At 36.5% G+C, this 57,671-nt stretch carries 57 protein-coding genes, 3 pseudogenes and 1 riboswitch (1 of these 61 running past the window's edge); of the genes and pseudogenes, 50 read left to right on the plus strand and 10 right to left on the minus strand.

Annotated elements, in window-relative coordinates:
* The 17 genes from CD31_RS23980 to CD31_RS07250 all read left to right on the plus strand — a co-directional run.
* A partial coding sequence (locus CD31_RS23980) for an RHS repeat-associated core domain-containing protein (protein WP_167334364.1) occupies window positions 1-533 on the plus strand: 533 nt, incomplete at its 5' end.
* 21 nt (window positions 534-554) lie between these two features.
* Window positions 555-1,415 carry a hypothetical protein gene (locus CD31_RS07175; RefSeq protein ID WP_036076506.1) on the plus strand — a complete coding sequence of 287 codons (861 nt, stop codon included), beginning with the start codon at window positions 555-557 and terminating at the stop codon, window positions 1,413-1,415.
* 378 nt (window positions 1,416-1,793) lie between these two features.
* Window positions 1,794-2,654 carry an RHS repeat domain-containing protein gene (locus CD31_RS23985; RefSeq protein ID WP_081977468.1) on the plus strand — a complete coding sequence of 287 codons (861 nt, stop codon included), beginning with the start codon at window positions 1,794-1,796 and terminating at the stop codon, window positions 2,652-2,654.
* A complete protein-coding gene (locus tag CD31_RS07185) occupies window positions 2,655-3,188 on the plus strand; it encodes an SMI1/KNR4 family protein (RefSeq protein ID WP_036076508.1) in 534 nt (177 codons plus the stop codon). It abuts the gene before it with no gap.
* 894 nt (window positions 3,189-4,082) lie between these two features.
* The gene (locus tag CD31_RS07190) at window positions 4,083-4,481 is read left to right on the plus strand and encodes a hypothetical protein (protein ID WP_244905060.1); all 399 of its coding nucleotides are present in this window, start codon (window positions 4,083-4,085) and stop codon (window positions 4,479-4,481) included.
* A 746-nt stretch (window positions 4,482-5,227) separates the two neighbouring features.
* The gene (locus tag CD31_RS07195) at window positions 5,228-5,440 is read left to right on the plus strand and encodes a hypothetical protein (RefSeq protein ID WP_036076512.1); all 213 of its coding nucleotides are present in this window, start codon (window positions 5,228-5,230) and stop codon (window positions 5,438-5,440) included.
* The gene (locus CD31_RS07200) at window positions 5,424-5,777 is read left to right on the plus strand and encodes a hypothetical protein (RefSeq protein WP_036076514.1); all 354 of its coding nucleotides are present in this window, start codon (window positions 5,424-5,426) and stop codon (window positions 5,775-5,777) included. The genes CD31_RS07195 and CD31_RS07200 overlap by 17 nt, the downstream gene beginning before the upstream one ends.
* A 178-nt stretch (window positions 5,778-5,955) precedes the next feature.
* Window positions 5,956-6,726: a macro domain-containing protein gene (locus CD31_RS22720; protein WP_052125346.1), complete on the plus strand. Its 771-nt coding sequence runs from the start codon at window positions 5,956-5,958 to the stop codon at window positions 6,724-6,726.
* Between the two features lie 30 nt (window positions 6,727-6,756).
* Entirely contained in the window at window positions 6,757-7,704 is a 948-nt protein-coding gene (locus CD31_RS07210; RefSeq protein WP_036076516.1) for an ADP-ribosylglycohydrolase family protein, read from the plus strand.
* 30 nt (window positions 7,705-7,734) lie between these two features.
* Window positions 7,735-8,121, plus strand: a complete 387-nt coding sequence (locus tag CD31_RS07215) for an SMI1/KNR4 family protein (RefSeq protein ID WP_016993977.1) — start codon at window positions 7,735-7,737, stop codon at window positions 8,119-8,121.
* Between the two features lie 273 nt (window positions 8,122-8,394).
* The gene (comX, locus tag CD31_RS07220) at window positions 8,395-8,553 is read left to right on the plus strand and encodes a competence pheromone ComX (RefSeq protein ID WP_009370188.1); all 159 of its coding nucleotides are present in this window, start codon (window positions 8,395-8,397) and stop codon (window positions 8,551-8,553) included.
* A 1,049-nt stretch (window positions 8,554-9,602) separates the two neighbouring features.
* Window positions 9,603-10,880: a sensor histidine kinase gene (locus CD31_RS24120; RefSeq protein ID WP_342351937.1), complete on the plus strand. Its 1,278-nt coding sequence runs from the start codon at window positions 9,603-9,605 to the stop codon at window positions 10,878-10,880.
* A gap of 276 nt (window positions 10,881-11,156) precedes the next feature.
* Window positions 11,157-14,006, plus strand: coding sequence for a hypothetical protein (locus tag CD31_RS07230; protein ID WP_036076522.1), 2,850 nt, complete (start codon window positions 11,157-11,159; stop codon window positions 14,004-14,006).
* A 152-nt stretch (window positions 14,007-14,158) separates the two neighbouring features.
* Complete coding sequence (locus CD31_RS07235) at window positions 14,159-15,460, plus strand: hypothetical protein (RefSeq protein ID WP_036076523.1); 1,302 nt, start codon at window positions 14,159-14,161, stop codon at window positions 15,458-15,460.
* A 313-nt stretch (window positions 15,461-15,773) separates the two neighbouring features.
* The gene (locus tag CD31_RS07240; protein ID WP_016992022.1) at window positions 15,774-16,994 is read left to right on the plus strand and encodes an MFS transporter; all 1,221 of its coding nucleotides are present in this window, start codon (window positions 15,774-15,776) and stop codon (window positions 16,992-16,994) included.
* Window positions 16,995-17,013: 19 nt separating this feature from the next.
* Window positions 17,014-18,429, plus strand: coding sequence for a M20 family metallopeptidase (locus tag CD31_RS07245; RefSeq protein ID WP_016992021.1), 1,416 nt, complete (start codon window positions 17,014-17,016; stop codon window positions 18,427-18,429).
* 69 nt (window positions 18,430-18,498) lie between these two features.
* A complete protein-coding gene (locus CD31_RS07250; RefSeq protein WP_036076526.1) occupies window positions 18,499-19,464 on the plus strand; it encodes a glutaminase in 966 nt (321 codons plus the stop codon).
* A 33-nt stretch (window positions 19,465-19,497) separates the two neighbouring features.
* On the opposite strand, the gene CD31_RS07255 is transcribed toward CD31_RS07250, so the two are convergent.
* Window positions 19,498-20,835, minus strand: coding sequence for an amino acid permease (locus CD31_RS07255; RefSeq protein WP_036076528.1), 1,338 nt, complete (start codon window positions 20,833-20,835; stop codon window positions 19,498-19,500).
* 152 nt (window positions 20,836-20,987) lie between these two features.
* Window positions 20,988-21,064: riboswitch (glycine riboswitch) on the minus strand.
* A gap of 471 nt (window positions 21,065-21,535) precedes the next feature.
* Window positions 21,536-21,922 (minus strand): rhodanese-like domain-containing protein, encoded by a 387-nt coding sequence (locus CD31_RS07260; RefSeq protein WP_004231073.1) that lies wholly within the window; start codon window positions 21,920-21,922, stop codon window positions 21,536-21,538.
* A 212-nt stretch (window positions 21,923-22,134) separates the two neighbouring features.
* On the opposite strand from CD31_RS07260, the gene CD31_RS07265 reads away from it, so the two are divergent.
* From CD31_RS07265 to CD31_RS07290, 6 genes and pseudogenes are all read left to right on the plus strand, one after another.
* Window positions 22,135-22,965, plus strand: a complete 831-nt coding sequence (locus tag CD31_RS07265) for a lipoate--protein ligase family protein (RefSeq protein WP_009370193.1) — start codon at window positions 22,135-22,137, stop codon at window positions 22,963-22,965.
* Between the two features lie 199 nt (window positions 22,966-23,164).
* Window positions 23,165-23,962: pseudogene (locus CD31_RS07270) on the plus strand (ribonucleotide reductase N-terminal alpha domain-containing protein); the annotation flags it as partial.
* Between the two features lie 93 nt (window positions 23,963-24,055).
* Window positions 24,056-24,937 (plus strand): endonuclease domain-containing protein, encoded by an 882-nt coding sequence (locus CD31_RS07275; protein ID WP_036076530.1) that lies wholly within the window; start codon window positions 24,056-24,058, stop codon window positions 24,935-24,937.
* Window positions 24,938-25,144: 207 nt separating this feature from the next.
* Window positions 25,145-25,819: pseudogene (locus CD31_RS07280) on the plus strand (response regulator SirA); the annotation flags it as partial.
* A 205-nt stretch (window positions 25,820-26,024) separates the two neighbouring features.
* Window positions 26,025-26,960 carry a PDDEXK family nuclease gene (locus CD31_RS07285; RefSeq protein WP_036076534.1) on the plus strand — a complete coding sequence of 312 codons (936 nt, stop codon included), beginning with the start codon at window positions 26,025-26,027 and terminating at the stop codon, window positions 26,958-26,960.
* A 61-nt stretch (window positions 26,961-27,021) separates the two neighbouring features.
* Window positions 27,022-28,149: pseudogene (locus CD31_RS07290) on the plus strand (hypothetical protein); the annotation flags it as partial.
* A gap of 540 nt (window positions 28,150-28,689) precedes the next feature.
* On the opposite strand, the gene CD31_RS23295 reads toward CD31_RS07290, so the two are convergent.
* Window positions 28,690-28,944 (minus strand): hypothetical protein, encoded by a 255-nt coding sequence (locus CD31_RS23295; protein WP_088364082.1) that lies wholly within the window; start codon window positions 28,942-28,944, stop codon window positions 28,690-28,692.
* Window positions 28,945-29,074: 130 nt separating this feature from the next.
* On the opposite strand from CD31_RS23295, the gene CD31_RS07295 reads away from it, so the two are divergent.
* Window positions 29,075-29,572, plus strand: a complete 498-nt coding sequence (locus CD31_RS07295) for an ABC transporter permease (protein WP_280522777.1) — start codon at window positions 29,075-29,077, stop codon at window positions 29,570-29,572.
* Between the two features lie 56 nt (window positions 29,573-29,628).
* Here CD31_RS07295 and CD31_RS07300 read toward each other — a convergent pair whose 3' ends face one another.
* The 3 genes from CD31_RS07300 to CD31_RS07310 all read right to left on the minus strand — a co-directional run bounded on the left by CD31_RS07300 (window position 29,629) and on the right by CD31_RS07310 (window position 33,384).
* A complete protein-coding gene (locus tag CD31_RS07300) occupies window positions 29,629-30,816 on the minus strand; it encodes an iron-containing alcohol dehydrogenase (protein WP_036076536.1) in 1,188 nt (395 codons plus the stop codon).
* 13 nt (window positions 30,817-30,829) lie between these two features.
* Entirely contained in the window at window positions 30,830-32,251 is a 1,422-nt protein-coding gene (locus tag CD31_RS07305) for an aldehyde dehydrogenase family protein (RefSeq protein WP_036076538.1), read from the minus strand.
* Between the two features lie 128 nt (window positions 32,252-32,379).
* Window positions 32,380-33,384: a LacI family DNA-binding transcriptional regulator gene (locus tag CD31_RS07310; protein ID WP_036076540.1), complete on the minus strand. Its 1,005-nt coding sequence runs from the start codon at window positions 33,382-33,384 to the stop codon at window positions 32,380-32,382.
* Between the two features lie 257 nt (window positions 33,385-33,641).
* Between CD31_RS07310 and CD31_RS07315 the strand changes: the two genes are divergently transcribed.
* The 7 genes from CD31_RS07315 (at window position 33,642) to CD31_RS07345 (ending at window position 41,081) form a co-directional block, all read left to right on the plus strand.
* Window positions 33,642-35,276: an AMP-binding protein gene (locus CD31_RS07315; RefSeq protein WP_036076542.1), complete on the plus strand. Its 1,635-nt coding sequence runs from the start codon at window positions 33,642-33,644 to the stop codon at window positions 35,274-35,276.
* Complete coding sequence (locus CD31_RS07320) at window positions 35,269-36,072, plus strand: enoyl-CoA hydratase/isomerase family protein (RefSeq protein WP_052125347.1); 804 nt, start codon at window positions 35,269-35,271, stop codon at window positions 36,070-36,072. Before CD31_RS07315 ends, CD31_RS07320 begins: the two co-directional genes overlap by 8 nt.
* 39 nt (window positions 36,073-36,111) lie before the next feature.
* Window positions 36,112-37,410 carry a GntP family permease gene (locus CD31_RS07325; protein ID WP_036076544.1) on the plus strand — a complete coding sequence of 433 codons (1,299 nt, stop codon included), beginning with the start codon at window positions 36,112-36,114 and terminating at the stop codon, window positions 37,408-37,410.
* A 74-nt stretch (window positions 37,411-37,484) separates the two neighbouring features.
* The gene (locus CD31_RS07330; RefSeq protein WP_016994751.1) at window positions 37,485-37,877 is read left to right on the plus strand and encodes an acyl-CoA thioesterase; all 393 of its coding nucleotides are present in this window, start codon (window positions 37,485-37,487) and stop codon (window positions 37,875-37,877) included.
* A gap of 16 nt (window positions 37,878-37,893) precedes the next feature.
* Entirely contained in the window at window positions 37,894-39,087 is a 1,194-nt protein-coding gene (locus CD31_RS07335; RefSeq protein WP_280522778.1) for a thiolase family protein, read from the plus strand.
* Window positions 39,088-39,098: 11 nt separating this feature from the next.
* Window positions 39,099-39,941: a 3-hydroxyacyl-CoA dehydrogenase family protein gene (locus CD31_RS07340; RefSeq protein WP_036076547.1), complete on the plus strand. Its 843-nt coding sequence runs from the start codon at window positions 39,099-39,101 to the stop codon at window positions 39,939-39,941.
* Between the two features lie 24 nt (window positions 39,942-39,965).
* On the plus strand, window positions 39,966-41,081 hold the full coding sequence (locus CD31_RS07345) for an acyl-CoA dehydrogenase family protein (RefSeq protein WP_036076549.1): 1,116 nt from the start codon (window positions 39,966-39,968) through the stop codon (window positions 41,079-41,081).
* 117 nt (window positions 41,082-41,198) lie between these two features.
* On the opposite strand, the gene CD31_RS07350 is transcribed toward CD31_RS07345, so the two are convergent.
* Complete coding sequence (locus CD31_RS07350) at window positions 41,199-42,170, minus strand: DUF1385 domain-containing protein (RefSeq protein ID WP_048392285.1); 972 nt, start codon at window positions 42,168-42,170, stop codon at window positions 41,199-41,201.
* Window positions 42,171-42,280: 110 nt separating this feature from the next.
* Here CD31_RS07350 and CD31_RS07355 point away from each other — a divergent pair, with 110 nt between their 5' ends.
* From CD31_RS07355 to accC, 13 genes are all read left to right on the plus strand, one after another.
* Window positions 42,281-42,706 carry a hypothetical protein gene (locus tag CD31_RS07355; protein ID WP_036076551.1) on the plus strand — a complete coding sequence of 142 codons (426 nt, stop codon included), beginning with the start codon at window positions 42,281-42,283 and terminating at the stop codon, window positions 42,704-42,706.
* 122 nt (window positions 42,707-42,828) lie between these two features.
* The gene (gene aroQ, locus CD31_RS07360) at window positions 42,829-43,263 is read left to right on the plus strand and encodes a type II 3-dehydroquinate dehydratase (RefSeq protein WP_016994744.1); all 435 of its coding nucleotides are present in this window, start codon (window positions 42,829-42,831) and stop codon (window positions 43,261-43,263) included.
* Between the two features lie 2 nt (window positions 43,264-43,265).
* Entirely contained in the window at window positions 43,266-44,327 is a 1,062-nt protein-coding gene (locus CD31_RS07365; RefSeq protein ID WP_016994743.1) for a M24 family metallopeptidase, read from the plus strand.
* A 17-nt stretch (window positions 44,328-44,344) separates the two neighbouring features.
* Window positions 44,345-44,902 (plus strand): elongation factor P, encoded by a 558-nt coding sequence (gene efp, locus CD31_RS07370; protein ID WP_004231115.1) that lies wholly within the window; start codon window positions 44,345-44,347, stop codon window positions 44,900-44,902.
* Between the two features lie 205 nt (window positions 44,903-45,107).
* Window positions 45,108-46,115, plus strand: coding sequence for an NAD(P)H-dependent flavin oxidoreductase (locus CD31_RS07375; protein ID WP_036076553.1), 1,008 nt, complete (start codon window positions 45,108-45,110; stop codon window positions 46,113-46,115).
* A 90-nt stretch (window positions 46,116-46,205) separates the two neighbouring features.
* Window positions 46,206-46,415, plus strand: coding sequence for a hypothetical protein (locus tag CD31_RS07380; RefSeq protein ID WP_012295089.1), 210 nt, complete (start codon window positions 46,206-46,208; stop codon window positions 46,413-46,415).
* A 5-nt stretch (window positions 46,416-46,420) separates the two neighbouring features.
* Window positions 46,421-46,798 carry a hypothetical protein gene (locus tag CD31_RS07385; RefSeq protein WP_016994741.1) on the plus strand — a complete coding sequence of 126 codons (378 nt, stop codon included), beginning with the start codon at window positions 46,421-46,423 and terminating at the stop codon, window positions 46,796-46,798.
* A 12-nt stretch (window positions 46,799-46,810) separates the two neighbouring features.
* Window positions 46,811-47,722, plus strand: coding sequence for a stage III sporulation protein AE (locus CD31_RS07390; protein ID WP_036076558.1), 912 nt, complete (start codon window positions 46,811-46,813; stop codon window positions 47,720-47,722).
* A 1-nt stretch (window position 47,723) separates the two neighbouring features.
* Window positions 47,724-47,867, plus strand: a complete 144-nt coding sequence (locus CD31_RS23510) for a hypothetical protein (RefSeq protein WP_004231124.1) — start codon at window positions 47,724-47,726, stop codon at window positions 47,865-47,867.
* 62 nt (window positions 47,868-47,929) lie between these two features.
* The gene (locus tag CD31_RS07395) at window positions 47,930-48,349 is read left to right on the plus strand and encodes a hypothetical protein (RefSeq protein WP_036076559.1); all 420 of its coding nucleotides are present in this window, start codon (window positions 47,930-47,932) and stop codon (window positions 48,347-48,349) included.
* A complete protein-coding gene (locus CD31_RS07400) occupies window positions 48,350-48,904 on the plus strand; it encodes a SpoIIIAH-like family protein (RefSeq protein ID WP_016994738.1) in 555 nt (184 codons plus the stop codon).
* 200 nt (window positions 48,905-49,104) lie between these two features.
* Window positions 49,105-49,611, plus strand: coding sequence for an acetyl-CoA carboxylase biotin carboxyl carrier protein (gene accB, locus CD31_RS07405; RefSeq protein WP_036076561.1), 507 nt, complete (start codon window positions 49,105-49,107; stop codon window positions 49,609-49,611).
* Between the two features lie 14 nt (window positions 49,612-49,625).
* Window positions 49,626-50,993 carry an acetyl-CoA carboxylase biotin carboxylase subunit gene (gene accC / locus CD31_RS07410; protein WP_004231135.1) on the plus strand — a complete coding sequence of 456 codons (1,368 nt, stop codon included), beginning with the start codon at window positions 49,626-49,628 and terminating at the stop codon, window positions 50,991-50,993.
* A gap of 173 nt (window positions 50,994-51,166) precedes the next feature.
* Here accC and CD31_RS07415 read toward each other — a convergent pair whose 3' ends face one another.
* Window positions 51,167-51,574: a hypothetical protein gene (locus tag CD31_RS07415; RefSeq protein ID WP_036076562.1), complete on the minus strand. Its 408-nt coding sequence runs from the start codon at window positions 51,572-51,574 to the stop codon at window positions 51,167-51,169.
* 138 nt (window positions 51,575-51,712) lie between these two features.
* Between CD31_RS07415 and CD31_RS07420 the strand changes: the two genes are divergently transcribed.
* Complete coding sequence (locus tag CD31_RS07420; protein ID WP_483403481.1) at window positions 51,713-52,003, plus strand: pyrophosphohydrolase domain-containing protein; 291 nt, start codon at window positions 51,713-51,715, stop codon at window positions 52,001-52,003.
* A 110-nt stretch (window positions 52,004-52,113) separates the two neighbouring features.
* The gene (locus CD31_RS07425) at window positions 52,114-52,524 is read left to right on the plus strand and encodes an Asp23/Gls24 family envelope stress response protein (protein WP_004231142.1); all 411 of its coding nucleotides are present in this window, start codon (window positions 52,114-52,116) and stop codon (window positions 52,522-52,524) included.
* Between the two features lie 92 nt (window positions 52,525-52,616).
* On the opposite strand, the gene CD31_RS07430 is transcribed toward CD31_RS07425, so the two are convergent.
* Together CD31_RS07430 and CD31_RS07435 are read right to left on the minus strand one after the other, a co-directional pair.
* Window positions 52,617-53,786, minus strand: coding sequence for an MFS transporter (locus tag CD31_RS07430; RefSeq protein WP_036076564.1), 1,170 nt, complete (start codon window positions 53,784-53,786; stop codon window positions 52,617-52,619).
* A 124-nt stretch (window positions 53,787-53,910) separates the two neighbouring features.
* Window positions 53,911-54,813, minus strand: coding sequence for a MerR family transcriptional regulator (locus CD31_RS07435; protein ID WP_036076566.1), 903 nt, complete (start codon window positions 54,811-54,813; stop codon window positions 53,911-53,913).
* Between the two features lie 389 nt (window positions 54,814-55,202).
* On the opposite strand from CD31_RS07435, the gene nusB reads away from it, so the two are divergent.
* The 4 genes from nusB to xseA form a co-directional block, all read left to right on the plus strand.
* The gene (gene nusB / locus CD31_RS07440) at window positions 55,203-55,586 is read left to right on the plus strand and encodes a transcription antitermination factor NusB (RefSeq protein WP_004231146.1); all 384 of its coding nucleotides are present in this window, start codon (window positions 55,203-55,205) and stop codon (window positions 55,584-55,586) included.
* A 31-nt stretch (window positions 55,587-55,617) separates the two neighbouring features.
* Window positions 55,618-56,472 carry a bifunctional methylenetetrahydrofolate dehydrogenase/methenyltetrahydrofolate cyclohydrolase FolD gene (folD, locus tag CD31_RS07445; RefSeq protein ID WP_016994733.1) on the plus strand — a complete coding sequence of 285 codons (855 nt, stop codon included), beginning with the start codon at window positions 55,618-55,620 and terminating at the stop codon, window positions 56,470-56,472.
* A gap of 130 nt (window positions 56,473-56,602) precedes the next feature.
* Complete coding sequence (locus CD31_RS07450) at window positions 56,603-57,418, plus strand: undecaprenyl-diphosphate phosphatase (RefSeq protein ID WP_036076568.1); 816 nt, start codon at window positions 56,603-56,605, stop codon at window positions 57,416-57,418.
* Window positions 57,419-57,648: 230 nt separating this feature from the next.
* On the plus strand, window positions 57,649-57,671 hold the 5' end (the start) of the coding sequence (xseA, locus tag CD31_RS07455; RefSeq protein ID WP_016994731.1) for an exodeoxyribonuclease VII large subunit. 1,336 nt of this gene lie beyond the right edge of the window; only the first 23 of its 1,359 coding nucleotides appear in the window; the start codon lies at window positions 57,649-57,651; the stop codon falls past the right edge of the window.

Consider the following 57,671-nt stretch of genomic DNA (forward strand, 5'->3'; position numbering starts at 1 on the left):
GTGAGAAAGACTTTATTCCATTCCGTTATCAAGGGCAGTATGAAGATGTAGAAACAGGATTGTATTATAACCGATTCCGATACTACGACCCAGAACAAGGGAATTATACTCAAATTGACCCGATTGGACTTGCGGGTGGGAATCCAACTTTGTACGCGTACGTAAAAGATCCAAATATTTTATCTGATGCTTTTGGATTAGCCCCTACAAATCCGATAGATAGAGCTTATTTAAAAGAAATACTGGGAGCAAGTAAAAAATCTGGTGGAGCATATATGTTTAGAACAATTGATGTAAGGGATGGTATTACTAAATGGTATGTTGGTAAAGCTAATAACCTATATACAAGATTAAGACAACATTTAGGTACAGGTAAATTAACATCTTCACAGTTGGAATCCTTACAAGTACTGGTAGTTCCATATGGTAAAGAATCAGACTTTTTCAAAACAGAGGCTGATATAATAAAAGCTTTTGAAGATGCAGGCGAAGATCTTGCAAATAAAATAAAAAGTCCCGGTTGTACAAAATAAGGGGTTCAAGGAGAGGATATTATGGTTTTTGATAAAGTTTATTTCAATAGGAGCTTTAGATTTATTAACATAAATCCAGATATAGAGGTAGTTGATATCGAGGATATAAGAAGGCAAGAAATAGACAGTGTTTCAGTTTCACATGATACAATAAAACACAAGTTTGAGAATATAAAAAATCTTAATGGCATATCAAATATTAGAGGGCTTAGATTAAACTCTTATGATTATAAATCCTTAAATGAACTAAAAAATTATAGTTCATTAGAATATTTTAATTTTTTGGGGAAAACTGATGAAGTAATTCCTTTTTCGGAATTAAATTCATTATGGTGTGTATACTTAAATTACGATAAAAAAACATGTAGTTCAATTTTTCAAAACAAGAATATAGAGTACTTATTTATTGATAATTATAGTGGCGATTCATCTGAAGAGTTCAATATATTTACAGAAGCTAAAAGAATAGGGTTAGTAAAAACTAAAATATTAGAATTTGAAGCTCTTAAGTACATGCCTTCCTTAGAGCACCTAGGAATAAGTTATAATTCTAAAATGACTTCTTTAAAGTGGGTTGAAGAGGGAAAATCATTAACTTCAATAGGTTTTCAAAATTGTAAAAACATTGAGGATTGGAGTTCAATTGGAAATGTCTCTAGCATAGAAAAAATAATAATTGAGAGCTGCGGTGAAATTCCTTCATTAGATTTCCTTCATCAGCTACCTAATTTACAAGAAGTTCGTATTATTGGAACAACAAGTATAGGGGATGGGAAAATAAAAAATTTAATGAACCATAAAACTCTTAAATATTTATTTCTACCGATTAAGAAAGAATATGATATTAAACTAGCCGACTTAGAGGATTTTAATATTCGCTAGAAAAATTGTTACTTGGTTTGAAATGTACCAAGAAAAATTAATGCAAGTATTGATTCTGAAATATGTAAAGAGGACTTAATAAGTCTCCTTTACATATTTTTTTGTAGACAGTAGTAACTTAACTTTCTCTCCGTAACTTAGAAAGTATTTGAATACAAAAAACTTTGGAAGAAGATATGGTATTAAGAATTTATTGCTCTATTGAAAAGGATATATATTCATAAGACAAGAGGTTTGCAACTCACTATAATACCATACCATTTAGAACCAAACAGTGCTCTGTTTGTATTTTCATTTAATTTAAAATGCCTATTAAAATACTTCAAAATTTATGATGCACTAGGTAGTCGTGTAGAGAAGAGTTCTGACAAGAAGACAATGAGATTCGTGTGGGATGGCAATACGATTCTGCATAAGTATTCCACGCAGAATGATGCAGATACTTTAGAAAATCTGAATTCTTCACAGACTGATACCGTTATAGCAGATGATCTGGTTACATGGGTGTTCAATGATGGCTTCGTCCCTTCTGCAAAGATTACGAGTGAAGATCATTACAGTATTATTAGTGATTATCTCGGAACGCCTGTTGAAGCCTATGATGAAAAAGGGAATAGGGTTTGGACAGCTGAGCTTGATGTTTATGGACGAGTGAAAGAAGTTACAGGTGAGAAAAACTTTATTCCATTTAGATATCAGGGGCAGTATGAGGATGTAAAAATTGGATTGTATTATAACCGATTCCGATACTATGACCCAGTGCAAGGGAATTATACTCAAATTGACCCGATTGGACTTGCGGGTGGGAATCCTACATTATACGGTTATGTTAGTGATCTAAATGCAATGATAGATCCCTTTGGATTAATAGTAAGGCAACCAATCATTTTCCTTTCTACTGGTGGAGGAGTAATACATCCTAAAACTATAAGTCCGAATAATCCACATGGTATATTTACTATAGATGCAACTGGATCATATTTTGATGATAGAGTCGCACTTGCAAAAGAAGCTGGAATTAATGATCCAGGCAAAAATTATCGATCTCATCATATAGATTACGATCCTAAGAAGAATACAATGAGAATGCAATTTGTACACGAAGAATACCATAAATACCCACATGTAGGCGAGGCTGATGACTTTAAAAAGGATACAGGTTTTAAATATGGTTCGCCAGAAGCGGTTGCGGAAGCAACTAAAAGAAGAAATAAATTAAAAGGAGGGTGTGTAACCTAAATGAACAACAATTTTAAAAGTAATTCTAATGAATTTTTTAATAATGATATTTTATTTGAGAATTCTTGGAAGAGTATATCGCTTTCCCAAATAAATGAAATTGTACCTGATGAGTTTCCAGGTAAAAAAGATTTTATAAAGTTTTACCTTACTACTAATGGTGGTGTGTTTTCTAAAGGGGCATATATTTATCCTGATAATTTTTATGAAGCTTCAAATAAGGATTATTATTCTATAGAAATTGGTAGTTTTTTTCATATTCCCTTAATCGAAGATGAGGAAGATTCTGATTATACAACATCTATTGAAAGAGCAAAAGATAGAAGGATAGATTATTCTGAGGAATTTGAAGACTTTGTTCTATTTCATATTCCTTTTGCTGATAATCATGCTGATAATGATTTTTGGATTGATATTCAAACAGGAGAAATTAAATACATGGATTATGAAGTAAGTTACGACCCTGAGAATGCTATTATTATTGCTCCTTCATTTCTTGATTTTTGCAAGCATATTCAGGCAAAACTTAAGTAAGATAATATATTCAGAAACATGTGTATGAGGAAATAAGACTACGGGGGCATCTAGTTGTACGGATGATGTACACTTTATCCTAATGTTTTGTTTCTTAAAGATTTCAAGATTCTTTCTGAAGTTGTGAGCTTTACTATAATTGAACTAGTAGTAAATATTTATGATGAATATTTCCGAACATAGGTAAGAAGACGCTATTAGCACTTCTTTACCTATGTTTTTGTGTATTAGAGAAGAATTAATGTATCGTGTATTTAGTGTTAATCTATCTTTGGACGTTCAAAGTTATTAAAATTTTCATAACGGAACTTCTCCTTAGTGGATTGTTTGCGCTATTTACCTCGAATATATATAAATGTTTCAAATGTTTTAACATCAATTAATTTTGACGGTTTAGATATGCAAGAATCTCTTGCAATGCTGCGAGGTGAAAACATCAGATTTAATTTAGAAAAAATAGAAGATGAAACTATTTTTATAGATATTAGAATTAACAATTTGTATTTATAACGCCATTATTGAGGCTATCTCCCCATTTATACGAAATAAAGTTCGTACTAGTAAAACGCCAACCAGTTAAAGAGTATGCTGAAGCTGTGTTTTGAAATATAGAAAATAATAAAACAAAAGACAGAAGCATAACAGCAAGTTTCGATTTTGATTTCAAGTTAAAACCCCTAGGTATTTTTTAAACAACCCCATTTTATATCAATAATTAAAATGTATAAATAATTTTTATAAATTAGTTAATTTTAGTAAAAAGGTAATTTGAAAGTCTTGGTCAGCCTTGATATCAAAACTTAAAGAGTTGTGGAACGGATTCTTGTTCAACTAACGAAGAAATTTGGTTGAATATGTAACTTTTGGTGGATAATTGGTGTCTATATAAAAGAGGTGGGTAAATTGAAAATAAAAAAATTATTCTATGGTTTGATCGCATTAGCTTTATTCATGATTATGGGATGTAATATTCAAGGGGGAACTACAACAGTATCAATTGACAGTATAGATGCCGAAGAAGTTTTAACATTAGATTCTGATGCTGATATTTTTCAGTATGCTGGAGTTATCTACAAAGCTAATATTGATTGGGTTGAAGAATTGTCTTTAACAAAAGATGTTCAAATCGGTGAAATAAAAACAAAAAATGATGCTCATACAGATTTTAGAGATGAGATGTCGAATAAACTTCCTGTTGGTACAAAGATTTTTTCCACCAAAGAACGAGGAGATATTTTAATTGTTGAATCTGAAGGAGAAATCAAAAAATATCTTGCAATTGTTGAAGGGTAAACAAAATTCCTTGTTCAACAAACGTGGTGCTTTAATTGAAATGATGTATCCATCTCATACGAGGTGGTCTTTTTTATTTATACAGTGCCAAAACTTAACAGTATTGTCTTGTTTTTAGGAATACTTTTTTGTTTGTTTTACCAAATAAGACTCATGGAAATCAAATTATAGGTCGTTTACGTTCGTTTAAGATGGTTATTTTATTTAAGGTTATTATACTCATACTTTGATTTTAAATGGCTTAAGACGTATGGAGGCTTAGAATATTTTGTTTATCATAAGAAGTAAAGATTAAATTCTGATGCTATTTATGCAGAATTTTATACATGCTGCGATTGGTGATCCAATCGAAAAACATTGTTAAATCAACGATGTATAACCTATGGATATTTATCGCGAAAACTCCAAATCTGTAAAATTACAACAGTCATTGTAGCGAGGGGGCATTTCCCATTTTGTATACAGCTTGGGCTTTTTTATACGAATAAGACTAATTTGTATGAACGTGAATAAAACCTTTTTAAAACCTTTTTTAGGAGGTTGTTAAATCAAATCGAAATTCCCCTTTATAGAGTGTTGCAACAAAATATTGCATAACTTTAGGAGGAACTATCTTATGGCTACAAATTATACTTATTCAAGCGAACTTTGGATGATGGGTCGCCCCTTCGTTCACATGATTAAAACACCTTTATCTAACATTTGCACAGAAACAATCTGTAAACCCTTAACGAGTACATCGTATTATGGTATCAATGGCGGTTTTTTACAACAATCAATCTTACGATCAAACACCTACATCTTCTAGCTCTATCTGTGTTGACGTTAATGAAATTGGAAATTCAATTACTGTGAATGGTAAAACATTCGCAAAAAACAATAACTATAACTTAAACGCTTCAGGTAATCAAACTGCTAAAAAAACAATGGTGATTTACAAAGATGCAAATGGCTCATAAAAAGCTACTTACCGTAACAGCTTCACGTTATACAATCTCAAATGAGTTCCCGAAATTTGAACAAATTATCGGTGGAACATCTTATACATTAGCAGATTGGGGCGAAAAGGCGTATTACGCTCCATTTCCTCGTACAGTATTAGCTTGGAAGGGTGCAAATGCTTATTTCTTATACCGTAGCGTCGATGATGTAGGCAATCTATATGAAACAAAAGACAAAAGAGATCGTGTTTATGGTGCTGGGGGTAGATTACTAGAAACACTCTTACAAATGACTGCCCACTTGAAAATCCAGCATATAGGTATGCAAAGAAAGATGCTGAGGTTTTCATATTAGGTGAAATACCTAGAAATGCTATACTATTCATAAAAAGGGAAAGTGTCTTTAAATTATGAAAATTGATTATGGAAGTGGTTTTGATTGTTAAATATATGCGAATTAAAGTTTTAGTCGAAACAGGACTTTTATTATTGTTTGAAAAATGTATTTGGATATTCCAAAATGGAGGTAAACAGTGGTAGAGAGTCACGCAAGGACTAGTAATAGTCTATTATACTATAAATGTGATAATATTGAATTTTTAAAAGGTTATGGACAATTATATACAGAATTTGATGATGGCGTTGCAACTAGGCAGATCAACATAATAAATAATGATATATATAGTTCTTCATCATTGCACGATTGGAACGAAGATGTTGGATCTTTATTGTATGACGGACATATCGAGAGTTTAGATTTAAGCGATAGTGTACCTATTACTCAATTAGAATTTGAGAATAAATGGCAGGAAGGAATTGTAGCTAACAATTCTCACATAAACTACTTAAAGGGTGATGCTTCTCTTCCTTTCGAAGAACATACACTCATCATTCATGTTGTTAATATTTTAGGAAAATGGGGAAAAGGCTTTGTTTTATCTTTATCAAAGCAATTCCCTTTTGCCAAAAATGAATATATAAAATGGTCGAAGGATAAAGAAACTTTTGGGTTAGGAGAAGTTCAGTTTGTATGTGTAGACCAGCAGAAAGCTACTTTTGTTGCCAATATGCTTGCACAACACGGTTTGAGGAAAAATGATAAAGATCGTACAACCTTTATTGATTATGATGCGCTTCGTTTATGTTTAAGAAAAGTTGCGAGATTTGCATTAAAAAATCGATTATCGATACAGATGCCTAAAATTGGTTCAGGTTTAGCTGGAGGAGATTGGAGAGAGATTGAAAAAATAATAAATGAGGAATTGATTTATTATAAAATTAAATGTACTGTTTTTGAATTGTGATAAATTAAATAAAAGTTAGGGGTGGCATCAATGGTAGATACAAAATTGAGGGAGCGGGTGTTTGACACTTTATACGGCGGGATTATTGGTGATCTAATGGGCGTACCTGTTGAGTTTAAACAAAGAGGGACTTTCCATGTGCAAGATGTGATGGGGTATGGTACTTATAATCAGCCACCTGGCACTTGGTCTGACGATACTTCGCTAACTCTCTGCCTGGTCGAAAACATTATTGAAAATGGTAATACCAAAACATTAATGAACAAATTTGTACAATACATGGAGCAGGGCTATCTTACACCATTTGGCGAAATGTTTGATATTGGAATTACTACAGCGGAAGCCGTTTCGAACTATAAAAAAGGTGTTCCGCCAGCACAATGTGGTAAAACGGGCGAGTTTGATAATGGCAATGGTACGTTAATGAGGATAGCTCCTTTAGTATTCGTGGTCATGCATGAGTTAGATTTTGCTAAAAGAAAAGAATTAGTACATCAATATACAGAGATTACTCATGGTCATCCGCGTTCCATAGTAGGATCCGTTATTTACATTGAGCTATTATTAAGCTTATACCGAAATAATTCACTAGAAGTGGCCTTAAAAGAGGTTTTTGACTTACTGCAAAATCATTTACAACATGAAATGAAAGCGGAGTTAAATGCTTACACACGGATTTTTCATGAAAACTTTTTCAATACGCCTGAAGACGAGATTCAATCAAGCGGCTATATTGTTCATTCATTAGAGGCGGCCATTTGGTGTGTAGGTAATTCTACAACATTTAAAGACGCCATTCTGAAGGCAGTTAATTTAGGAGAAGATACGGACACAGTTGCAGCGATTACAGGATCGATAGCGGGTATGTATAAACAGTTGGATGAAATTCCAGAAGAATGGTTGGGTAAAGTTGTCAATAAACAAAAGGTAGATGACTTAATCCTAGCATTTTATGAATTTTGTACAGCCCAGATGTGAAAAAAATATAGAGGAAAGGACGGTGACGAAATGTTACCTATACATAATAGCTATACGGCATATCCTCCAGCAACAGATCGCCAAATTTTACACATAGAAAATAAGTTGAATTGCCAACTTCCGAGTGCGTATACACTTGTATTAAAGGAAAGTAACGGTTTATCGTTTACGAATGGTGTGTTCATTTATGGCACGGAGGAAATTGTAGAAAGAAACGAGACTTGGGAAGTGGCGGAATATGCAAAAGGCTATATTGCTATTGGGGATGATAGTGGAGGAATGATCTTTTTAATGGCGATAAAGGCAGAGGATTTTCGTGTTTTTGCAGTAGATAGTGGAGATATGACCCCGGAGCATGCAACATTGATTACTTCTGATTTAAGCAAGTGGCTACAAGAAGGATGTCAGTATGAGTAAGAGATATAAATGAAAAGCTTCTTCCTACTATAAGGAAGAGGCTTTTTATTTGATTTTTATGTCTACTCTTGGAGAAAAATAATTGAAAATAAAGCAAAATTATTACGTATTCTATTATTTTTTGAATTTTTTAGAAAATAATGTTGAATTATTGGAGAGTGGTAGTATAATGAAAATATAGTTACATATATGGTTAATAATTCCTTTATAGAAGGATTTATTGGTAATTTATAGTGACTATAAAATTACAAAATGAAGAAATGAGGCGATTTAATGATTAACATGATTCAATATTTAGAGCAAAATCCGACGTTGGTGACATTGTTAAAAGAAAAAAAAGCTTCTCTCATTGGTGTAACAGCATTAGAGCAAAAGGCAATTTTGGATTCGTTTGATGAAGATTTCTGTTCTCAAAGTTTAATTTGGTACTAAAATATTTTATAAATAAACCTATATGGATAGCTATAAGTTTATATTTATTTATTGGTTTATATTTGATTAATGTAACTTATAGCTCTCCTTCAATAAATATTGAAATTCAAGAAGAAGACGGCCAATGGTTCGTAAAGAAGCCATATTTTAAAAAATGGGCAGATAATCATCAAATAATGCTAGGGGATATTGTTTTAGAAGTTAATGGTACGCACACAGAAAATGTTTCTAATCTAAAATATGATTCTGTGATTAGAGCAGCAAATGAATTAGTAATAAAAAAGCCAGATGGCCAGATATTTGTGGTGAAAATAAGGCATTTAGATATTCCTCAACAATTCTATTATGTGTTAGTTATTCCTTCTTGTTATTTTCTACTCACTTTATTTATTACTTTATATATTAAATACAAACAAAAAAATTCTAACTTAATTAAATTACTTATTTTATTTATACTTACTGTTTCTTTGGCATATGTTAGTAGCGGTGCTTCAAGCCGACTAGATCCTATTGGAATAATAGTAAATAGAAGCAGTATGTTGTTATGTTTAGTAATTTTAATACATTTTTTAAAAGAGTACTTTTATTTTTTGAATCTCAAATGGATATTTTTTGAAAATGTAAAAATACTTTATTTAATTCCTATATCTGCTGTTATACTTAGTTTTTTTAGTATAATAATTCCATATACACATTACTACCATTCTTATATTGTACTTGGTATTTTCTTTCTACTCTTGGTGAGCTTATTAACTATTATGATAGTGGGGTATCTAAAATATAAAATACCTCAACTAAAAGTTCTATTGAGTAGTGTTTTTATACCATTTTTGCCTTTTCTTTTTATGTACGCTTTACCTGTAATCGTATTTAATAGGTATATACTTTCTGCAGAAATTTGTTCTCTATTCTTAATGCTTATTCCTTTTAGTTTTATCTTTACACAACTCACTGAACGTATATTTGATATGGAGTATTTTATTTCACGATTACGATATTACTTCAATTTCTCATTTGGATTTACTATGTGGTTGTTAATAGGCCTATATTTGCTCACTGATCTTTCAATTACGCGCATGACGGAGATTTTCTTTTTTGCCTTTCTGTCGTTATTGGCGTTGTTCTACATTAAAGAGCGGATTGATTATCGTAAGCGGAAAATTTTATTTTCTACAAAAGGCGACTACATCCACCGCTTGTATACGACCGTTGAGAGTATTGGTAGAGTGGTGAAGATTGAGGATTTATTGGAGAAATTTGTACAGGAGGTTGTGGTTCAGCTTGAAATGGAGAGTGTGTATGTGCTCACTTACGATTTTCAAACACATCAAGTTACCTTAACAAATAAATCCAAAGAATATACACAGCATCAAATAGATGAGGTGCTAGTCGAACGATTAGGCTTAGGGGATATTAAAAAGACAGATCATTTCTATATCGCCTTTATTCATCAGGATGTGAACTATAAACGGATCCTTGTTGTGGACCATAATAAAACAATTTATCTCAAGGATGAGGAGCTGCTATGGCTAGAATTATTGCTGCTCTATTTAAATAATTTTATCGAAAACACAAAAATGGTTGAGGAGCTTTTAAATCAGTTAAAGCATATGAAAGAGGCCGATAATCGACAGCTACCATGGCTCAATAAATTACTCTGGCTACGGTTCGAGGAAGAAAAATATCAGTTAGCACAGGAACTTCATGATACGATTTTGCAAGAACAACTGCACATTGCAAGGGAAATGGATGTCCTCATGCATACCAAAGAAAAAGAGGAGATCCCATCTAAACTTATAAAGCTTCATGAACATATGATTATCTCACTGAATGACTTGAGGGGCTACTGCGAAAACTTAAAGCCACCTCTATTAGATACATTGGGCTTAAATGCAGCCCTTGAAAAATTAATCCAAAAAATTCATAAACGAGCTAATTTTGTTTTGATATATACGATTGACCGCCTCTATTTAGAGGATGAGCGTTTAAATTTAATGATTTATCGACTGTTCCAAGAATTATTAAACAATGCGTTAAAACATTCCTATGCTAATACAGTTGAAATCCATTTACTGGGTACTGAAGAGGGGTTCCAAATTTTGTATAACGATGATGGTGTAGGCTGTAATATAGATGATATTCTACTTGCTGATTCGATGGGCATACAAGGAATGCAGGAGCGAGTTCAAGCTTTTAATGGAAAATTCGCATTAGATAGCAAAGTAGGAGAAGGGATGACGATTCGTATCCAAGTAAGTGAAACCCAACATACGAATCCCTATACCTATAAGACCCTGACCCGACCAACTTATATGATACGAGGATAACCAGATGAAGCGGAAGCATAAATGCATACATTTTTTTAACACCTTTTAATCTCTTCGTAGATGCTACGAATGTGGATTAGAAGGCTTTTGTTTGAAATTGAGTTTATTTATATATATGAATAAATCAAAAATAATAAAATATTATCAAAAGTATATTATTTGATAAATAGTAAATCAGGAAGAAATACACTTTTTGGAGTATTTATCTAATATTCAAGGAAATTATGGCCATATGACCGATATAATTCATGAGAAGGATTGAGGAGGTCAATAGATTTGAATAAAAAATTATTTTTAACAGCAGCAGCCATTCCTGTTACACTTATTGTTCCCACTGTAGCAAGTGCGGCTGAAACAGTTTCAGTCACGGGAGATAATATTGTTAACGCAACATTAAAAGTGGATAAATTACCGAATGATACAATTGTCAATGCCTATCAATGGTATTATCTAGAGGAAATTACCGGTGAAGAGGGATCAACAAATAAGCCGATTTCTGGTGCAACATCTATTTCCTTAAAAGTACCCGTTGAAGCAGCTGGAAAAAGCATTTTTGTGGAAGCAACGACGACAGACGGTAAAAAATTTAAAAGTGAACCGCGCACTATTCAGCCATTAGAGCTTGATATCACCATTCCAACGTTAGAGGGTCAATCTGCTGGCTTTGTAGCACCTGGAGAAACAGTGAAAGTAGCTGGAATTACTGTAACTGATAAGAATGGTGCAAAATTGCAAAGTGATCAAATTACATATAGTTATCAATGGTTTTATAAATTAGGTGATAACTCCTTCACTATCTTAGAGGGAGCTTCAGGTAGTACATATACGATTCCGAAGGATGCCATTGAAAAGGATATTAAGAATATTGCTGTCACAGTCAAAGCAAAAGTTGGTCTTTCTTTTGCGGAATCTAAACTATCGGATACCATCACTGTCTCTAAACAACCCACTGATACTTTAACGAAAGAGATTAAAGATTTACTGGTCAATGATAATAAATACAATGTATCAAGCTTTGCAGAATTTGGTGCTAAAGTTGCGGAACTAGAAAAAAACTATCAATCTTTATCAACAGCGGCTAAAGGTAATGTGTCTAATTATGATGTCTTAAAGCGAGCACTTGCTGATGTTGAATTAATAACTAAGTTAAATGAAAAATGGAGCAAAATAGAGACTAGTAATGAAAAAGAAATAAAGGAACTAGAAGAGGCTTATAATAAGCTAGATCTGTTACAGCGTAGCTTAGATGTAGATGAGACCTTATATACGGGCATTAAAAACCTATTAAAAGAGCCAAATGATCTTGAAGAGATAAAAGAAGTGCGAAGACTCAATCAAGCTATTATTAATTTATTATCTTATGAGCATTCTCTTGTGAAATATGTAGCTTCTGATATTGATTCCTTACAAGAGGCAGTGAAGACAATCGAAGCAGATATTGAGAAATTATCACAAAGCTATCGAGCTGCTGTTCAAAATCAAGCAATTTTGACTGAGGCTAAATCAGATATTAAAAAGGTCGAGCAATTAATTAAATCATTTGATAAATTAGCTACAAATCTTACACCTAATAAGCAAGTGACGACTGCTAAATCTATTCGAACAGCCTATGAAAAATTGACATATAAACAATTAAAATTAGTGCCAGATGTGTATGTGCAGCGTTTGACTACTGCAGAACGTGCAGAAGAAAGCCAAATTATAAATCTAAATAATGTCATAGATAGCTATATTGGTGATGATGTTTATCCGTTCGATCCGTCTGCTAGTTCATGGCAAAGTCATGTCAATAATGTCAATCAAATAATCAAGGAATACAAGAGCTTAACGAAAGCCTCAGCAGCACAAATTATTGGCTACGATAATCTTGTTACCTTACAGAAAGATTTAAAAGCAGCTGAAAAAGTAATTAAAGATATGGATGCCTATCAAAAGTTATCTGCAACAACTGGTGTAACGGAAAGTAAACTTAATTCAAGCTATACAAGTACTTTAAAAGCTTATAATAATCTTACAAATTTACAGCAATCCCTAGTATATAATGCTGATGAATTTTTACTTAACACGCCAAAGATTTCAGTTGATGGCAATGGTAAAGTGCCTACTGATAAAGCAGCAGCAGAGGCGTTAAAGGCGGATATCGCCAAATTAGCGGATGTGACGAAATATTCATTCAATCAATTAGAAACCGCTGTTAATACAGCTTCAGAATCCTATAAAAAATTGTCTTCAGCTGCAAGAAAATACGTGACAAATTATTATTTATTAACAGCAGCAAATAAGGATATTACAGGTGTAAAATCATTCTATAAAAAAATACAGACCGCTAGAGAAGAAACAGATGCTGCAAAAAAGTCAAAAAAAATTGAAACAGTGCAAAAAGCTTATGCGAAATTACCTGCGAATCAGCAGCATTTAGCAAAAGAACAATATGAAGCTTTATTAAAAAATCAAAATATCGATGAAAATGCATCGAAAATTACACAGCTAAATAATGATATTGCCACAATTGTTTCCAATGATCTCTATGCCGTTACGATCGATAAAATTAAAAATCTTTCTACACAATATAGTAGCCTTAGTTCAAGTGAGAAAAAACTGATTACGAACTATGATATTTTAAAAACTGCGCTTGCAGACGTGAAAAAAGTGGAAAGCTTTATGAAGACCTATGAGAAATCCTTTGCTTCAAATCCAAGCACAGTGATCAAGGCATATGAAAAGCTTACATCGAAACAAGTGAGTCTAATTGATGCAGGAACTAGACAATTGATTATTGATAAGCAAAAAGGACAACAGCAAACGAATGAAAATGCGTTGTCGCTAATTGAATCCATCAATTCACTCCTTGTAAAAGGTGAATATATCGATGGTTTACAGGAAAAAGTAAGTGAAATCCGTAAAGCCTATGATGCTTTGAGTGACGCTGATAAAAAGGTTGTTAAAAATTATTCGAAGCTCACACAAGCGGAAGGTGACTTGAAAAAGGTTGAAGAGGTGCATGCTATATACGAACCAGCAGGGAGTAGCAATGATACAGCACGTAAAGCATGGCAAACTGCCTTTGGAAAGCTCTCTAAAAGATTAGAGTTACTCTATACAAACATGTACCCAACTGAGCAATAATATTACTTCCAGATGGCCTCGAACAGTTTTCGGGGCTTTTCTTTATCCATAAAATTTGTCTAGTAATTTGATTGTCCGCTATACTAGGTATAACAAGGGAAGAAAATATTTTACATAAGATTGAAGTTTCACAAAGAAGGTAGGAACAAAAGATGTATAAAATAGGTGTTGTTGGACCCATTCAATCCGTTGAAAGAATCATTGCCTTAGCACGTGAAATCGAACAGGATATGGAATTTATTCCGTATATATATGAAGTGGCGACAGAAACAAAGCATCTTGTGGAGACACATAATCAGGCTGTCGATTTCTGGCTGTTTTCTGGTTACATTCCCTATAAGCTTGCTAGTCAAACGAATGTATCCAAAGATAAATTGACCCATATTATTTTTTCCGAAGCGGCTATTTATCGGGGGTTTTTAGAGCAGTCCTATCAGCAAAAAAAGTTTATAGAAAATGTTAGTATCGATATTATTCCTTCGCCTTCTCAAATGGCTTCAGAAAGTCTTGCAGAGATTCAGCATAATGTCCATCATATGTATCTAAAGGAATTTGATGTCGCTATTGATCCACAAGAGCTATTTGATTTCCACTATCGTCTTTGGCAGAAGGGCAAAATTGATTTTGCGATTACTTGTTATCCTTCTGTTGATGAAGAGCTGAAGAAACGAGGTGTGCCATCTTATTGGGTTTCCCCGACAAAAACAGAAATTTATCATACGGTTCAGCTTTTTACTGAAAAAATCAAAACGTCCTATTATAAAGAAACGCAAATTGGTGCAGTCATGCTTGAAATAAAGGACTTCGATTCATTAAAAGAGCGCATGAAGCAAGGCTATCGTATTCAATATTTAGAGTTACGTACAAAGGAAAATCTACTACAGCTCTGTGAACAGATTGATGGCTCTCTTATTGAAGAGGGGAATGGTAAATATACCATCTTTAGTACAAGAGGTGCGATTGAAGGGCAAATACGATTTTTACAGGAAAAAATGTATCAGTTGTCGATTGAAATGGAGACGAAGGTGACAGCAGGCATTGGCTTTGCTCAAACAGTGTTCAATGCTGAGTTACATGCCCACCGAGGACTAAGACAGACGAAGGAAAATGAGGCTATTGATATCGTAATGATACAGGATGATGGCACCATTATTGAATCGGTAGGGAATGTAGAAGAGCTATCCTATTCCTACCGAGCTGAAGACCCTTATATTTTAGAAAAACTAAAAAAAGGGAATATTAGTATTAAAACCTATATGAAAATCCATGCACTTGTACAAAAAATGCACTGGAAGCATTTTACGACAAAGGATTTAGCGACACAGCTGCAAATGAGTGAAAGAAATGCCCAACGAATCGTGGCAGATTTATGTAATGTAGATTTAGCGAGAATTTGTGGAGAAGAGTTGCAGCATACTCGAGGCAGACCGATAAAAATGTACCAACTTGTCTAAAAATTATAAAAATGTCCCATGCCAATAAGTGGTGTGGGACATTTTTTTTCTGCTATTTCTTAGAAGAATCTCTTTTTAAAAATACAGATAAATCAATGTTTTCATCGGTTTATTAGGTAAATAATATGGATTTACGAAGACGATTATTTATTAGAAATTTTCAAAAAAAATATTGTCTTTTGATTGAACTTTGATTATTATACGAATATATAACGAAAATGTCGGTATATAAGAGGGGATTTGTTGGGGGGCATTGATAATCAAGTAAAGTCATGGCAATTAAGAAGGATTTTTATATATGGGAGGGATATGAATGACAACAAATGAAGTAACGAAGAAATCTAGAAATGTCATCCTTGCGCTTTTATTTTTAGGCTGGTCTTTAGGGAATTTGGATCGCTATATTATGAACTATGCAGTGGTTTCGATTACAGGGGATTTGCAGCTGGATGCATCTTCTACGGGTATTATTTTAAGCGCTTTCTTTTTAGGCTATGCCATTATGCAAATACCAGGTGGCTGGCTTGCGGATAAATTTGGCGCAAAACGAGTTTTATTAATGGCTGTTATCATGTGGTCTATTTTTACGGGCCTAACGGCTATTGCTTGGTCTTTAACAGCAATGATTGTGATTCGCTTCTTATTTGGCATTGGCGAGGGTGGTTTCCAGCCATCAAGCTCTAAAATTATTGCTACGATCTTCCCGAAAGAGGAAAGAGGCAGAGCGATGTCCATCATGCTTACTTCTGGTGGGATTGTTTCACTCATCGTCCCTTTGCTAGCTGCTTATTTATTAGGAACGATTGGCTGGCGCATGATGTTTATCATCATTGGGGCAATTGGAGCAATAATTGCCTTTTTATATTGGAAATACATTCAACTCCCGCAAGATGAGGCAGCTACAGCTGGAACAGAAGATACTTCGAACAAAGTGAATTTTAAAGAGTTATTGAAAACACCCCTAATGTGGAATTTAATCATTGCTTATTTCTGTATTTATGCAGTGAACTGGGGATTAGTTTCTTGGATTCCAACTTATCTTCAAAAAAACAGAGGCTTGGATTTAATGTCCATTGGTTGGGCACAAACAATACCTGCCATCACAACGATTATTGGTGTATACGGTAGTGGCTATATCATTGATAAGCTACCTAAAGGTATGGAGAAAGTGTTAGGCTCCATCTCCTGTGCAGTCATCGGTCTTTTATTGTATTTAATGTTTACTGCCAAAACAGTGACGTTATTTATTGGTTACCAAACAGTCGTTTCGATCTTTATCGCGTTCGTCATTACATTATTACCTGTTATTGTACTCAAGAAGCTACCTTCTTCTATCACAGGTTCTGCAATGGGGATTGCCAATACAGGTGGACAATTAGCAGGGTTTGTTACGCCAATGGCGATTGGATTTATGGTTGATGCCTTTAATGGCTCCTTTGATGCAGCCTTTTGGATGTTAATTGGCTTTGCGCTTATCTGTATTGTGTCGCTTGTCACACTAAACGACCAAAAAGGAACACTGTTAAAAGCATAATGAAATGGGAGGAACAAAAATGAGTTATCATGAAAAAATTTCGGCGTTAATTGAAGCAAAAAAGCAAGCTACGGTGGCATTAAGCGATGCGATTTGGGCTGTGCCTGAGCTTCATTTTCAAGAGAAGAAATCGATGCTATATATGAAAGAGGCACTAGAGAAAGAGGGCTTTCAAACAGAAGTCGGTGTGGCTGGTCTTGAAACGGCGCTTGTTGGAACGTATGGTTCTGGCAAGCCTGTCATTGCCTTTCTAGGTGAATATGATGCGCTTCCAGGCTTAAGTCAAAAAGGTGGGGCAACACAACATGAGCCTCTTGTGGATGGTGGAAGCGGACATGGCTGTGGTCATAACTTATTAGGTACAGGTGCATTCGCAGCTGCTGTAGCTGTAAAGGATTATTTAGCGCAACATCATCAGTCAGCAACAATCCGTTTTTATGGTTGCCCTGCAGAGGAGAATGGGTCTGGTAAAGCTTATATGGCAAAGGCTGGACTTTTTGATGATGTTGATATCGCGATCTCTTGGCATCCAGGTACATTTTCAACTGTGATGACGTGTAGTTCTCTAGCAAACTATGCTGCAACGTTTAAGTTTACAGGCAAAAGTGCTCATGCGGCGGCTGCACCACATCTTGGACGAAGTGCTTTAGATGCTGTTGAGCTTATGAATGTTGGGGTAAACTACTTACGAGAACACATCATCCCAGAAGCGCGTGTGCATTATGCGATTACGAATTCAGGCGGAACTTCGCCAAATGTCGTTCAACCATATGCAGAGGTAACGTATCTTGTTAGAGCACCTAAAAAGCAGCAAGTACAGGAAATCTATCAGCGCGTTGAGGACATTGCAAAGGGTGCCACAATGATGACAGGGACGTCAGTGGACATTGAGTTTGAAGGTGCTGCTTCGAATCTTATTACAAATAAAACACTTTATGATGTAATGTATCAACAAATACTTGAAATTGGTATGCCAGACTATACAATAGAGGATGAACAGTACGCACAGGCTATTTTCGATACATTTACGCCAGAAGTACAAGCTGCTTCATTAGTGGGCTTACGTAAAGAAGATGCCAAGCAATTACAAGGAAAAGTGATTGCTGATCATGTTCCAGGCATGCTACCTGAATTTGTTATGGGTGGCTCTACGGATGTTGGAGATGTCAGCTGGAACGTACCAACCGTACAGTGTACAACGGTATGTATGGCATTAGGGACACCATTACACACATGGCAGGTAGTGTCTCAGGGAGTTACGCCAATCGCGCATAAAGGTATGCTACAGGCTGCTAAAATTATGGCTTGTACAGCTTTAGCGTTGCTGGATAATCCTCTATACATTGAAGAAGCGAAAAAGGAATGGCAAGAACGTCTTGATGGAGAAACATATCAATCTTTAATTCCAGAGGGTACACAGCCACCTAAGCGCTAACAGGATAGAGTCTTCATAGGAGAACTATGAAGGCTCTGTTTTTGCCTCATTTTGAAAGGAGAACGCGACATGTCAACACAACCCAATCACCAGCATCAACTTTTAGCACAGTGGGTAACACAGTATCGTGCTGCTGCCAAAGAAGGGGAATGCGCTAGTTATATCCCAGCTTTAGCCCAAAAAGATCCCAACCAATTAGCTGTGGCGATTATTGGGACTGAGGGCCACGAAATCAAAGCGGGAGATACTGCAGAACTATTTACCCTGCAAAGCGTTTCCAAGGTCATTACCTTTATTTTAGCCTGTATGGATCGAGGCTTACCATATGTTTTAGAAAGAGTAGATGTTGAACCAACAGGAGATACCTTTAACTCAATTATTCGCTTAGAAAGCCATCAGCCAGGAAAACCCTTTAACCCGATGATTAATGCAGGGGCTATTACGGTATCCTCCATGTTGGCTGGTCATTCTCCACAAGAGAAGGTCACAAAGATTCTACAATTTTTAGAACAAATCATCGGCAAGCAATTAAGTATCAATGAAGAAGTATTCGAGTCAGAGTGGCATACAGCTAACCGTAATCGAGCATTGGCCTACTACTTAATGGATTCTGGGTTTCTAGATTGTCCAGTAGAAGCGGCACTTGAGGTTTATTTGAAGCAATGCGCAATTGAGGTTAATGTATCGGATTTAGCTATGATTGGCTTAGTTATTGCCAATGATGGCTATCACCCATTGTTAAAGAAACAGCTATTCCCTAAGCAAGTGGCGAAATTAGCGAAGGCTTTGATGGTGACATGCGGTATGTATAATGCCTCTGGGAAATTTGCAGCATTCATCGGCCTCCCTGCCAAAAGTGGTGTATCAGGCGCGATTCTTGCGGCTGTTCCAGGACATGCAGGCCTACACTCGCCGTTTCCTACTGGCTGTGGCATTGGAATTTACGGACCAGCGATTGATCCAATAGGAAACAGTGTGGCAGGTGTAAAGTTGCTAAAACAGCTAGCAACAGAATGGGATATGACTATTTTTTAATGAGTAAAGATGATTTCAGCGCTTAGTCTGAAGTCATCTTTTTTTCATTTTATAAATAATAAATAAAGCGATAAACCAAATCGGCGTTAATAGTAGTGCTGTTCGCGTAGCCTCAGAAATAAACATCACAATTAATAAAAAGGCGAAAAATACAAGTATGACATAGTTGATAAAAGGTGTCAGCGGTGCTTTGAAGATTGAAGCTTCATGTAAGGCACGGTTTTTTCGTTTGTAGATAATGTGGGAAATGATGATAATGCTCCACACCCATATAAAACAAATCGCACTGATTGTCGTCACAATACTAAAGGCGTTCTCTGGCATCAACTTACTTAGCAGCGCACCAACTGATACAACAATAGCAGAAATAACGAGTGCATTACTTGGCACACTGTTTTTGTTGAGCTTTGCGAATGCTGGAGATGCCTGTTTATTGTTACCAAGATTATAGAGCATCCGACTTGTGGAGAATAACCCACTGTTACCTGCTGAAGCCGCTGAAGTAAGCACAACAAAATTTATAATACCAGCAGCAATCGGGATACCTGCTAATGTAAACACTTGGACAAAGGGACTGCTTGACGCAGACATTTCATACCATGGGTTAATACATAAAATGACAAATAATGCCCCTACATAGAAAAGCAAAATGCGAAATGGAATTTTATTTATGGCAGAAGGAATATTTTTTTGAGGATCTGCTGTTTCAGCTGCTGAAACCCCCACTAATTCCACACCAACAAATGCAAAGACAACCATTTGGAACGCCATTAAAAAGCCGTATATACCATTTGGGAACATGCCCCCATGTGCCCACAGATTTTCAAGCGATACTGTCCCTGAGCTAGTTTGAAAGCCAGTTACTAACATAATAAGACCAATAATAATAAGTGCTACAATCGTAATAACTTTAATAATAGCGAACCAAAATTCTAACTCACCAAAAAGTTTAACGGTTAATAGATTTAGTAGTAGTAACAAGACGAGGCAACCAATGGCTGGCACCCATTGGGGGATATCAAACCAATATTGTGCATAAACCCCCACCGCAATAATGTCCGCCATCGCTGTCATAATCCAACAGAACCAATAGGTCCATCCTGTTACATAACCCGCCCAAGGCCCTATGTATTCGGATGCAAAATCCGTAAATGAGGTGTAGCCTGCATTGGATAGTAACAATTCACCCAAAGCGCGCATCACAAAAAATAGCGCGGTCCCTACAATTAAGTAGGCTAGAATGATCGAAGGCCCTGCTAAGGCAATGGCTTTCCCAGAGCCTAAAAATAATCCAGTCCCAATTGTTCCACCAATGGCAATAAGCTGCACATGGCGATTTTTTAAATCTCGTTTTAATTGTTGCTGTTCCACGTTTATCCCCCTCAAAGATGCATAAAAAACTATGACTGGAAAAATAAAAAGAGACTAGTTGTGACACTAGTCTCGGAAAAACGTCAGAATAACAAATACCATTTATTCGCAGATGTCTACATGAAATAGTGTAGCATCGCTTATAAAAGCTGTATTACTCCTCTGTCCTTTTGCCTGAGATAGTGAACCCTTCGGCGACGCAATGTGCGCTCTCTCCAGAACTGCTCCTGCTATAGTTTGATCCATAGCATTCATAGCTTATTAACTTGATAGTCAATTATTATTGTAAGATATTATACATCCTAACAGTGCTTAAAAAATTATTCAACAATAAATTTTAACTATTTTCAGAAAAATAGAAGAATAGGGTTCGTAACGGGTCTATCCCTAACGAAAAATAGTATTTTTGGTCATACAAAGTGTTGCATGAAGGGGTTTTTAAAATATGAGGTGAATTGGCTAATTTTATGGAAGCAAATAGGGTGATAATGCGTAAGGTTATGGGGAATTAGTGTAAAGTGCTCTTTTTTATTGGAGGATTGCTCAACATAGCTGTCGAAGCGCTCATTTTATAAGGAACCTGCTCCAAAAGAAGATAAACGTGCTCAGCTGAAATAGATATAATATAGTAGAAACTCTGAATTTTTTAAAAAAGAAGCCGTCTCATAGTTCTTTGAGACGACTTTTTTTCGTGAGAGAATTAATATTTTTTTGCTTTTATTTTACCTGTCCAAGTTTTGAAGCCACCTTGTAGTTGGTAAATTTGGTTGTACCCACGTTTTTTAAGAAATAGTGCAGCACGTGAGCTACGGCCTGTATTTTGACAGTATAGATATACTGGTAAATCTGGGCGGATTTCTTTATAACGTTGACGTAATGTTGTCGAAGGAACATTTCGTGCACCAAGAATATGACCAGCATCAAATTCTTTTTGCTCACGAACATCGATCAGCTGGGCTTTACGATAGCCTTCTATGAATTGCTCTTGTGTTAGGTTGGTTACGGCTTTTTTGAGTCGTAGTGCATTAATTCCGATATATGCAATTGTGACTACTAAAACGACACCGATTGTGATAAGTATGTCCAAGATTTTCTTACCCCTTTCTATCTTCTCTATTATTATAAAAGATGCGCTAGCGATAGTCCAATGAGTTTGATAAAATTAACTAGGTTGTGGCGAAATCGTCTTTTTCGTTACAAAAGCAATCGTTCGCAACTTGAACAATAGCATAATATTCGTTAAAGTTGAACCACAGGTGGGGCCTGATGGATCATTTTATATTTGTAGGAGATGAACATATGACAACTTGGTATTTTTTAAATTCAGGGAAATGTAGTCCTTCTTTTAATATGGCACTAGATGAAGCATTACTTGATTGGCATAGTGAGGGGTTAATTCCACCAGTAATTCGTTTCTATGAGTGGGAGCCTGCGACATTGTCCATAGGTTATTTTCAACAAGCCAAAAGAGATATTAATTTAGATGCTGTGCGTGAACAAGGCTTAGGGTTTGTGCGACGTCCGACTGGTGGACGAGCTGTCCTACATGAACATGAGCTAACTTATAGTGTCATTGTGACGGAAAGCTATCCAAATATGCCAGAGTCTGTGACAGAGGCATATCGTGTGTTAAGTGAGGGAATCCTGCAAGGCTTCCACAACTTAGGTATGGATGCCTATTTTAGTGTACCTGATACAGAGGAGAAAAGAGCTGACCTGAAGAGTCCGAAAAGTGCTGTTTGCTTTGATGCGCCAAGTTGGTATGAACTTGTCGTAGAAGGAAAAAAAATAGCGGGAAGCGCCCAAACACGTCAAAAAGGTGTCATTTTACAGCATGGCGCTATTTTATTAGATTTGGATCAAGAGAAATTATTATCCGTATTTAATTTCTCCAGTGAAGAAGCGAAGAATCGTATGCGTAGAAAGCTACCGGAAAAGGCTGTTGCCATCAATAGTCTTGTAAAAGAGCCAGTGACAGTTGAGCAATGTGTGACAGCTTTTAGAGATGGCTTTGCAAAATCGTTGCAAATTGAACTAAAACCATTTACACTTTCTGAGGAGCAATTAGAATATGTCCGCGCTTTAGAAGAAAAAAAATATGCTTCAGATGAGTGGAACTTTAAAAAGTAAAAAATGGTATGAAAAAATATTTTTTAACGTTCAATCCTAGTCATAACAAGTAGTTCTGAATCTATTAAAAAAAGCAAGAGTTGAATTAAAAATCTATATATAGTATCTTTTTTAAAGACATATACACAATATGTAGTGTTTAACAACACAAGATATTGTGTATTTATTTTGTAATGAAGAAAACAAGGGAGGCAAAACGATGGTACTCACAAATCATCAACCCGAAGTAAACAATCAATTTGAACAGTTAAACAAAGATATTGAACAATTCCCGCAGGTACACCCCGTAACATCTGATATGCATATTACACACAAAGGTGTATCGAGACTTGTCATGATCGATCGCTATTCGTTTAAAGACACAGAAAAGAAAACATTGAAAGCCGGCGACTTTGTTGTATTAACGGTAAAAGCTGATCCGAAATTTCCTGCACGTGGTTTAGGGACAATTCAAAAATTGGATCTGTCCACAAAAACAGCAGAGATTTTAATTGAAGAGGATTATCGTAGCGCATTAGACGATCCGCAAGAGCAAGAAACGGGAGTGATTACGCGTTCAATTGACGTGTTAGAAAAGCCTCTTGAGATATTTTATGAACAAATTGCAAAACGAAATGCAACAGGCCTTGCTGCTGTTGAAAAAACACCAGAAAAACGCCAGGAGTGGTTTGAGAAATTTTATAACCAATTAGTCTCTTTAAAATTCATCCCTGCTGGGCGAGTGATTTATGGAGCTGGTTCTGAAACAGATGTAACTTTCTTCAACTGTTACGTGATGCCATTTGTCGCTGACTCTCGTGAAGGGATCAGTGATCATCGTAAGCAAGTAATGGAAATTATGAGCCGTGGTGGTGGTGTAGGAACAAATGGTTCAACATTACGTCCACGCAACACATTAGCTCGTGGTGTAAACGGTAAATCATCTGGTTCTGTCTCATGGTTAGATGATATTGCGAAGCTGACTCATCTTGTCGAACAAGGTGGTAGCCGCAGAGGTAAGCATAATCTAGGTGCTTCTGCGTAAACAAACCTCGTGAATTGCTGGGAACTCTTTAACGGAAATATTGTCACTTTAATCGAGGTGGGAAATATGGATGTTTATGATGCGATGCAACCACAAACTTGTATAATATGTGGTTTTACAATAAATCATAATAAACAAGGATGGTTTACGTCTCATTTGAAAAATGAGCATAATTTAACATTAGATAATTATTTAATATCTTATTTTTACCCAATAGAAATGGTGATCTGCCAATATATTTTATGTAATAAAAAGGTTAAACTGAGGCGAGGTATTCCAAATCAATTTTGTAGTAGAAGCTGTCGAGGAAAAGGTGAGCCATTAACTTGTGTAATTTGTGGAAAACTATTCGATGAAAAAAATCGGCAGACTAAAACTTGTAGTAAAGAGTGTGCAAGTAGACTTCGATCACAAAATACAGGTAAGTGGCATAATGACATGCCAAATGAACAAAAAAAGGTTCATTTTAAAAATATCATTTCAAAAACAGCTAAAACTAGAAAAATAAATGGAACGCCTTCATGGAATAGTGGTAAAACAGGAGTTTATAGTAGAGAAACCATTGAAAAGATTCGACAAGCTGCATTAAAGCAAATAGAGAGGGAAACGTTTAGAAAAACTAGTATTGAAAAAGCTTTAGAGAATTTCTTAGTTGAACAATCAATCACCAACAAATATTCCTTTATATTTGAAGGTGCGCAGTTTGATTTCTTACTAGTTGGGACAAATATTCTAATTGAATGTGATGGTGATTTTTGGCACGGGAATCCAAAATTTTATTCCTCTTTTTATGAAGTACAAAAGAGAATAAAAGCTAGGGATATCGAAAAAAATCAAATTGCAGCAGCTAATGGATACACTTTACTCCGTTTTTGGGAAGATGAGATAAAAAATGATTTTGAAAATGTTAAAAAACGCATTATAAATGCACTGCTAGCTACAACGTAATCGGAAACGGTAAACGTGAATGCTTGAAAATAGTAGTGGGATAAAGACAATCAGCAGCCAAGCTCCTTTTAAAGGGGAAGGTTCAACGACCATCGAAAACACGCTAAGTTAGCGGAAGTGAGTAGAGTAGGAGTGAAGCCACTCCGAAGTGCGAGGGCATCTAATAAGATGTAAGATATGGTCTCAACTTCTATGGTGACATAGAGAGTGGGTGTAGCGAACCCGCGTAAGAAATCGGCACAAATGATTATGCTAGCAGATTGGCATCCAGATATTGTGGAGTTTATTATTTCCAAAATGCAAAATCCACGTATTCTGCGTTACCTGATTGAAAATACAACGGATGAAACAATCATCCGTCTAGCCAAAGAAAAATTAAACTTCAAGCCACTTTCTATGCAAGAGGAAGCGATGTATCAAGGCATCGTGAATTATAAAAACATTGAAGGCTTAGGTGGATTTGATACAGCGATCATTCGTGAGGCTGAAAATAAATTACGTGATGGTGGCACGTACACTGTTCATAACCCAGAGTTTTTAACAGGTGCCAACATTTCTGTGACATTAACAAAAGAATTTATGGAAGCAGTTGAAAAAGACGCTGACTTTGAGCTTCGTTTCCCAGCCGTTGAAGAATATACAAAGGAAGAAATGAGCGTTTACAACACGAAATGGCATGAAGTTGGTGATGTTCGTGAATGGGAGAAAATGGGCTATAAAGTCCGCACATACCGTACAATTAAAGCAAAAGAGTTATGGAATTTAATTAATGTATGTGCAACATACTCGGCAGAGCCAGGTATTTTCTTTATCGACAACGCCAACGACATGACAAATGCAAAGGCATATGGTCAAAGTGTTGTAGCGACGAACCCGTGTGGTGGACTTCGCCTCACGTTAAAAATTGCGGGATAAAGCGGGAAGGCTGAGATGCTAATCCGAACCGAAGGCTAATGGTAAAGCTTTAGTCAGGGGCAACGCATACCCGGTGATCCTACTTAGTAGACTATAATCCGGGCACGAGACCGCAACATTACACATTCATTAAAATCCAAAATTGCCTAGTGTAAGAAAGGCTGTGATAGAAATGAATAGAGGTTATGCAGGCTTTTATAAATCATATTATTTAAGAAGTTCATATGAGTATGCATACGCCAAATTTCTAGATTATCATTCCATTTCTTGGGGCTATGAGGATAGAGTATTTAATATAGGATACAAATTTTATAAACCTGATTTTTTCTTTTATAACGATGCCGGCAATCTTGTAAAGATTGTAGAGATTAAGTCTCGCGATTACGAGGCGAAAGAGAAAGCTCTAAAGGACCTAAATGTTATTAAAACAACTTATGGTATTGATTGCGAATTGATTTCCTATGAAGAGTTGCTCGATATGTATAAATTTGTTCCATTTTCACTCACATCAACGATTACAGAATGGATAGAGTCGAATAATACAACAATAAACAAAGCTGTATTTGGTAAATACAACGGACATTTCAATCAAAAACATACTGACCAAACAAAAAGAAAAATCGGTCAGCACACTAAGAAGTTGTGGGAATCCAATAGTCCAGCAAAAGCTAGAATGATTGAAGGTTTAAGAAAATCTGGCTTGGTACAAAAAGGTAAGCAGAAGAAGCCCAGAGAGCAAAGAATTTGCAAAAGTTGTGGGCGTGAATTTGAAGTAATTGTTACTTCATCCAAATTGTTTTGTACTCAAGTGTGCGCTGGAAATTCAAATATAAAAATCGCCACACAAGTTTATGTTGAAAATCGAGCAAGTATACATCAAGAAATCAAACAAACTGTCATACAATGGGCAATCGATCATACTGAAATAATAACGGTAACACCCTTGAATAAAATAAAATCAACGCTTAATCCATTAATTGAGCATATTTATCAAGATTTTGGTGTTAAAGATTTTAGAGTAATTTCAAAAGCAGTCTTTGGTGAAGATAGAGGAAGAAAAGAATTATTAAGGTTTATGAAAAAAGTGTGTAATGAAAATGTATGCTGAACTTGCAGGAATTGAACTGTAAGAACTAAAGGATAAAAAGCCTTTAGGATAACAATTATTGGAACAACCACTTGCACCATATTCTGTGTGTAACTTAGCTGCTGTGAATTTAGCACAGTTTGCGAATAAAGAAAATCAATCTGTTGATTACGAAGCACTACGTGAAACAGTTCGTGTTGGTGTTCGTATGCAGGATAACGTGATTGATGCGACACCGTACTTCTTAGAAGAAAACCGTGTACAAGCTCTTGGTGAGCGTCGTGTTGGTTTAGGCGTTATGGGCTTAGCTGATTTGCTGATTTACTGTGAAAAAGAATATGGTTCAGATGAAGGTAATGCGTTAGTTGATGAAATCTTTAAAACAATCGCTGAAACTGCGTATGAGGCGTCTACAGAGCTTGCGAAAGAGCGTGGTAGCTTCCCATTCTTAGTAGGTGCTACAGACGAAGAAACAGCTCGTTTACGTAAAGCCTTTACAGAGACAGGCTTTATGCAAAAAATGCCTGCTCATATCAAAGAGCAAATTTTAGCGACTGGTATCCGTAACTCACATTTATTAACGGTTGCACCAACAGGGTCCACAGGAACAATGGTAGGGGTAGCAACAGGTCTTGAGCCATACTTCTCCTTCACGTACTATCGTTCTGGTCGTCTAGGTAAATTCATTGAAGTAAAAGCTGAAATTGTCCAAGAATATTTGAACCGTCATCCAGAAGTAAATGAGCAAGAGCTTCCAGAATGGTTCGTTACAGCAATGGAGCTAAAACCAGAAGCGCATGCGGATGTGCAATGTATTATTCAAAAATGGATCGATTCATCTATTTCTAAAACTGTAAACGCACCAAAAGGGTATACAGTACAGCAAGTTGAAAAAGTGTACGAGCGACTATATAAAGGTGGCGCTAAGGGTGGTACGGTTTATGTTGACGGTAGCCGTGATTCACAAGTACTTACACTAAAAGCAGAAGAAAATGATATGGATCAACTTTCATTTGAAGAGGAATTGGTTGAAGAACATACAAAACGTCCAGTCGTATTAGTAGATACGATTCAAGCGTTAGAGTCAACAACTGTTATTGGCTCAGACGTTGGGAATACATGCCCAGTATGCCGTAAAGGCACAGTCGAAGAAATGGGCGGCTGTAATACATGTACAAACTGTGGCGCACAGTTGAAATGCGGTCTATAAAATAAATTTAAAATCAAGTGGTTGTAGATTTGAAATAAAGTCGTACCATTTGAAAAAAGATGTACCATTTCAAATAAAATTATGTAGTTTTTAAAAAAATCGCAACGCCTTTCCCCTTTGGATCATAGTAATCTAAAGGGGTGTTTTTATGTCAAAAAACCAGAAGATGCAGGTTGAAAAATGGATTAAAGAAGGTCGTGGCTCTGGAGTGGGTGCGCATAGCCCTGGTTAAACATTTAGGATGTTTTCATCGTGAGGAATCCTTTACCCGAAGCATTTAATTCACTATGACTAGTATAGATTTTTTACATCAGTTGGATTTTTTAGGCATGAAAAAAACGCCCCATTTGATAAACAGATTTTATTTTTTAATCTGTCTACCTAATGGGGAGCATATCAATTCACAGGTGAGCCTTTGTCTTTGTAATGCTATTCCTTTTAAACTGTCGTTTTACCCTTTATCTGAATTATGGGTTTTGGCATGAAATATAACAAGAAATCGTTCGCTGATCGGAATTAATTGAGATGAGTGATAATTGATTAAATAGCTGTAGTATCCCAAAATATACTTATTACAAAAGCTACTACTACTCCAGCAAAAATCCAACCCATAGCATATTTCTTTAATCTAAAATTATTTAAACTCAACATCAAAAAGCAAAAAGTCATAACAACTTGTATCCAAATTGGTCTATCAAAACTCTCTTTATGCCAAATGAAGGAATAAAGAACACCGATAACCATAATAGACAGCACTGCTAACGCAATTCTATTAAATATGCTAGACTTTTGCAAACCTAAAAACCTCCTTAATATGGCTTTGTATAAAAATACCAATCACCAGTAGCTCTTAATTGTTCATTCATACTAAAACCTGCAACGGAAGCAATTACTCTAACATTATCGTTTCTATTTGCATTGTACTTTGTTCACCAGGCTCTTTGTTTCTCCTTTGTCTGCCGCTGATTACATTTTAGGGTATATGATACCTTTACTACCAATAGCTCTGCTACAAATTTTTGTTTGTTTAGCTACCGCCATGTTATTAGGGTTGCCATTTAATAAGTCTATCCTCTTTATGATCCTTGTACTTCTAATCATCTCGCCACTCTATATTAGTTTTGGATTATTATTTGGGACATTATTTACAGATAAGCAGGTAGGAGGGATATTTGCCATCTTTGTTAATGTCACAACTTGGTTAAGTGGAACATGGTTCGAATTAGATATGATTGGTGGAACATTTCAAGCGATTGCACAGTGTTTACCTTTCATGCACACAGTCAATGCAGCTAGGGCTATCTTACATGCAGAGTATGCTGATGTGTTTTATTCACTTATTGTTGTCATTGGTTATTCAATAATTATGACAATTCTCGCCATCTTTATGTTTAAGCAGAAAATGCAAGGTAGTTCAAAATGAAAAAAGGGCAGCCCCACTAGTTGGACTGCCCTGCAGATTGCTGACAAAGTAACATCTTACAAAAATGACTTTTTATTTTCTGTAATTATGCCATTGTAGGCAGAGTGATAGATAGTATAAATGTCTTCTTCCATTAAAGTCATAGGGCTGCGTGCTAAAATTCGTTTTTGATCTAAAGCGGCTTTAGTTAAACTAGTTAAAGCTTGTTTTGGAATATTGAAGCCTTGTAAAGTAGATGGGATATTCACATCTTTTACAATTTTTTGTAATTCGTTGACACAACAATAAGAGGCTTCTTCTTGTGATAAATAAGCTGTATTAAAACCCATCATTTCATAAATATCTTTCATTCGTTTTTCACAGCTTTGTCGAATATAGCCCATTACATAAGGAAGTAAAACGGCATTAGACTCTCCGTGAGCGACATGAAATTGTCCACCAATCGGATAAGCTAGTGCATGGACTCCTGCAACCCCTGCATTAAAGAATGCTAGTCCCGCAAGATAACTACCATAACTCATTTTTGTACGTGCTTCTTGATTGCTACCATCTGCAACTGCAATACGAATCGATTGACTAATTAACCGAATAGCCTGTATAGCCAATGCATCCGAAACAGGACTTGCATTTTTTGAAATATAGGCCTCTATCGCGTGTGTAAGTGCGTCAATTCCTGTGGCAGCAGTAATTTTAGGTGGAAGTGAAATAGTTAGTGATGGATCTATGATCGCAACATCAGCTAGTAAATAGTCGTGCGTTACTACATCTTTTGTTTTTTCTAATGCTAGCACAGCTATATTCGTTACCTCGGATCCTGTACCAGAAGTTGTAGGAATTAAAATAGTAGGGATGCCTTTGTTATTAATTTTTTTTGTGCCTGTTAGGTTTAAATAATCTTCAACAAGCCCTTCATGAAAAGCGAGTACGCCAGCTATTTTGGATAAATCGAGCGCACTGCCTCCACCAATACCAATAATCATATCAAATTCGTGTTGTCGGGTGAAGGCTACTAATTTTTCAGCCAAAGCTAGGGAAGGTTCAGCTGACACTTCCGAATATAGTTCAACGTCATAATTTGCTTCCACTAATGGCTGAATAGCTTTCGTAGTTAAGCCAATTTCTATTAAAGTAGGATCTGTTACAACTAATATTTTTTTTGCTTGTAAGCGTGTGACTTCCTCTAGTAAATAAGATAATGAATTCCAGCCTGTATAGCTAATAGGTGTGAAAGTAATTTTTGACATCGCAAGATCCTCCTTATGATTGATTCCAAACAATCAGCTTTTTTTCTGTCATTTCTTGGATAGCATATTTAACGCCTTCTTTACCTGTACCACTTTCTTTCACACCACCATAGGGCATTTGATCAACACGATAAGTAGGAATATCGTTAATCATGACACCACCAACCTCCAATGCTTTAGAAGCCATAAAAGCAGTCTGAATATCATTTGTGAAAATCCCAGCCTGTAATCCATATTTCGAATTATTGATTGCTTCTATGCCCTCTTGAATGCTCGTTATTCGATTAACAATCACAATAGGTGCAAACACCTCTTGACAGGATACCTTGAGATGATCAGCTACATTCGTTAAAATAGTAGGCATCAGCATATGGTTATGAAGTTTGCCTCCTGTTGCTAAATTTGCTCCATTTGCTAATGCCTCATTAATCCAATCAAGTGCTCGAATTTCTTCATTGGCATGAATTAATGAAGAAATATCTGTTGTCATTTCTAATGGATCACCTAGTACAAGTGTTTCAGTTTGCGCGATGAATTTAGCAAGAAATTCATCATAAAGTGAATCCATTACATAAACACGCTGAAGAGAAATACAAACCTGCCCTTGGTTAGAGAAGGCACCTACTACACATTTAGCAACAATATCATCTAAATTTACTTTTTTATCAATAATTAAGCCTGCATTAGAACCAAGCTCCAATGCTACTTTTTTCAAACCAGCTCGATTACGAATATCAATTCCTACAGCTGGGCTACCCGTAAAGGTAATCATATTGACTTTGTCACTTTGTATTAGTACATCGCCTACGAGCTTACCGCTCCCCGTAATAACATTGAAAGCACCTTTTGGCAAAGAGGTTTGATCCATTAATTCAGCTAAAAATAAGGCAGATAAAGGAGTTTGCGATGCGGGTTTAAGAATAATGGTATTTCCAGCAGCAATTGCAGGTCCTACCTTATGTGCAATCAAATTTTGTGGAAAATTGAATGGTGTAATAGCAGCCACAACACCGATAGATTGTTCCAGAGTATAACCAAAGCGATTTTTCCCATTTTCTGCAGCATCCATTGGAATCATTTCACCAACTAAGCGTTTGGCTTCCTCAGCAGCAAATTTATATGTTTCAATTGTCCGTTCTACTTCAAGTAAGGCATATTTTATTGGCTTACCTGCTTCTAATGAGATGATTTTTGCTGCTTTTTCTTTATGTTGTAAAAGGAGCGTGATCAATTGTTCCAAGACTTGTGATCGTTCGAAAGCCGTCATATTAGCCACTGTTTTTTTAGTGTCGTAAGCAGCATCAATGGCTCTTAAAACATCCTCTTCTGTAGCTTGAGGAATTTCAGCAATTTCTTTTTTAGAGTAGGGAGCATTTAGAGTGGTATAGCTAGCAGTGGCTTCCCATTGTCCGTTTACATATATATGTTTTTGCATTCCATTAACCTCCTAGAATTATGTTTACGTATTCATTTTGAGTAAAAAGGGTGTTGTGTAAGAGATAGACAGAGAGAAAAATAAAAAAATGTTTACGTATTCATTTTAAAATAAAAAGAAACAAACTATCAAATAGTTTGTTTTGGAACACTAGTTGTGCGCCTATTGAACACTTTAACAGATTTAGTAATACGAACACAACTATTTTTTTTATTTTCAATCATTTCAAACAATTCTTTAATAGCTAAAAAACCTAAATTTTCTTCTAGTATACTGCCTACTGTTGTTAATTGAATTAAACCATGCTTGCTTAAATCGACATTATCAATACCTATAATACTTATATCTTCTGGCACTTTTAGATTCTTATTGATGAAACAATCCAATAAATGAAGGGCAATGGAATCTGTTGCTGCGCAGATACCGGTTGGTTGCTTATCTAGGGAAGTTATATGCTGAAAAATATCTTGAATAGATTGTTTAGATGTATCTGTTGTAAAAATAAAATCATCATTTCTAGCGATGTTATAGTCCTCAAGTGCTTTTACAAAACCTGCATACCGCTCCTTGAAGGTACTACGATTTTGAGGACCACCGATCCAAGAGATAGCTGTATGACCAAGTTCAAGGAGATGTTGCGCAGATAGATACCCAGCGTAAAAATTGTCAATTTCAACAAAAAATTCATTATTTTTATGTTTACGATTATACGTAATAAAAGGTATATTGAGTTGCTTTAGTTTAAAAAATATTGGATCGTCTAGAAAAATACATGAGAGAATAACTCCATCTACCTTGTTTTCAAAAATAGATGTATAGGCTTCTTGTAATCGGTCATCACTCACATATTGGACATGTACGCGATAGCCCATTTCATTTGCATAATTCACGATAGCTGTTGTTGTGTCAACAAAAAATGGGTTATGGATAGGGCCAGATAAAAGGGCAATGGTTCTCGTTTTATTTTGCACAAGAGAGCGGGCATTAGCATTTGGGATATAATTTAATTCCTCAATAGCACGCATCACTTTATCTACTGTAGGCTTTTTAACTAGTTCGGGTGTATTGAGTACACGTGAAACAGTTGTTTGTGATACGCCTGCCTTCTTTGCTACATCTTTAGATGACACCATAATAATTCCTCCTTCTTCTAAATTTTAATATAGTCCAATTAGAATAAATATACAACAGTCGCCTTATTATTGGGGATTACTAAAAAATATAAGAGGAGTATGACATAGAAATTAGAATGATGATTAATGAAATTAAAAAATAGAAAATATTTAATTTTCAAAAAACTATTGACTTTCTTCTAAATCGAAACATATATTAATAGTTGTACAGAGAAGAGATAAAATGAATACGTAGTCATAAGGAGGAGTTTTATATTATGAAACAATATAAAGAGCAGCCTTTATATGAAAGCTTACGTCAACATGCGAAGATTCAACCGCACCAAGATGCCATTATTTATTATGGAAAGCGAATTTCATATAAAGAACTAGATGAATTATCTGATCGTTTTGCTGTATTTTTACAAAAGCAAGGTATTACAAAAGGCGATAAAGTAGCCTTGTATATGCAAAATTGCCCACAATATATTATTTGCAGCCTTGGTATACAAAAGATTGGAGCAATTGAAGGTCCATGTAGCCCGATGTTTAAAGAATGGGAGCTTGAATATGAAATAAAAGATTTAGGTGCTAAGGCTATTGTTACGCTCGATCATTTATACAGTGTAGTTCGAAATATAAAAAATCAAACTGATTTAGAGCATATTATTGTTACGAATTACATTGATTTTTTACCGGAAAATCCAGTTCCTTCTTTTCCCGAACCAATTTTTAAGAAGGAACCAATTGAAAATACGCATGACTTAAATCACATTTTACAACAAGTGATCGATCAAGTGCCTATTGTAGATATTGATATGGCCAATGATATTTCACTAATTGTATACACTTCGGGTTCAACTGGGTTACCTAAAGGTGCGATGCTTTCTTTTGGTAACGCTTTCTTTAAAACAAAAAATGTAGCTGAATGCTATGGTTTTAGAAATGAAGATATCCATTTAAGTATAATGCCAATGTGTCATATCGCTGGGAAATTATTTAGTGTAAATGTACCTCTATTTACAGGTGGTACTATTGTTGTTTTAACGCGTTACACTGCTGAAGCGTTAGTAGAAGTAATTGAAACATATAAAATTTCAGTCACATATACTGTGACACCAATGAATGTCGATGTAATGAATTTACCGAATATTCAACAAGTTGATTTTTCAACGTTAAAAATCAATCAATGTACAAGCTTTGGTATCCCGTTAACCGAAGATATTATGCATGCGTGGACAACATTAACAAATTCAAAGATATTTGAAATTTCATATGGTTCGAGTGAAACACATACTGCCGATACACTCATGCCACTCGATGATATTGTTGTGGGCGGCCATGGCAAACCAATACCAGGTTCAGAGATTCGTATTGTTAATCCTGAGAATACCGATGAAGACATGGCATTAGGGCAGCTAGGGGAAATTCTAATTAAAAGCCCCGCTGTATTTAAAGGATATCTTAATAAACCAGAGGCGACAAAAACAGCGATTCAAAATGGTTGGTTGCATACAGGTGATATTGGATTTATGGATGAACGTGGCCATCTATTTTTCCAAGGACGTAGAAAAGAGCTGATTAAATGCTCAGGTTATAGTGTATTTCCAGAAGATGTAGAGGTCATGCTCGTAAGACACCCTGCGGTAAATGCTGCGGCAGTAATTGGTGTTCCAGATGCAAAAAGAGGTGAAACTGTAAAGGCCTTTATCGTATTGAAAAGTGAATATGTCGGGACAATAACTGAAAAAGACATTATTGCATGGAGTAAAGAAAAAATGGCGAGTTATAAATACCCTCGTAGTATTGAGTTTAGAGAGGTATTACCTCAAACTGCAACTGGTAAACTACTTCGTAGAGTGTTAGTAGAAGAAGAGTTACAGCAACGAAAGGGGAGTAAAGTTAATGGCTAGTACACTTCATTTAGTAGATGTGAACATAGAAAATAACATAGCGATTGTTCAAATCAATAATCCACCATTAAATGTCCTAGGAAAAAAGGTTGTACAAGATTTATTAAAGGTTTTTCAGGAAATTGAAAAAAATCACAATGTACGAGTGGTTATTTTAACAAGTGCTGGACAAAAGGCATTTATGGCGGGTGCTGATATTAAAGAGTTTCCCATGTGGTTGGGAGATAAAGATATGAAAAGACATGTCACCGCAAATCATGAATTGTATCAGTATATTGATGGATTTTCTAAGCCGACAATTGCTGTCTTAAATGGCCTGACATTAGGTGGCGGATGTGAGCTGGCGTTATGTTGTGATTTTAGAATTGCTGAACAACACGCTAAAATTGGTCTTCCAGAAATTAATTTAGGTATTTTCCCAGGAGGAGGAGGGACACAAAGATTACCAAGACTTATTGGCATGTCTAAAACAAAGGAACTCATATTTTTTGGGGACAATGTAAGTGCTCAAGCTGCTTTCACAATTGGATTAGTAAATAAGGTAACGCCTTCAGGGGAAGGGCTAGAATGTGCATTGGAATGGGCAAATCAATTGGTTACTAAATCTATGTATTCACTTAGCAAAGTAAAAGAAGCTCTTATGTATGGTGCTGACCATACCCTTGAGGAGGGCATTCAACGAGAAACGGAATTATTCTATGATGTCTTTCAACATCCAGATGCCTTTGAGGGAATTGAAGCATTTATAGAAAAAAGAGAGCCTATTTTTAATAAAAACAAGAAATTCCAAGAATAGAACAAAAAATAAATAGGATAAAACAAAGGGAGGTTTCTTATGGGCGTATTTATGTTAATGCTTGGCTTAGCCATTCTTATTTATATGACAGTTCGAGGAATTAACATTATTGTTAGTGCCATTATAGCTAGTGTGTTTGTAGCCATAACGTCTGGTCAAGATGTGGTTGAAGCTATGACAGGAACGTATATGAATGGTTTCACAGGATATTTTGCATCCTATTTCTTGCTATTTTTACTAGGTGCAGTTTTTGGTAAAGTGATGGGGGAAACGGGGGCTGCAGAATCTATTGCAACTTGGGTCATGAAGGTAATTGGACCAAAAGGCGCTGTCATGGCTGTAGTTTTAGCCTGTGCCATTATGACCTATGGTGGGGTGTCATTGTTTGTAGTTGGTTTTGCCGTGTATCCTTTGGCAGTTTCTTTGTTTAGAACAGCGGATTTGCCTAGACGGTTTATCCCTGCCGCTTTAGTATTTGGTTCTGTAACATTTACGATGTTTTTACCTGGATCACCTGAAATACAAAATATCATGCCAACGGAATTCTTTGGCACAACACCTTATTCTGGCTTTTGGATTGGGCTCATTGTTTCATTATTTAATTTTGCCTTAGGTTCTTTGTGGTTGCATTTTGCTATCAGTCGTTCTGTTAAGAAGGGCGAAAGATTTGAGGTGATTCCTAGTGATGGAGAATTAAATGAAACAGAAAAAGAAAAATTACCAAGTATCTTCTTAGCAATACTTCCAATTGTCGTAGTAGTTGCTGGGATGGTTACGTATTCACAAATGTTTCCTGCAACCTCTGCTGCTATCTTTGCTTTATTAGGGGCAATCGTTGTTGCTTGTCTCACAATGTTTAAATATATCACTGATTTTTGGCGTGTTTTAGAGCGAGGTGCCAATGATGCTATTTTAGCTGCATGTAATACAAGTGCGGTCATTGCCTTTGGTAAAGTAGCGGCTTTAACATCAGGATTTACGCAAATTGTAGATACGGTGTTACAAATCCCAGGACCTCCATTATTGAGTCTAGCTATTTGTATTAATTTAATCGCAGGGTTAACAGGTTCGGCATCAGGCGGCTTAGGGATAGCTCTTCCGATCCTTTCACCTATTTATTTGAATATGGGGGTTGATCCTGGGGCACTACACCGTGTGTCTGTCATGGCCTCCGATGGTTTGGCATCACTTCCTCATAATGGGTATATTGTGACAACGATTAAAAATATTTGTCATGATACCTTTAAACGAGCCTATTTACCAGTTGCTATGATGGCTGTTGTCCTGACTATGTGTGCTACTGCCCTTGCGATTATTTTATTTACATTATTTACGTAGTGAATAAAGGGTATTAGGGATAGAAGGTTGAATAGAAATCCAAAGCAATCATTTAGATTAAGGGGAAGGTGCTTATGTTTACAACTGTTATTACACCGCGAGTATCTGAGACAGATGGGATGGGCCATATAAATAATACTGTTATACCGATTTGGTTTGAGGCAGGTCGAAAAGGCATTTTTGAAATATTTACACCTACATTAACCTTTGAAAATTGGAAGTGTATTGTCGTGAACTTAAATGTTGATTACATCAATGAAATTCATTTTGGTCATGACGTAACTATCCATACGTATATAAAAGAGATTAGAAATTCTAGCTACATTATTGAGGAAGAAATGTACCAAAATGGTCAATTGTGTAGTAAAGGAACAGCAACCTATGTGAATTTCAACAAACAAACTAGAAAATCAGAGCATATTCAAGAAGAACTACGACAACGATTGGAAAAGCATATGAAAGAATAAATAGGAAGTGAGTGGATTGGATTTGGAGAAGGCATACATTGTGACAGCCTTACGTACAGCAGTGGGTAAATTTGGTGGCAGTTTAAAACATTTAAATTCCTCTGATTTGGCTGCTGTTACGATAAAGGCGCTCATTGAAAATGTAAATATCCCCTTAGACAAAATTGATGAAATTATTATAGGAAATGTATATCAAGCAGGGGCAAAAGGAAATCCTGCTCGACAAGCTGCGATAAAGGCAGGCCTTCCAAAATCGATACCTGCAATGACCATCAATAAACAATGTGCATCTGGTATGCGCTCTGTGTCATTAGCCTACCAACAAATAAAGGCTGGTGAAGCTGAAATGATACTAGCAGGCGGTACAGAAAGCATGAGTAATGTTCCGCATATTTTATTGGGTGGTCGCAGCGGTAAAAAAATGGGTTCAATTCAATTAGAGGATAGTTTATTATATGATGGCTTGCTCTGTGCAATGGAAGGTTATCATATGGGCATTACGGCAGAAAATTTAGCACAACAATATAAGATTACAAGAGAAGAACAAGACCAGTTTTCAGTAAATAGCCAAAATAAAGCTATCAACGCTATTCAAAAAGGTATATTTGAAAATGAAATTGTTCCTATTGAAGTGGGTCCATTTAAATGGTTTAAAGAGGACGAACATCCACGTGAAACAACAGTGGAAGCTCTGAAAAATTTAAAACCTGCCTTTCTGAAAGAAGGAGGTACCGTAACAGCTGGAAATTCTTCTGGTTTGAATGATGGAGCTTCTATTTTATTAATCGTTTCGGAACGTGCATTAAAGAAATATGATTTGCGACCACTCGCAGAAATTATTTCCGTAGCATCTGCAGGCGTAGAGCCTCGTGTGATGGGGATTGGCCCCGTACCTGCTACACAGAAAGCTTTAGAAAAGGCAAATTTAACACTAGATGAAATCGATTTAATCGAGTTAAATGAAGCTTTTGCAGTACAAGCATTAGCAGTGATGAAAGAGCTAAAAATGAAGCCTGACATTGTGAATGTAAATGGCGGTGCTGTTGCATTAGGGCATCCTGTTGGTAGCTCAGGTTCCCGTATTATAGTTTCATTGGTTCATGAATTACAAAAACGAAATTTATCATATGGACTGGCAACATTGTGTATTGGCGGTGGTCAAGGAGCCGCTATTATTGTAAAAAATATGCAGGATACTACGAAGGAATAGGAGCTGAAAATATGGAGCGACAAGTAATGGTAGTTGGTGCAGGCTTGATGGGAAGTGGGATTGCTCAGGTATTTGCTTTATCTGGTTTTAAAGTACTTTTAACGGATCGAACGGAAGATGATTTGAACAGAGGAAGAAATTATATCACAAAGAGTATTCAATCCATGCTAAAAAAAGAGAAATATACAGTAGAAGATGAGAAGAGAATTCATGAGAATATTGACTACTCATCTGATATACAGCTTGGGAAAAATGTGGACTTAGTCATCGAAGCAGTGCCAGAGAAATTAGCAATAAAGCAAGAAGTTTTTAAAATGTTGGATACTATTGTTCAACCAAACGCTATTTTGGCAAGTAATACATCCTCACTATCTATAGCAGCCATTGGCTCTGTCACGAGAAGACCTGAGAAAGTGATTGGTTTACATTTTTTTAGTCCTGTACCGATTATGAGATTGCTAGAAATCGTTACTTCAATTGAAACATCTGAAGAAACATTGAATCGTGTACAATTCTATGGAAAAGTAATTAATAAAGAATCGGTGATTGCGCAGGATTACCCAGGCTTTATTGTCAATCGTATTCTATTACCGATGATGAATGAAGCAGCATTTCTTGTTATGGAAGGTACTGCACCAGAGGAGGTAGATCGAGGGTTAATGCTTGGTGCCAATCATCCAATTGGGCCATTACGCCTAGCTGATCAGTGTGGTCTGGATACTACTTTATATGCGTTAGAAAGCTTGTATGAAGGATTTAGCGATTCTAAATATCGACCATGTCCATTATTAAAAAGAATGGTAGAGGCAGGACATTTAGGACGTAAATCAGGTAAAGGTTTTTATGATTATTAGACATAGAAAAGGAGGGATAGTCAAATGCCAGAAAGACAAAATTATATCTCTAGAGCTGTGATTGAGAAAATACAGGCTAGTGCACAACAAATTGATGAGATGGAGAGTTTTCCGCATGAGAACTTTCGTTTATTAGCAGAGCAAGGCTTATTTGGTTTACATATTTCAAAAAAATATGGTGGTTCGGAACAACCCTTTTATACAAATGCTAAAGTTGTAGAAGAAGTAGCGAATGTATGTGCCTCAACTTCTGTTTTATTATGTACACAGGCATTAACAACTTGTTTACTAGAATTGGGAGGAAATGAGGATCAAAAATCCAATTATTTACGCGCATTAGCAGAAGGTAAGTATCCAGGGGCATTTTGTGTAACAGAGAAACAAGCAGGCTCAGATGTGTCAAATATTCAGACTCAGGCGGTATTTAATGATGACAGCTATGTTTTGACTGGAGAAAAAAGTTTTATTACAAATGCTGGAGAAGCGGGTGTTTATTTAGTATTAGCGCGAACTGGCTCACACCCTACTAAGGGTCTAAGTTTCTTTGTTGTAGAAGCTTGTGCACCAGGTTTAGAATTTGGTGAACATGTAGAAACACTTGGGGTTAGAGGTTCCAGTGTGGGCACCGTCATTTTGAATAAGGTGAGCGTGCCGAAAGAAAATATGCTTGGGATAGAAGGGTCTGGTTTCAAATTATTAATGAAGACCTTTAACAGAAGCAGGACATTGGTAGGCGCACAAGGAGTAGGGATAGCTAAAGGAGCTTTTCAAATAGCATTGAATTATTTAAAAGAACGAATTCAATTTGGCAAACCATTGAGTGAACAGCCAATAATCCAATGTATGTTAGCAGAACTAGGCACTAAAATAATTACTGCAGAACTTTTAGTAAAAGAGGCTGCAATGCACATTGATAAAGAGACGAGTGAGATAGAAAAATATGCATCGATGGCAAAATACTATGCCACAGACATGGCTATGCAAGTTACGACAGATGCCGTACAGCTTTTGGGAGGGTATGGCTTTACCAAATTGTATCCGCTTGAGAGAATGATGCGTGATGCCAAAGTAACGCAAATTTATGATGGAACAAACCAAATTCAGCGTATCATTATTGCTAGACAATTATTAAAAGAGTAAGAGCCCAACCTTATCACAGAATTTCATCTATATAATATAGCAAAACCCCGAATAGGTCACTTTTATTCAAGTGTCCACTATTCGGGGTAAAATCAAGTTTAGATTGCTCAAGCTTTTTTAATCATGATTTAATGTCGCAGCAATTTCAGGTTGCTGCTCTACTTGGCGTAGCATATTAAAGGAAGCAATCGCTACTTCTACTTGATCGTCCTTTGGTTCACGAGTTGTTAGTAATTGTAGCCATAAGCCTGGGTAGCCAAGGAAGCGTAGCACTGGAATATTACGACAAGCATTTGTTGCTTGTAAGACTTCAAATGAGATACCCAAAACAACAGGAATTAATAGAATACGATCTAAAATACGAAGCCACAGTGGATCTGTAGGCACAAAGAAATATAAAAACATGCCGACGAACACTGTGAATAGAATGAAGCTACTGCCACAACGATAGTGGAGGCGGGATTGAGCTTGGACGTTTTTTACGGTAATGTCTAAGCCAGCCTCATAGCAATTAATCACCTTATGCTCTGCACCATGGTACTGAAAAACTCGTTTAATGAGGGGCGTTAACGAGATAAAATATAAATAGGCTAGCAGTAATAATAGTTTAATACCGCTTTCCAGTAAAATTTGTCCCGTTTTTCCTTCAATCCATTTTGAGAAAAAATCAGCTATAAAAACAGGAATTAATGTAAAGGCAAATTTTCCAAATAAAAAGGAAAGAATACCTACTACAGCAACGCCCAGTATCATTTGAAGTTTAGAGCCTTCTTCTTTATGATCTTCCTCTTCCCCAGGTGTCACATCATAACGATCCCCAGCAAATTGCATGTGACGAGAACCTAAGCCAGCGGATTCAATTAGCGCGACAACGCCTCGTACAAATGGAATTTTTTTAAGCTTTTGTAACAAAGGTTTTTGTACTTTTTTGAAATGATAATAATCAATGGAATCATCGTTACGTCGAATGGCTGTAACAGTATGTTCCTTTCCTCCGAACATCACACCCTCTAATTGTGCTTGTCCCCCGTATACAGGTGAATTGCTCAAGGCTAACACCACTCTCTTTATATATTTCAACTGTACCATTGTACTAAATTTAGTGAAAAACCTCTACCGTTACGCATAGTAAATTTTCTATATGGCTACACTAATCGTACATTTTAGGAAATGATTAGTATGCATAAAGGAGGTATATAGTGAAAGTAGCGACGATTACAGCACTTGTCAACGCGCTTGTTTTAGCGCTGTGCTTAAAGGGTTTACATTATTTCCATCTCATTAAATGGCATCCGATAGGGTTTTATAAAAAATGGAATTGGTTTGAAGAAAGCTCCAAATTATTTCAATGGACCTTTTTTATTTTTCTACTATTTATTATCGGCTTATTTTTATACATGACTATGCGCTATGTATATATCATCCCGGCTGTCTTTTCTTCCCTTTTATTAGGTCTTTTGGTGACCATCACATTGGAGTGGATTGCTTTAGATTTGCCATTACAACTTACGTCTTTTAAAAAACTCTCGATTCCATTTATGGTGATCGTCATTTGTTTATTACGTTTCTTGCTGGAAACCGCCAATTTCCATCAGAGGGAACATACGGCACAAAAACAAAATTAAAGGTACAAAATATCCCCTTCGTTTAAGGGGATATTTATGGCACCACTAGTTGAAATTAGTTGCTGAATGCACGGTGTATGATAAAATAAATGGCAAGTACATAGAAAGAGGCGAATAGAAGCGTGAAGTTATTATGTTTGAATGGACCTAACTTAAATCGACTTGGTAAACGAGAGCCACATATTTATGGACATGAAACATTGGATGATGTTCGCGAAAATGTTCAAAATCTTGCGGCTTCTTTAGGTGCTACAGTTGAATTTCGTCAATCCAATCATGAAGGGGTACTAATAGATTGGGTGCATGAAGCAGAGGACGAAAAATATGATGGTATTATCTTTAATCCTGGTGCATATACCCATACAAGCATCGCGTTACATGATGCGATAGCAGGTATTTCTGTGCCGGTTATCGAAGTACATATTTCCAATATCCACAAACGTGAGGCTTTCCGACATCATTCCTATCTTGCTCCGGCCTGCCTTGGTCAAATTTGCGGACTAGGTACGAAAGGCTATGAACTGGCACTACGTACATTTATCGAGAGGGAGAATTGATTATGTTGAAATTACAAAAGCTACGTAAAGCACTTCAAGAACAAAGCATCGATGGTATTTTAATAACGAATGGGTACAACCGTCGCTATATGACAGGTTTTACAGGGACAGCAGGCGTAGCAATTGTGTCTCAAAATGATGCTGTATTTATTACAGATTTCCGTTATACAGAGCAGGCTGCTGCACAAATCCAGGACTTCCGTATTGTTAAGCATGAAGCCACAATTATTGAAGAAATAGCTACTCAAGTAAATAATATGGGTATCAAATTATTGGGCTTTGAGAAAGATACTGTAAGCTATGGCACTTATGAACTGTATAAATCGAAGGTCCAAGCAGATTTAGTGCCGATTTCTGGTCTAATTGAAAAAATTCGCTTGATTAAGACGGAACAAGAGATTAATATTATTAAGGCTGCGTGTGAAATTGCAGATCACGCATTTACACATATTTTAGGCTTCATCAAGCCTGGTAAAACCGAGCTTGAAGTTTCGAATGAATTAGAATTTTTCATGCGTAAACAAGGAGCAACTCAGTCTTCGTTTGACACGATTGTTGCGTCTGGTCTTCGTTCAGCATTACCACACGGCGTTGCAACGAATAAAGTGATTGAAAAAGGCGACTTTGTTACATTAGACTTTGGTGCGCTTTATAATGGCTATATTTCGGATATTACACGTACTGTGGCTGTGGGAGAACCATCTGAAAAATTGGTAGATATGTACAATACAGTCCTTGCTTCTCAACTGTTAGCACTTGAAAAAGTGGGTCCTGGATTAACAGGCATTCAAGCGGACGCGATTGCACGTGACTACTTAAAAGAAAAAGGATATGGCGAAGCATTTGGTCATTCTTTAGGACACGGTATTGGTCTTGAAGTACATGAAGGCCCTGGCTTATCGATGCGTTCTGATACAGTGCTAGAGCCAGGTATGGCCGTGACGATTGAACCAGGTGTTTACTTACCTGGAATCGGTGGTGTCCGTATCGAGGATGATATTTTAATCACAGAAACGGGTAATGAACTACTCACACATTCGTCAAAAGAACTCATTATTTTATAAACTTTGGAGGAACACAAATGATCTCAGTAAACGATTTCCGTACAGGTCTAACAATTATTGTTGATGGCCAATTATACCGCGTGTTAGATTTCCAACACGTGAAACCAGGTAAAGGTGCTGCATTCGTACGTTCTAAATTACGTAACCTACGAAACGGCTCAGTGAATGAAAAAACATTCCGCGCTGGTGAAAAAGTTGAAAAGGCACAAATCGATAATCGTAAAATGCAATATTTATATGCACAAGGTGACGAGCATGTATTTATGGACTTGGAATCATATGAGCAAACTGAACTAGCTTCATCTGCTATTGAGTATGAATTAAAATTCCTAAAAGAAAACATGGAAGTGCATATTCAATCTTACCAAGGTGAAATGTTAGGTGTTGAATTACCAAACACTGTTCAATTAGAAGTAACAGAAACAGAACCAGGAATCAAAGGTGATACAGCTTCTGGCGGTACAAAACCTGCTACTCTTGAAACAGGTCTAATCGTACAAGTACCATTCTTCGTTAACCAAGGTGACGTTTTAATCATTAACACAGATGAAGGTTCTTACGTTTCTCGTGCATAATGCTCAATAATAGCCAACCTACTCTTTTGGATTAAAGAGTAGGTTTTTATTTTTTTCTTATACATATACTGTCAAATCGTTTATTTAATGTGATAATAGATAGAAGCACTATTTAATTTTTGTTGAGGTACTATCAAGTTTCTATCATCAGATAGATGGCCATTACTGGTAGAATTGTTTACAATCAGAGTAAGGAGTGAAAGGTATGCTACAAACAACATTTAATATTCAATATCCAATTATACAAGCACCAATGGCAGGCGTGACATCCCCGAAATTTGTGGCGGCTTGTGCTGAGGCAGGGCTATTAGGTTCAATTGGTGCAGGTTATTTAGATGGTGAACAAACAAAGCAGTTTATTCAAGAAGTGAAGAAGTTAACGACAAAGCCTTTTGCGGTCAATTTATTTGTGCAAGAGGAACCCAAAATTGATGTCGAGGTTTTACAACAAGCACGGATGGCACTGCAACCTTTTTATGATGAGTTAGGATTATCGCCTGTACAGAGCGTAATATCAAAGGAAGTTTTTGCAGGACAGGTTCAAGCGGTGATTGAAGAAAAGGTAGCGATTTGTTCATTTACATTTGGGCTGCCATCTCCAGCTATTCTCAAACAATTAAAGGATCATGGTGTCTATACCATTGGTACTGCAACGACATTAGAGGAAGCTATACTAGTGGAACAAGCAGGGATGGATGCAGTTGTATTACAAGGGGGAGAGGCTGGCGGTCATCGAGGCTCCTTTACTGACCCTCTGCAATTAATTCCATTACATGACTTACTACAACAAGTAGTGGGAAAAGTTGCGATTCCGATTATAGCTGCGGGTGGCCTTGTGACCAAAGAGGATATTCAAAAGGCACTTGAAAGTGGGGCACAGGCAGTTCAAATTGGGACGGCTTTACTAGTGGCGGATGAATGCGAAATTTCACCGCTCTATAAAAATGCTGTATTGGCATCGAAAGAACAACAAACGACGATTACGCTTGCATTTACTGGGAAGCCAGCAAGAGGTTTAGCGAATGATTTCACGAAACGTATGGAGGATGCGACAGTAGCACCCTATCCACTACAAAACTATCTAACGACTACCATTCGTAAGGAAAGTGCAGAGCAGGGTAATGCTGAATATTTATCCATGTGGATGGGTGAAAATAGTCATCTTATACAGCAAACAGATACGGTCAAAAACATTGTGCGCAATCTATTATAATTTTTAATCATAGAAGAGCTCTATACATCTGTATAGAGGTCTTTTTTTTTGTAGAGCGACATATATTGCTGTACACGAGGGGGCGTAGGAATGGAATTACAAGACGTATTAAGAGTTGCTGGAGTGGGACTAGTCGTTGCGCTTCTTCATGTTTTCTTTGATCAAACAGGGAAGAAGGAGTTTTCATTTTTCCTCTTTTTCATTGCCTACTTATATATGACAGCAGAGTTACTTCGATTTTTACGTCTATTCTTTAATGAGATTTTAACATTCTTCCAGTGGCTTACCTCTTCAGGGTAATGTAAATGGAAATAGTCATCGTCGCTGTTGTCATGCTGCTTTTATTATTGCTGATAAAAGAAGTTATACAGCCACTCCATGCGCTAATCAGTGTGATGTTTTCTTTTTTGCTTTTTGGCATGTTGTTCTCGACACTTTTATTGCCTTTCGCCAAACAACTGTTAGAAACACTTGCGTTTTTACCTTATGCGAAGGCTATTTTAATCAGTGCAAGTATGTTCTATGTCGGGCAGTGGGTGGCATTGCTTCTGGCAGAACATAATTATAAAGTGCTCGGGAACATCGTTTTTGCTGCAGTAAAAATTGTAATTTTACTGTATTGGTTCAAAGAATTTTTGGCTGTTCTACAGGAGGTGTCGGCCATTTTAAAAAGGCTAAACTAAGGAGCGAAGCCATTGCAGGAGCAAATATTATCGTTTTTAATCGACCCATTCTTTCTCTTGCTCAAGATGACGCTCATGCTTTGTAGCTACGTCATCATCATTTTGATTGTGAACATGCTATTACCAGAGTTTGAAAAAGGGACAAGGATACTTTTTTTTCTTATCGTTTTAGCAACAATCGGTCCTGTTGTTGTCAACTCCTTTACATTAATTGATGAAATTGCACAAGGACTAGCCCATCTATTTACAGCATTTTATCCCATTCTTACATCAAGCTTTTTATTATCCAGTAGTATTACAGCGATTGCTTCCTGGCAGCCTTTTTTACTGTTTTTTGTACAAGTCCTCACCATTATCAGTAGTAAGTGGCTTATTCCTGGCGTGCTTTTGGCCATCGTCTTTGATGTATGTAGTGTGATCGTCAAGGAAATATCCTTTACTCGAATAGCTGAATTGATTCGATTTACAATTATGAGCATCGTGTCGGCCTCAGTTATTTGCTATGTCTTACTGATGACTGCAAGCGGTGTAGCAGCATTTAGTGTCAATGCGGCTGTAGCGGAGCCTGTGAAAAAGCTCATTGAAGAAAATATTCCAGTTGTTGGTTCCTTTATTGTGGATAGCTTTTCGATTTTTCAGCATATGACGCAATTTACATCTTCTCTTACAAGTATTAGTGCCTTTATCGCTGTCATTACGGTGTCTTTTATCCCAACCATGCAGCTTGTAGTCAGTGCCTATTCATTGAAAATGCTCGCTGCTATTTTAGAACCAATTGCCTTTGATGATATTTGTAGACTACTAGATCAAGTTAGCAAATCGCTATTTACTTTATGTGCTGTATCATTTTTAATTGCTTTTTCATTTATGTTTTCTTGTTTTTTCCTCATTGTGTTCGTACAAGTTATGGCAGGGGGTAGATAGATTGATTCTTTTATTGGCATTGCTCTTTGTCTGTCAGATTTTTGTGTTTCTAACGGATGATAAGGAAATAATTTCACTAACAAAGTTGGTCATCACGTTAGTATTTTTGCAATTGCTATTAAAGATTCCATTTATCAATTCATAGGAAGAAACAAGCGTACATACACTTGAAAAAGAGAAGATGAAAGGAGGCAATGTACAAGTGATGTGGAAAAGACACGCAAAAAAACAACGTCATTGATGGTTTTAATTTTGATAGCTGCCTCCGTGGGAATATTCATCATTTTACCTATGTATCAAACGAATTCAACAAGCGACAATGGTTCACCGCTCACGAATGAAGAAAAACTTGAGCAAACACTGAAGGCAATGCAAGGTGTTGGGGAGGTTAAAGTCTACTTTTATTATGGAGAGATGACAGATGATCAGGATGCCAATAAACTATTCAGCCAATATTTTCGAGGGACTGAGCAAGGCGCGAAAAACGTAACAGGAATGCTCGTTGTGTCAGAAGGTGCTTCCGATATCTTTGTGAAAAATGAAATTCGTGCTGTTGTCAGTCAAGTGATGCAATTACCGATTCATCGAATTATTATCGTTCCAATGGAAAATAAGGAGGAAAAGTAAATGCGCGTACGTAGAAGAACAGTTTGGTTTATGACATTATTAAGTTTAGTAGCAGTCATTTCAGTGTATTATTTGGTTGATCCAGCAAAGCAATTCAATGGTCTTACTATTTTTACAGATGATACACTACAACAAACAGCTGTCACAGGTGTTACAGATCAGAAAGCAACAAATGATATAACACAAGAAGTATCTTCACCTAGTCACTTATTCGAAGAAATGCGTATGCAGGTTAGTGATGAGAGAAGCCAGCTTCGTGAACAGTTAACACAAAAGATTGCTTCTCAGGAAGCTTCTGCTGAAGAAAAAAATGAGGCATTTAATGAAATGGATGGGCTGATTAAACGAGAATCAGCGGAAGCTATGCTGGAGATGCTCGTTAAATCATTAGGCTACTCGGATGCGTTTGTTCGTGCTGAGGGAGAAAAAGTGTCGGTGACAGTGATGGCAGAGGAATTGTCAAAAGCACAAGCAAACGAAATTATTTATCTGGTAAAAACAGAGATGGAAGGCGCAAATGATGTGCAAGTAAAGTTCAGTGCAAATAATTATTAAAAAATAGAGAAAAAAATAAATTTTTAGTTAATTCATAAAAGGTTGTTATATATCAGCTTCATGAAAAGGCTTTCGCTTAGTAAAGGAAAGCCTTTTATTTTGTTCATATTTACTTAATTTTCATTTAACTATTTCAAATTGATACGAAAAAATATAGAATAGTTATTGTAGTAGATTTTAATTCATAAGGAGAGTTAGAAATGTTCAAAATTCAAGAAATTCGTGAAATTATCAAATTAGTGGATTCTTCTTCAATTGACGAGTTTGTGTATGAAGTAGACGGCGCAAAAGTAAAACTTAAAAAGAATAACGTTGTTGTTACAGAAACTGTAGCACCTAAAAAAGAAGTAGTAGCCCCTGTTGTACAACAATCTGCACCAGCAGAAGCTCCAGTAGTAACACCTGCACCAGCGAAAGAAGAAGCGCCAGCACCAGCTGCAGCGGCACCATCAGTTAACGACCCATCGTTACATAAAATTGTATCTCCAATGGTCGGTACTTTCTATCAAGCACCAAACCCAGATTCTCCTGCTTACGTAAAAGTGGGTGACAAAGTAGGGGACGAAACAATCGTATGTATCGTAGAAGCAATGAAATTATTCAACGAAATCGAAGCAGAAGTGCAAGGGGAAATCGTTGAAATTCTAGTTAAAGATGGCGACTTAGTAGAGTACGGCCAACCATTATTCCTTGTAAAAGCTGAGTAAGGAGTGCAAAACAAATGAAAAAAGTTTTAATTGCAAACCGCGGCGAAATCGCTGTGCGTATCATTCGTGCTTGTAAAGAGTTAGGCATTCAATCGGTTGCTGTATACTCTGAAGCAGATGCTGATGCATTACATGTGAAGTTAGCAGACGAAGCTTATTGCATCGGACCGAAGCTATCAAAAGATTCTTATCTTAGCTTCCCAGCACTACTTAGCGTAGCTGAAAAAACAGGTGCTGACGGCATCCATCCTGGTTATGGCTTCGTATCAGAAAACGCTGATTTTGCTGAAGCGTGTGAAAACGCTGGCATTAAATTCATCGGTCCGTCATCTGATTCTATTAAAATTATGGGTATCAAGGACGTTGCACGTACAACAATGGAAGCAGCAGGTGTTCCACTTGTTCCAGGTACTGGTATTGTGCCAGATATCGAAACAGGTAAAGAATGGGCTGCTAAAATTGGTTACCCTGTCATCATCAAAGCAACTGCAGGTGGCGGTGGTAAAGGGATCCGTGTAGCACGTACAGAAGAAGATCTTGTAAAAGGTATTGAAATTACGCAAAAAGAGGCTGCTGCAGCATTCGGTAACCCTGGCGTATATTTAGAGAAATTTATCGAGTACTTCCGTCACTGTGAAATCCAAGTTTTAGCAGATGGCTACGGTAACGTGGTGCATTTAGGCGAACGTGACTGTACGGTTCAACGTCGTATGCAGAAGTTAGTAGAGGAAGCTCCATCTCCAGCCCTATCTTCTGAGCGTCGTGCTGAAATGGGTGCAGCTGCAGTAAAAGCGGCACAAGCATGTAACTATGAAGGTGCTGGCACAATCGAGTTTATCTATGACTATCAAGAGGACAAGTTCTACTTCATGGAAATGAACACTCGTATTCAGGTTGAGCACCCAGTAACAGAAATGATTTCTGGTGTAGATCTTGTACAACAACAATTAAAAATTGCATCTGGTGAGAAGCTTCCATTCACACAAGATGATATAAAATTAAATGGTTGGGCGATTGAATGCCGTATTAACGCAGAAAATGCCTATAAAAACTTCATGCCTTCAGCAGGAACTGTTGATACGTATATAACACCAGGTGGCTATGGTGTACGTATTGATTCTGCTGTCTATGCGGGCTATACAATCCCACCATATTACGATTCAATGGTAGCAAAACTAATTGTTCATGCGGATACACGTGAAGAAGCGATTGCGAAAATGAACCGCGCCTTAAGTGAATTCGAAGTATCTGGTCCTGGAATCAATACAACAATTCCATTCCACCAAGCCTTGATGAACAATGACGTTTTCAAATCAGCACAATTCAATACGAAGTTCCTTGAAGAGAACGATGTATTGGGTGTAGCAGAAAAAGTGAAGTAAGCGTTCGCAAGTTTAAACCTCCTAGCTATTATTAGATAGGAGGTTTTTTATGTCTAAGCTTAAATAGATAGAGGACTTACTTGCAGGTAGGAAGATCAATCATAGAAGAAAGATTGACCGTTATAGAAGCTTAAATCGTTAATAATTGAAGTGTGGTGAAGAATATAAAAGTTCTATTTTATAGATAGAAGATCGTTATCAGGTGTTAACATACCATTCTTTGTTGAATAGTCTCCTATGTTTCTGTAAAGCACAGCTGTCTTTATCGCATGGCCTTCTTTCGCAAAGACAAGAAGGAAAATATCTTCCCGTACATCTAATCCACTAATACTACCTTTAAATTGAATGTCCAGTGTTTCTTCAATCACCTCTTTCGTTGTATAAGGTCCAAAAATTTGCGCTTTTTCCCAATCAAAATCCGTTAATTTATTTAGTGAAACTACTGTTGTACCACTATTTGCTTTTTCCATTATATTTTTCGCAAGCAATGTATCTTCACTAGCACTATTCCCCAAAAATAAAAAAAGCATTATAAACATGAGGACAACCCCACCGATACCAAACAACCATTTTTGCAACATACTCTACCTCTACTTTATCTCAAATCAATTCTATATTATAGAAAGAATACCATATAATAGAAGAAAGAAATAGTCATTCCTTGAAAAGGAGTTAAACAATGGACGCCTGTATACAATAAGCTAGTGAGAGATAAAATTTTGGAAGTAATTGAAGCGAAGGGTTTATCCTATCATGCACACATTTTAGAACCTAGTGAGCTGGTAAAGGCGATAAAGGCTAAAATGATAGAAGAAGCTACAGAATTTTACGAAGCCCAGCACAAAGAAGATAGTGTTGAAGAGCTCGCAGACATACTGGAGCTTATTCATTCGGCTATCGGTGTGCTAGGTGTAAGCTTTGAGGAGCTAGAAGCGACCCGTGTACACAAGAGGAAAGCTCGGGGGGGATTTGAAAAGGGAATTTATTTAATCGATGTAGAGGATCAGTAAAGTCGGTTTTAAATTAAAACGGCTTTCGACAGCCAAACCTTCCTTTTTATAGTATAATAAATGTAAGTACAGCACTTGTTTGTGATGTGTAAGGAAAGGATGATATTTGTATGGCAGAGAAAGTAGGACAATCTTTCGTACAACCAACACCTTCTGGTAAAGAAGAGCTTGGAAAAATTGAGGTAGCTGCAGAGGTGATCGAAGTTGTGGCTGGGATTGCTGTTAATGAAGTAGAAGGCATTGCTGCAACTCGTGGAAATATTGCGACGGGTGTCGTGGAACGTTTCGGTAAAAAAGTACACAATAAAGGCATTAAATCAGGTGTAACAGAAACTGGTGAAATTGCGATTGATGTATTTTGCTCTGTGAAATATGGATATGCCATTCCTAAGGTAGCAAAAGAAGTTCAAACGCAAATCCGTCAGGCTATTTTTAATATGACGGCACTAGAAACAGCAGAAGTAAATGTGCATATTACAGGTATTCACTTTGAAAAAGAAGAAACAGTAGTGCATGAATAAAAAAGAAAAGGATTGCCCGATGATGATTTGTTCATCAAAGGGCAGTCCTTTTTATATGGATTTCTCTAGGTTTCATGTGTGTATCGCTATTTTTATAATTCTATATGCTTTGGCTTTCTCCAGAATAACGCAAGTATGACGCCAAGCACCAATACGATTGTAGCAAAGTAGTATGGATAGTTCAGATTGATATCGAACAATACACCACCTAGGATAGGGCCAAAAATATTACCAAGACTTGTAAACATAGAGTTCATTCCACCAACAAATCCTTGTTCATTTCCGGCAATTTTCGATAAATACGAAGTAACAGCAGGTCGAATTAAATCGAAGCCTACGAAAATAAAGAATGTAACGAATAAGATGGCAAAATAATGACTCACAATCGTCATGGCGAATGTTAATACTGCGGAAAGGATTAGTGAGTAACGAATAACATTAATCTCACCCATTTTCTTTGTCAGCCAATCAAATAGTATTAATTGAGCTAGTGCACCTACAATCCCACTTCCTGTAATAATAATGGCAATATCCGATGGTGTAAATGCAAATTTGTGATCGACGAATAAGCTAAACAATGATTCGAATGCAGCGAGGCCAAATGATAACACGAAAATAAGAATGAATGGTATGAAGTAGAGTGGACTAAACACACGCTTGACACTACCTAACATGGATGGTGTTGCCTCTTCATTGTCTGTAGCACGTGTTGGCTCTTTTAAAAACAGGAATGACAGAATCGCTGCGAACAGACCAAGTACTCCAGCTGCATAAAATGGGACACGTGTACCAATTTCAGCCAAAAATCCACCGATCCCTGGGCCGATAATAAAACCTGTACTAATGGCTGCACTCATATAGCCAAGTGCCTTAGGGCGCTGTGCCAATGTCGTAATATCAGCTATATAGGCGGTTACGGCTGGCATAATGAAAGCTGCACTCACGCCACCTAACATACGAGAGACAAAAAGAATTTCAACAGAACGACCAAACCCAAATAAAAACTCAGAAAGTCCAAAAATAAAAAGACCTGCAACAATCATAACTTTGCGGCCAATATTATCAACAAGCTTACCTGCAATTGGTGATGCAATTAGTTGTGTAATGGCAAAGGCTGCCACCATATAACCAACAACAGAGCCTGAAATATGTAGCTCATTCATGATGGTTGGTAAAACAGGGATGACTAAACCAATCCCTAAAAAGGCAATGAAAAGATTAGATAATAAAATAGCTAAGGTTATATTTTGCTTCTTGCTCATAAACTTCTCCTTCTAATTGTTCGCGATACATGTTTTCAATCTACTAGAATATTTCCATGTAATACGATAAACCCTATAGTAACTATAGGGTCAAAAGATTTGTTTTTATTTTTTAAAATTTTTCTTAGTGTGGGAGTTCTGGTAGAGAGTTATACGAATGCGCCACTACTTTTTCGGAGGAATTTTGTGTCTCTTGTTTTTGCCTAATCTTTAATTCTACTATAAATTTCTTTTCTTGCTCCATAGTGAGCGTTGCTGGCATATATAGCTCATACACTTGCGACTCAAATAGCTCCTGCTGAGCCAATACATGATTTCTCAATTTTTCATAGTATGAAAAATAAGTATCAGGGTCGTAAATAAAGGCAATGCATACATATTTACCGCCAGGAATAATAGTTTGTTGTATGTTTGGTGAAAGCTGCGAAAATGTGCGCTCCGTTAATAGGGGAGTGAAAATAGCATCATAAATGATGTCATTGACATCTTTATAAGGCTCTAGTGGATAAATACAGCCATAACGACTGTTTAAGACACTGCCTTCCTTTTCGATAATTTTAATTAAAGTGGCATAGTATGTACTCGTGCTCGATGTCGGTGTTAATTCAGTAGTGGTTACTTGAAGAACAGGCATTGCTTCCTCAATCTGCACATAAATCTCACCGAAGACTGGGATATCAATTTGCTCTTGTAATTGCTTTTTTGTTTTCAATAAAGTATTTTTTGCTTCGTTTAAACGTGAAATTTTTTCATTGATGCGTAGCTCCTGCTGAGCTAAAAAATCAAGCAATTCCTCGGAGGTTAATCTAAGTGCTTTTTTTATATCATCAAGCGTTACGCCGATATATTTAAGGGACTTTATAATGTCTAAATAGAAGAGCTGATTGCCTTTATAATACCGATAATTGGTGAAGGTATCGATATAAGCAGGCTTAAATAAATCAATTTGATCATAATAACGTAATGTCTGAACCGATAAGTTTGAAAGTTTGGCAACCTCACCTATCGTATAATAATGTTCCTTCATAAATGGCCTCCACTAATAAAAGCTAAAGACGTTTTGAAAGGCATCAAAACGAATTTTATGCTTGCAATCCTCCCTGTAAAATAGGAGAGGTTTGCGTTCCTTCATTTGTTTACATTGTTCTTCACCTTCAACTGATTTAAATTTTTTATAGCTAGGGCATGTAGCTTCATGTTGCATAGTGAACACCTCTAAAGATTTTCATTTTCTTTATTATACCATTACGAACAGGAAACATTCATTTTTGAATACCACTATTCGATGAGAAGTAGGCTTAAACAAAAAGTTCCTTGAAAAAGGTTCAGATTATTGAAAACTTGCTTGAAATCGTGATTCTCGTGTGATTTTATGCTATTATAAACCTTAATGCCACTTAAGAAGGAGAGCTTTACATGAAACGACATGAAGCACGCGAAAAAGCGTTGCAAGTTTTGTTTCAGCTAGACAATACGGATCTAACAGTTGAAGAAGCAATGGGCCATATTAAAGGTCAACCTACCAATGCCTTCTACGAAAAGATCGTGAATGGAACAGCTGAACATTTGGAGGAAATCGATGCTACCTTAGAACAGCATCTTGAAAAGTGGTCACTTGCCCGTCTACCCAAAATTGAAAGAACGGTTTTACGTTTAGCTGTATATGAATTGTTATACATGCCAGAAACCCCAAAAAGAGTAGTACTAAACGAAGCAATCGAGTTATGTAAAACATTTGGCGATGATAGTTCATCTAAATTCGTCAATGGTGTACTTTCTAAATTTACAGAACAAGAATAATGTGTTGAATTGGAAGGAGTAACGAAGGTTTATGTCAAGTGCAATTATTAATGGTAAAGAGATTGGTCAAGAAATTCGTAATGCTGTAGCAGAGCGTGTCACTCGATTAAAAGAGCGAGGGTTAACACCTGGTTTAGCGGTTGTGTTAGTTGGAGACAACCAGGCATCAGCTACATATGTGAGAAATAAACAAAAATCTTGTGAAGCGATTGGTATGTTTTCAGAACTCATTAAATTACCAGAAGAAACAACACAAGAGGAATTACTAGCACAAATTGAGCTTTTAAATCAGCGTGAGGATATTCATGGTATTTTAGTTCAATTACCTCTCCCAAAACATATTGATGAGGATACAGTCATTGCAACGATTGCTGTCGAGAAGGATGTCGATGGATTCTCACCTGTAAGCGTTGGGAAAATGATGCTTGGCCAAGAAACATTTTTACCTTGTACACCGTTTGGCGTGATGAAGCTTCTTGAGTATTCAGGAATTGAAATCGCAGGAAAGCATGCTGTAATCGTTGGGCGTAGTCATATCGTTGGTAAACCAATGGGACAACTACTTTTACAAAAAGATGCAACAGTGACCTATACACACTCTAAAACACCAGATTTACCTTCATTCACAAGACAAGCAGATATTTTAATTGCTGCTGTTGGACGTGCAAATTTTATTACGAAAGAGCACGTGAAAGAAGGGGCTGTTGTCATTGATGTAGGTATTAATCGCGATGACAACAATAAATTATGCGGCGACGTAAACTTTGCAGAAGTGGATGGAATTGCGTCTCATATTACGCCTGTACCAGGTGGCGTAGGACCAATGACCATCACGATGTTACTATTCAACACAGTGCAAGCAGCTGAAAATACGCTTGTACAATAAAAAACCTTTTGAAATAAGTCATCTCAACATTGTGTGAGGTGACTTTTTTTGTTGTGTAAAATCCGAACTTTTCTTCGATTTGGTCGTCTAATGTAACGTTTGGGACATACATACTTAGAAGGAGGTTTTTATGGAAAATATCGATATAATGTTAATCGTCAAGCATATCATTATTGGACTTGTACAAGGCTTTACAGAGCCAATTCCTGTATCGTCGAGTGGACATGTGATGATTGCCAGCGAAATACTGGGACTAGGTGAACAAGGCTTTACTTTTGCCATCTTAACAAATACAGCTTCGTTACTTGCTATTATGTATATTTATCGTGAGGATATTGTTCGTCTGATCAGCCATTTTTTTCTTTATTTGAAAACTAGAGAAAAGCGTTATAACGCCGATTTTCGCTTTGCTCTCTATATTGTCATCGGTTCAATCCCTGCTGGCGTTTTAGGGGTGTTATTAAGTGATGTTATTGCAGATAACGTAAGTATGACGACGATTGCGGTCATGCTATTTGTTACAGGGACTGCGTTATGGCTAATTCGTAATATGCATGGTAAGAAGAAAGATGCAGATTTGCGTGCAAAAGATGCCATCATTGTTGGGTTGGGGCAAGCAGTCGCTTTAACGCCGGGAATTAGCCGTTCAGGTGCTACGATTATTTCGGCCATAGCAGTAGGGATGAAGCAGGATACAGCCTTACGTTTTTCCTTTATGCTTTATATTCCTGTAAGTTTGGGTGGGGTAGTCCTTGGCATTACAGATTTTCTAGATGAGCCGAATAAAGGTGCCTTAGCTCTTCCTTATGCCGCCACTTTCTTGGCAACACTCATCATGACTTATTTCGCAATGCGTTGGTTTATGGGCATTATGAAAAGTGGCAAACTTAGCTACTTTACGTATTATTGTTTTATTGTCGGAACTCTTTTATTACTATTCTATTAAAATATAAAGTCTCATAACGTATGAAGTTATGAGGCTTTGTTTGTTATTTGTCATAATATACGGTTTCTAATAGTGAGAACGTGTAGGAATGTGTTATAGTTGTTTTTCGATAGAAGAAAGACAGTCATTTTTTCTAGCGAAACTGCATTTTAGCACGTCAACGACTGTAAAAAATGTTATGATAGGTGTAGTTTTGTGAAAAACTTGATTTTAGTAAAGGAGCCGAAAACATGTCCTCTGCTTCTTATTTAAC

The organism is Lysinibacillus boronitolerans JCM 21713 = 10a = NBRC 103108 (assembly GCF_000772935.1).
Lineage (GTDB): Bacteria > Bacillota > Bacilli > Bacillales_A > Planococcaceae > Lysinibacillus > Lysinibacillus boronitolerans.

Bases quoted from the DNA above. Each gene is read 5' to 3' on its own strand.
- CD31_RS07175 (WP_036076506.1), top strand. From the start codon at position 555: ATGGTTTTTGATAAAGTTTATTTCAATAGGAGCTTTAGATTTATTAAC.
- CD31_RS23985 (WP_081977468.1), top strand. From the start codon at position 1,794: ATGAGATTCGTGTGGGATGGCAATACGATTCTGCATAAGTATTCCACG.
- CD31_RS07185 (WP_036076508.1), top strand. From the start codon at position 2,655: ATGAACAACAATTTTAAAAGTAATTCTAATGAATTTTTTAATAATGAT.
- CD31_RS07195 (WP_036076512.1), top strand. From the start codon at position 5,228: ATGGTATCAATGGCGGTTTTTTACAACAATCAATCTTACGATCAAACA.
- CD31_RS07200 (WP_036076514.1), top strand. From the start codon at position 5,424: ATGCAAATGGCTCATAAAAAGCTACTTACCGTAACAGCTTCACGTTAT.
- CD31_RS07210 (WP_036076516.1), top strand. From the start codon at position 6,757: ATGGTAGATACAAAATTGAGGGAGCGGGTGTTTGACACTTTATACGGC.
- CD31_RS07215 (WP_016993977.1), top strand. From the start codon at position 7,735: ATGTTACCTATACATAATAGCTATACGGCATATCCTCCAGCAACAGAT.
- comX (WP_009370188.1), top strand. From the start codon at position 8,395: ATGATTAACATGATTCAATATTTAGAGCAAAATCCGACGTTGGTGACA.
- CD31_RS07235 (WP_036076523.1), top strand. From the start codon at position 14,159: ATGTATAAAATAGGTGTTGTTGGACCCATTCAATCCGTTGAAAGAATC.
- CD31_RS07240 (WP_016992022.1), top strand. From the start codon at position 15,774: ATGACAACAAATGAAGTAACGAAGAAATCTAGAAATGTCATCCTTGCG.
- CD31_RS07245 (WP_016992021.1), top strand. From the start codon at position 17,014: ATGAGTTATCATGAAAAAATTTCGGCGTTAATTGAAGCAAAAAAGCAA.
- CD31_RS07250 (WP_036076526.1), top strand. From the start codon at position 18,499: ATGTCAACACAACCCAATCACCAGCATCAACTTTTAGCACAGTGGGTA.
- CD31_RS07265 (WP_009370193.1), top strand. From the start codon at position 22,135: ATGACAACTTGGTATTTTTTAAATTCAGGGAAATGTAGTCCTTCTTTT.
- CD31_RS07275 (WP_036076530.1), top strand. From the start codon at position 24,056: ATGGATGTTTATGATGCGATGCAACCACAAACTTGTATAATATGTGGT.
- CD31_RS07285 (WP_036076534.1), top strand. From the start codon at position 26,025: ATGAATAGAGGTTATGCAGGCTTTTATAAATCATATTATTTAAGAAGT.
- CD31_RS07300 (WP_036076536.1), bottom strand. From the start codon at position 30,816: ATGTCAAAAATTACTTTCACACCTATTAGCTATACAGGCTGGAATTCA.
- CD31_RS07305 (WP_036076538.1), bottom strand. From the start codon at position 32,251: ATGCAAAAACATATATATGTAAACGGACAATGGGAAGCCACTGCTAGC.
- CD31_RS07310 (WP_036076540.1), bottom strand. From the start codon at position 33,384: ATGGTGTCATCTAAAGATGTAGCAAAGAAGGCAGGCGTATCACAAACA.
- CD31_RS07315 (WP_036076542.1), top strand. From the start codon at position 33,642: ATGAAACAATATAAAGAGCAGCCTTTATATGAAAGCTTACGTCAACAT.
- CD31_RS07320 (WP_052125347.1), top strand. From the start codon at position 35,269: ATGGCTAGTACACTTCATTTAGTAGATGTGAACATAGAAAATAACATA.
- CD31_RS07325 (WP_036076544.1), top strand. From the start codon at position 36,112: ATGGGCGTATTTATGTTAATGCTTGGCTTAGCCATTCTTATTTATATG.
- CD31_RS07330 (WP_016994751.1), top strand. From the start codon at position 37,485: ATGTTTACAACTGTTATTACACCGCGAGTATCTGAGACAGATGGGATG.
- CD31_RS07340 (WP_036076547.1), top strand. From the start codon at position 39,099: ATGGAGCGACAAGTAATGGTAGTTGGTGCAGGCTTGATGGGAAGTGGG.
- CD31_RS07345 (WP_036076549.1), top strand. From the start codon at position 39,966: ATGCCAGAAAGACAAAATTATATCTCTAGAGCTGTGATTGAGAAAATA.
- CD31_RS07350 (WP_048392285.1), bottom strand. From the start codon at position 42,170: ATGGTACAGTTGAAATATATAAAGAGAGTGGTGTTAGCCTTGAGCAAT.
- CD31_RS07365 (WP_016994743.1), top strand. From the start codon at position 43,266: ATGTTGAAATTACAAAAGCTACGTAAAGCACTTCAAGAACAAAGCATC.
- efp (WP_004231115.1), top strand. From the start codon at position 44,345: ATGATCTCAGTAAACGATTTCCGTACAGGTCTAACAATTATTGTTGAT.
- CD31_RS07375 (WP_036076553.1), top strand. From the start codon at position 45,108: ATGCTACAAACAACATTTAATATTCAATATCCAATTATACAAGCACCA.
- CD31_RS07380 (WP_012295089.1), top strand. From the start codon at position 46,206: ATGGAATTACAAGACGTATTAAGAGTTGCTGGAGTGGGACTAGTCGTT.
- CD31_RS07385 (WP_016994741.1), top strand. From the start codon at position 46,421: ATGGAAATAGTCATCGTCGCTGTTGTCATGCTGCTTTTATTATTGCTG.
- CD31_RS07400 (WP_016994738.1), top strand. From the start codon at position 48,350: ATGCGCGTACGTAGAAGAACAGTTTGGTTTATGACATTATTAAGTTTA.
- accB (WP_036076561.1), top strand. From the start codon at position 49,105: ATGTTCAAAATTCAAGAAATTCGTGAAATTATCAAATTAGTGGATTCT.
- accC (WP_004231135.1), top strand. From the start codon at position 49,626: ATGAAAAAAGTTTTAATTGCAAACCGCGGCGAAATCGCTGTGCGTATC.
- CD31_RS07415 (WP_036076562.1), bottom strand. From the start codon at position 51,574: ATGTTGCAAAAATGGTTGTTTGGTATCGGTGGGGTTGTCCTCATGTTT.
- CD31_RS07425 (WP_004231142.1), top strand. From the start codon at position 52,114: ATGGCAGAGAAAGTAGGACAATCTTTCGTACAACCAACACCTTCTGGT.
- CD31_RS07430 (WP_036076564.1), bottom strand. From the start codon at position 53,786: ATGAGCAAGAAGCAAAATATAACCTTAGCTATTTTATTATCTAATCTT.
- CD31_RS07435 (WP_036076566.1), bottom strand. From the start codon at position 54,813: ATGAAGGAACATTATTATACGATAGGTGAGGTTGCCAAACTTTCAAAC.
- nusB (WP_004231146.1), top strand. From the start codon at position 55,203: ATGAAACGACATGAAGCACGCGAAAAAGCGTTGCAAGTTTTGTTTCAG.
- folD (WP_016994733.1), top strand. From the start codon at position 55,618: ATGTCAAGTGCAATTATTAATGGTAAAGAGATTGGTCAAGAAATTCGT.
- CD31_RS07450 (WP_036076568.1), top strand. From the start codon at position 56,603: ATGGAAAATATCGATATAATGTTAATCGTCAAGCATATCATTATTGGA.